The organism is Poritiphilus flavus, assembly GCF_009901585.1.
Lineage (GTDB): Bacteria > Bacteroidota > Bacteroidia > Flavobacteriales > Flavobacteriaceae > Poritiphilus > Poritiphilus flavus.
In genome coordinates this window covers 57,672-115,342 of the sequence record NZ_WXYO01000008.1, presented here as the reverse complement: position 1 = coordinate 115,342, position 57,671 = coordinate 57,672, and the positions used below count along the sequence as shown (strand labels likewise).

At 44.5% G+C, this 57,671-nt stretch carries 53 protein-coding genes (2 of these 53 cut by a window edge); 20 read left to right on the top strand and 33 right to left on the bottom strand.

The genetic code is table 11. From position 1 onward, the window contains the following. Both GTQ38_RS17650 and GTQ38_RS17645 read right to left on the bottom strand, forming a co-directional pair. On the bottom strand, nt 1-282 hold the beginning of the coding sequence (locus GTQ38_RS17650; protein ID WP_161436893.1) for a sensor histidine kinase. Its footprint begins 726 nt before the window's first position; only the first 282 of its 1,008 coding nucleotides appear in the window; the start codon lies at nt 280-282; its stop codon lies beyond the left edge, outside the window. 68 nt (nt 283-350) lie between these two features. Then, nucleotides 351-1,400, bottom strand: coding sequence for a serine hydrolase domain-containing protein (locus GTQ38_RS17645; RefSeq protein WP_161436892.1), 1,050 nt, complete (start codon nt 1,398-1,400; stop codon nt 351-353). Between the two features lie 314 nt (nt 1,401-1,714). Between GTQ38_RS17645 and GTQ38_RS17640 the strand changes: the two genes are divergently transcribed. Continuing rightward, nucleotides 1,715-2,101 carry a nuclear transport factor 2 family protein gene (locus GTQ38_RS17640; RefSeq protein WP_238858012.1) on the top strand — a complete coding sequence of 129 codons (387 nt, stop codon included), beginning with the start codon at nt 1,715-1,717 and terminating at the stop codon, nt 2,099-2,101. A 463-nt stretch (nt 2,102-2,564) separates the two neighbouring features. Here the strand turns inward: GTQ38_RS17640 and GTQ38_RS17635 are convergent, their stop codons facing one another. From GTQ38_RS17635 to GTQ38_RS17625, 3 genes are read right to left on the bottom strand one after another with little or no spacing between them, the layout of a single operon-like run. Further along, nucleotides 2,565-3,275, bottom strand: a complete 711-nt coding sequence (locus tag GTQ38_RS17635; RefSeq protein ID WP_161436891.1) for a class I SAM-dependent methyltransferase — start codon at nt 3,273-3,275, stop codon at nt 2,565-2,567. Nucleotides 3,276-3,303: 28 nt separating this feature from the next. Further along, nucleotides 3,304-3,609: an antibiotic biosynthesis monooxygenase family protein gene (locus GTQ38_RS17630; RefSeq protein WP_161436890.1), complete on the bottom strand. Its 306-nt coding sequence runs from the start codon at nt 3,607-3,609 to the stop codon at nt 3,304-3,306. Nucleotides 3,610-3,633: 24 nt separating this feature from the next. Then, nucleotides 3,634-3,780, bottom strand: coding sequence for a hypothetical protein (locus GTQ38_RS17625; RefSeq protein WP_161436889.1), 147 nt, complete (start codon nt 3,778-3,780; stop codon nt 3,634-3,636). A 138-nt stretch (nt 3,781-3,918) separates the two neighbouring features. Between GTQ38_RS17625 and GTQ38_RS17620 the strand changes: the two genes are divergently transcribed. The 3 genes from GTQ38_RS17620 (at nt 3,919) to GTQ38_RS17610 (ending at nt 6,163) form a co-directional block, all read left to right on the top strand. Then, nucleotides 3,919-4,734 (top strand): helix-turn-helix domain-containing protein, encoded by an 816-nt coding sequence (locus tag GTQ38_RS17620; protein ID WP_161436888.1) that lies wholly within the window; start codon nt 3,919-3,921, stop codon nt 4,732-4,734. Between the two features lie 95 nt (nt 4,735-4,829). Continuing rightward, nucleotides 4,830-5,237, top strand: a complete 408-nt coding sequence (locus tag GTQ38_RS17615) for a DUF1761 domain-containing protein (protein WP_161436887.1) — start codon at nt 4,830-4,832, stop codon at nt 5,235-5,237. Between the two features lie 11 nt (nt 5,238-5,248). Then, a complete protein-coding gene (locus GTQ38_RS17610) occupies nt 5,249-6,163 on the top strand; it encodes a TolB family protein (protein WP_161436886.1) in 915 nt (304 codons plus the stop codon). Between the two features lie 95 nt (nt 6,164-6,258). Here the strand turns inward: GTQ38_RS17610 and GTQ38_RS17605 are convergent, their stop codons facing one another. After that, nucleotides 6,259-6,552, bottom strand: coding sequence for a type II toxin-antitoxin system RelE/ParE family toxin (locus GTQ38_RS17605; RefSeq protein ID WP_161436885.1), 294 nt, complete (start codon nt 6,550-6,552; stop codon nt 6,259-6,261). Then, nucleotides 6,545-6,799 (bottom strand): type II toxin-antitoxin system ParD family antitoxin, encoded by a 255-nt coding sequence (locus tag GTQ38_RS17600; RefSeq protein WP_161436884.1) that lies wholly within the window; start codon nt 6,797-6,799, stop codon nt 6,545-6,547. The genes GTQ38_RS17605 and GTQ38_RS17600 overlap by 8 nt, the downstream gene beginning before the upstream one ends. Before the next feature lie 359 nt (nt 6,800-7,158). On the opposite strand from GTQ38_RS17600, the gene GTQ38_RS17595 reads away from it, so the two are divergent. Next, the gene (locus GTQ38_RS17595) at nt 7,159-8,643 is read left to right on the top strand and encodes a S41 family peptidase (RefSeq protein WP_161436883.1); all 1,485 of its coding nucleotides are present in this window, start codon (nt 7,159-7,161) and stop codon (nt 8,641-8,643) included. Between the two features lie 327 nt (nt 8,644-8,970). Here GTQ38_RS17595 and GTQ38_RS17590 read toward each other — a convergent pair whose 3' ends face one another. Then, nucleotides 8,971-9,870 carry a metallophosphoesterase family protein gene (locus GTQ38_RS17590; RefSeq protein ID WP_161436882.1) on the bottom strand — a complete coding sequence of 300 codons (900 nt, stop codon included), beginning with the start codon at nt 9,868-9,870 and terminating at the stop codon, nt 8,971-8,973. Nucleotides 9,871-9,957: 87 nt separating this feature from the next. Further along, nucleotides 9,958-10,521: a DinB family protein gene (locus GTQ38_RS17585; protein WP_161436881.1), complete on the bottom strand. Its 564-nt coding sequence runs from the start codon at nt 10,519-10,521 to the stop codon at nt 9,958-9,960. Nucleotides 10,522-10,944: 423 nt separating this feature from the next. Here GTQ38_RS17585 and GTQ38_RS17580 point away from each other — a divergent pair, with 423 nt between their 5' ends. The 3 genes from GTQ38_RS17580 to GTQ38_RS17570 all read left to right on the top strand — a co-directional run bounded on the left by GTQ38_RS17580 (nt 10,945) and on the right by GTQ38_RS17570 (nt 12,922). Further along, nucleotides 10,945-11,184, top strand: coding sequence for a ribbon-helix-helix domain-containing protein (locus GTQ38_RS17580; protein WP_161436880.1), 240 nt, complete (start codon nt 10,945-10,947; stop codon nt 11,182-11,184). Continuing rightward, nucleotides 11,177-11,464, top strand: a complete 288-nt coding sequence (locus GTQ38_RS17575) for a type II toxin-antitoxin system RelE/ParE family toxin (protein ID WP_161436879.1) — start codon at nt 11,177-11,179, stop codon at nt 11,462-11,464. The genes GTQ38_RS17580 and GTQ38_RS17575 overlap by 8 nt, the downstream gene beginning before the upstream one ends. Nucleotides 11,465-11,575: 111 nt before the next feature. Next, a complete protein-coding gene (locus GTQ38_RS17570) occupies nt 11,576-12,922 on the top strand; it encodes an amidohydrolase family protein (protein WP_161436878.1) in 1,347 nt (448 codons plus the stop codon). A gap of 135 nt (nt 12,923-13,057) precedes the next feature. Here GTQ38_RS17570 and GTQ38_RS17565 read toward each other — a convergent pair whose 3' ends face one another. The 8 genes from GTQ38_RS17565 to GTQ38_RS17530 form a co-directional block, all read right to left on the bottom strand. Then, nucleotides 13,058-14,101: a Kelch repeat-containing protein gene (locus GTQ38_RS17565; protein ID WP_161436877.1), complete on the bottom strand. Its 1,044-nt coding sequence runs from the start codon at nt 14,099-14,101 to the stop codon at nt 13,058-13,060. A 368-nt stretch (nt 14,102-14,469) separates the two neighbouring features. Beyond that, nucleotides 14,470-15,846, bottom strand: a complete 1,377-nt coding sequence (locus GTQ38_RS17560; RefSeq protein ID WP_238858011.1) for an alpha/beta hydrolase — start codon at nt 15,844-15,846, stop codon at nt 14,470-14,472. A gap of 307 nt (nt 15,847-16,153) precedes the next feature. Beyond that, on the bottom strand, nt 16,154-16,966 hold the full coding sequence (locus tag GTQ38_RS17555) for a CPBP family intramembrane glutamic endopeptidase (protein ID WP_161436876.1): 813 nt from the start codon (nt 16,964-16,966) through the stop codon (nt 16,154-16,156). A 1,007-nt stretch (nt 16,967-17,973) separates the two neighbouring features. Next, nucleotides 17,974-19,269, bottom strand: coding sequence for a TRAP transporter large permease (locus GTQ38_RS17550; protein ID WP_161436875.1), 1,296 nt, complete (start codon nt 19,267-19,269; stop codon nt 17,974-17,976). A gap of 2 nt (nt 19,270-19,271) precedes the next feature. Then, nucleotides 19,272-19,748: a TRAP transporter small permease gene (locus GTQ38_RS17545; RefSeq protein ID WP_238858010.1), complete on the bottom strand. Its 477-nt coding sequence runs from the start codon at nt 19,746-19,748 to the stop codon at nt 19,272-19,274. Beyond that, the gene (locus GTQ38_RS17540; RefSeq protein ID WP_238858009.1) at nt 19,745-20,722 is read right to left on the bottom strand and encodes a TRAP transporter substrate-binding protein; all 978 of its coding nucleotides are present in this window, start codon (nt 20,720-20,722) and stop codon (nt 19,745-19,747) included. The genes GTQ38_RS17545 and GTQ38_RS17540 overlap by 4 nt, the downstream gene beginning before the upstream one ends. A 1-nt stretch (nt 20,723) precedes the next feature. Further along, nucleotides 20,724-21,395, bottom strand: coding sequence for a bifunctional 4-hydroxy-2-oxoglutarate aldolase/2-dehydro-3-deoxy-phosphogluconate aldolase (locus GTQ38_RS17535; protein WP_161436874.1), 672 nt, complete (start codon nt 21,393-21,395; stop codon nt 20,724-20,726). A gap of 14 nt (nt 21,396-21,409) precedes the next feature. After that, complete coding sequence (locus GTQ38_RS17530) at nt 21,410-22,447, bottom strand: sugar kinase (protein WP_161436873.1); 1,038 nt, start codon at nt 22,445-22,447, stop codon at nt 21,410-21,412. A gap of 138 nt (nt 22,448-22,585) precedes the next feature. Between GTQ38_RS17530 and GTQ38_RS17525 the strand changes: the two genes are divergently transcribed. Genes GTQ38_RS17525 through uxaC form a run of 4 tightly spaced genes read left to right on the top strand, consistent with a single transcriptional unit; the run spans nt 22,586 to nt 27,112 of the window. Beyond that, a complete protein-coding gene (locus GTQ38_RS17525) occupies nt 22,586-23,419 on the top strand; it encodes an SDR family oxidoreductase (RefSeq protein ID WP_161436872.1) in 834 nt (277 codons plus the stop codon). A 9-nt stretch (nt 23,420-23,428) separates the two neighbouring features. Continuing rightward, on the top strand, nt 23,429-24,595 hold the full coding sequence (gene uxuA / locus GTQ38_RS17520; protein WP_161436871.1) for a mannonate dehydratase: 1,167 nt from the start codon (nt 23,429-23,431) through the stop codon (nt 24,593-24,595). Nucleotides 24,596-24,626: 31 nt separating this feature from the next. Next, on the top strand, nt 24,627-25,658 hold the full coding sequence (locus GTQ38_RS17515; protein WP_161436870.1) for a LacI family DNA-binding transcriptional regulator: 1,032 nt from the start codon (nt 24,627-24,629) through the stop codon (nt 25,656-25,658). 11 nt (nt 25,659-25,669) lie between these two features. Next, complete coding sequence (uxaC, locus tag GTQ38_RS17510; RefSeq protein ID WP_161436869.1) at nt 25,670-27,112, top strand: glucuronate isomerase; 1,443 nt, start codon at nt 25,670-25,672, stop codon at nt 27,110-27,112. 12 nt (nt 27,113-27,124) lie between these two features. Here the strand turns inward: uxaC and GTQ38_RS17505 are convergent, their stop codons facing one another. Further along, nucleotides 27,125-28,138: an alpha/beta hydrolase gene (locus GTQ38_RS17505; protein WP_161436868.1), complete on the bottom strand. Its 1,014-nt coding sequence runs from the start codon at nt 28,136-28,138 to the stop codon at nt 27,125-27,127. Nucleotides 28,139-28,305: 167 nt separating this feature from the next. On the opposite strand from GTQ38_RS17505, the gene GTQ38_RS17500 reads away from it, so the two are divergent. Together GTQ38_RS17500 and GTQ38_RS17495 are read left to right on the top strand one after the other, a co-directional pair. Then, nucleotides 28,306-28,941, top strand: a complete 636-nt coding sequence (locus GTQ38_RS17500) for a SanA/YdcF family protein (protein ID WP_161436867.1) — start codon at nt 28,306-28,308, stop codon at nt 28,939-28,941. A gap of 106 nt (nt 28,942-29,047) precedes the next feature. Continuing rightward, nucleotides 29,048-30,301: an NRAMP family divalent metal transporter gene (locus tag GTQ38_RS17495; protein WP_161436866.1), complete on the top strand. Its 1,254-nt coding sequence runs from the start codon at nt 29,048-29,050 to the stop codon at nt 30,299-30,301. Nucleotides 30,302-30,385: 84 nt separating this feature from the next. Here GTQ38_RS17495 and acs read toward each other — a convergent pair whose 3' ends face one another. From acs to GTQ38_RS17445, 10 genes are all read right to left on the bottom strand, one after another. Further along, a complete protein-coding gene (gene acs / locus GTQ38_RS17490) occupies nt 30,386-32,293 on the bottom strand; it encodes an acetate--CoA ligase (RefSeq protein ID WP_161436865.1) in 1,908 nt (635 codons plus the stop codon). 32 nt (nt 32,294-32,325) lie between these two features. After that, nucleotides 32,326-34,017, bottom strand: a complete 1,692-nt coding sequence (locus GTQ38_RS17485) for a sodium:solute symporter family protein (protein ID WP_161436864.1) — start codon at nt 34,015-34,017, stop codon at nt 32,326-32,328. Between the two features lie 28 nt (nt 34,018-34,045). Next, nucleotides 34,046-34,303 carry a DUF4212 domain-containing protein gene (locus GTQ38_RS17480; RefSeq protein ID WP_161436863.1) on the bottom strand — a complete coding sequence of 86 codons (258 nt, stop codon included), beginning with the start codon at nt 34,301-34,303 and terminating at the stop codon, nt 34,046-34,048. Nucleotides 34,304-34,423: 120 nt separating this feature from the next. Beyond that, the gene (locus GTQ38_RS17475) at nt 34,424-36,364 is read right to left on the bottom strand and encodes an OmpA family protein (RefSeq protein WP_161436862.1); all 1,941 of its coding nucleotides are present in this window, start codon (nt 36,362-36,364) and stop codon (nt 34,424-34,426) included. A gap of 11 nt (nt 36,365-36,375) precedes the next feature. Next, nucleotides 36,376-37,365: a PorP/SprF family type IX secretion system membrane protein gene (locus tag GTQ38_RS17470; RefSeq protein ID WP_161436861.1), complete on the bottom strand. Its 990-nt coding sequence runs from the start codon at nt 37,363-37,365 to the stop codon at nt 36,376-36,378. An 8-nt stretch (nt 37,366-37,373) separates the two neighbouring features. Beyond that, nucleotides 37,374-40,985 carry a T9SS type B sorting domain-containing protein gene (locus GTQ38_RS17465; protein WP_161436860.1) on the bottom strand — a complete coding sequence of 1,204 codons (3,612 nt, stop codon included), beginning with the start codon at nt 40,983-40,985 and terminating at the stop codon, nt 37,374-37,376. A gap of 155 nt (nt 40,986-41,140) precedes the next feature. Further along, complete coding sequence (gene fabD / locus GTQ38_RS17460) at nt 41,141-42,025, bottom strand: ACP S-malonyltransferase (RefSeq protein WP_161436859.1); 885 nt, start codon at nt 42,023-42,025, stop codon at nt 41,141-41,143. A gap of 172 nt (nt 42,026-42,197) precedes the next feature. Beyond that, nucleotides 42,198-42,710, bottom strand: a complete 513-nt coding sequence (locus tag GTQ38_RS17455; RefSeq protein ID WP_161436858.1) for a gamma carbonic anhydrase family protein — start codon at nt 42,708-42,710, stop codon at nt 42,198-42,200. Nucleotides 42,711-42,811: 101 nt separating this feature from the next. After that, nucleotides 42,812-43,543 carry a LytR/AlgR family response regulator transcription factor gene (locus tag GTQ38_RS17450; protein WP_161436857.1) on the bottom strand — a complete coding sequence of 244 codons (732 nt, stop codon included), beginning with the start codon at nt 43,541-43,543 and terminating at the stop codon, nt 42,812-42,814. Nucleotides 43,544-43,576: 33 nt separating this feature from the next. Continuing rightward, a complete protein-coding gene (locus GTQ38_RS17445) occupies nt 43,577-45,772 on the bottom strand; it encodes a tetratricopeptide repeat protein (RefSeq protein ID WP_238858008.1) in 2,196 nt (731 codons plus the stop codon). 216 nt (nt 45,773-45,988) lie between these two features. Here GTQ38_RS17445 and GTQ38_RS17440 point away from each other — a divergent pair, with 216 nt between their 5' ends. Continuing rightward, nucleotides 45,989-47,176, top strand: coding sequence for a VWA domain-containing protein (locus GTQ38_RS17440; protein ID WP_161437168.1), 1,188 nt, complete (start codon nt 45,989-45,991; stop codon nt 47,174-47,176). Nucleotides 47,177-47,279: 103 nt separating this feature from the next. On the opposite strand, the gene GTQ38_RS17435 is transcribed toward GTQ38_RS17440, so the two are convergent. Further along, complete coding sequence (locus GTQ38_RS17435; RefSeq protein WP_161436856.1) at nt 47,280-48,302, bottom strand: PorP/SprF family type IX secretion system membrane protein; 1,023 nt, start codon at nt 48,300-48,302, stop codon at nt 47,280-47,282. 121 nt (nt 48,303-48,423) lie between these two features. Between GTQ38_RS17435 and GTQ38_RS17430 the strand changes: the two genes are divergently transcribed. The 5 genes from GTQ38_RS17430 (at nt 48,424) to GTQ38_RS17410 (ending at nt 53,448) form a co-directional block, all read left to right on the top strand. Continuing rightward, nucleotides 48,424-49,329 (top strand): NifU family protein, encoded by a 906-nt coding sequence (locus tag GTQ38_RS17430; protein ID WP_161436855.1) that lies wholly within the window; start codon nt 48,424-48,426, stop codon nt 49,327-49,329. A 69-nt stretch (nt 49,330-49,398) separates the two neighbouring features. Next, complete coding sequence (locus tag GTQ38_RS17425; protein ID WP_161436854.1) at nt 49,399-49,599, top strand: dodecin family protein; 201 nt, start codon at nt 49,399-49,401, stop codon at nt 49,597-49,599. 142 nt (nt 49,600-49,741) lie between these two features. Beyond that, a complete protein-coding gene (locus GTQ38_RS17420) occupies nt 49,742-51,781 on the top strand; it encodes a thioredoxin domain-containing protein (protein ID WP_161436853.1) in 2,040 nt (679 codons plus the stop codon). A 68-nt stretch (nt 51,782-51,849) separates the two neighbouring features. Continuing rightward, a complete protein-coding gene (locus GTQ38_RS17415) occupies nt 51,850-52,671 on the top strand; it encodes a mechanosensitive ion channel family protein (protein WP_161436852.1) in 822 nt (273 codons plus the stop codon). Between the two features lie 60 nt (nt 52,672-52,731). Then, nucleotides 52,732-53,448, top strand: a complete 717-nt coding sequence (locus GTQ38_RS17410) for a hypothetical protein (protein WP_161436851.1) — start codon at nt 52,732-52,734, stop codon at nt 53,446-53,448. 32 nt (nt 53,449-53,480) lie between these two features. On the opposite strand, the gene tsaB is transcribed toward GTQ38_RS17410, so the two are convergent. The 4 genes from tsaB to GTQ38_RS17390 all read right to left on the bottom strand — a co-directional run. Continuing rightward, nucleotides 53,481-54,152, bottom strand: a complete 672-nt coding sequence (gene tsaB, locus GTQ38_RS17405; RefSeq protein WP_161436850.1) for a tRNA (adenosine(37)-N6)-threonylcarbamoyltransferase complex dimerization subunit type 1 TsaB — start codon at nt 54,150-54,152, stop codon at nt 53,481-53,483. Between the two features lie 65 nt (nt 54,153-54,217). Next, on the bottom strand, nt 54,218-55,558 hold the full coding sequence (locus tag GTQ38_RS17400; RefSeq protein WP_161436849.1) for a TolC family protein: 1,341 nt from the start codon (nt 55,556-55,558) through the stop codon (nt 54,218-54,220). Between the two features lie 43 nt (nt 55,559-55,601). Then, nucleotides 55,602-56,714: an efflux RND transporter periplasmic adaptor subunit gene (locus GTQ38_RS17395; RefSeq protein WP_161436848.1), complete on the bottom strand. Its 1,113-nt coding sequence runs from the start codon at nt 56,712-56,714 to the stop codon at nt 55,602-55,604. Between the two features lie 41 nt (nt 56,715-56,755). Beyond that, on the bottom strand, nt 56,756-57,671 hold the 3' portion of the coding sequence (locus GTQ38_RS17390) for an ABC transporter permease (protein ID WP_161436847.1). Its footprint extends 341 nt past the window's final position; 916 of the gene's 1,257 nt are visible here — the last part of the coding sequence; its start codon lies beyond the right edge, outside the window; the stop codon is at nt 56,756-56,758.

Genomic DNA, 57,671 nt, shown 5'->3' with positions numbered 1-57,671 from the left:
ATAATCCCGCCACATATCTAAAAAACCTACAACTTCCCAGGCTACAAAAGCCAGCAATATAAAAACCACATAGTTCTTTCGTACAACCAGATATTCATTGATCAACCATTTAAAGATATAAAGCAATAAGAGGTTCTTGATAATGAAACCCGGTAATCCAGTGATCATTTCGAAGGAGGTATAATTCTCAACATTCCATCGATACAACAACCATATACTGGCACCTGCAAAGTAAATCAGGATAAAGGTATAGTCGGATTTGTTGAACTTAAAACTATTCATGTCCGGGATTCTTTTTATCAAATTAGAACAAGATAGTATTTATCGGGGTCTATTCTGGGTTTAAGGCGTCATGGCCTCATCAAATATTGAAGTAATACCATGGGCAATGGAGACTGATTGCTATTGGTGAATATCACATATCCCCATTTGGTTTCCGGGGCAATCACAAAAATACTGGTATAGCCGGGATTGTTTCCTCCGTGTCCGTAGGCAGTCCCAAAAGGCAAAATTCCTTTTGCAAATCCCAGCGTCCAATCTGTAACACCTGCTTCCCTTTGGGGATGGTCATCGGGCAGTACGAATTGTGTTTTAAAAAGCTCCTTATAACCTTCTTCTGTTAATCCGTTTTTATCCAATAATGCGATCAACCATTTGGAAAAATCCATAGCCTCAGAGTGAATTGAAAAGGCCGAACCAAATATATTGGGGTCGTCGTGATGTTGATCTAGCGCCCTGCCATCTATGTAACCCCTGGCCTTGTTCCGCATATTGTGATCATCCTGAATAAATTTAGTGTACTCCAGGTTTAAGGGTCGCGCCACCCTTTCCTGGTAGGTCCTTTCCAATCCTTTATCGTCCGTTCCAAGAATATGGGCCAATACTTTTGCCAGGTATTGATAGCCTTCCCCGGAATATTGGAAATCCGTGCCCGGCTCAAAGGAGATAAAAAGCTTACCGCCTTCATGATCTGTCCTCCAATTCGGAAATCCGCCGGTATGCGAAAGTACCATCCTGGCTGTGATCTTTTTGTATCGCTCGTCATAGGCAATGTCTTCAAAGGGTAAATATTCGTAAAGCGGTTTGTCCAGGTCCAATTTACCTTCTTCCACAAAGCCCATCACAAAATAGGCGAACAGCGGTTTGGATAAGGAAGCTCCTTCAAATATTGTGCTGGCTGTGACCTTAACCTTCTGTTCTTTGTCTGCATATCCCCTGACCAGGTGATAGACAACTTCCCCTTCATTAATAATGGCAAGGGAGGCACCGGGAACATTTAGCGCCTCCATCTGTTGCTGAATAAAATATTCGATGGAATCCTTGGCAATTTCACTGCCGCCCGGGCCCTTTATAGTGTTGGAATGGGCAGGCTGTTGAGCGTGTCCCTGAATTAAGAACAAATGGAAGATAGTTATCCAAACTAACGGTGAAATCTTTCTTGCTTGAAAACCCATAACAGTCCTTTTTTTGATGTTATAGATGCAAATTGGTACTAAAGCCACGCTTCTAAAAAAGAGAAAAGCCGATTAGGGTCAATAACAAGTTGAAGTGGTGGAATTTCAGGTTTAAGACAACAGCGGGATAATCTCTTCGTCTGTGAAGAGCAAGGTCGGGGCAATCTGATATTAGTCATTGCCTGGCAGCTAATTTTCAACTAAAATATTCTCTCAGCTGATGTCCTATTATCAGTATTCACAACAAACTAATTACCATCATGGAAAAGCAGCATCCCAATATCGCGGTTCTCAGCAAAATGGATCTTACAAACCCGGATACCTTAGCTGAAGTAATAAGTGAGGATATGCTCTGGCATTATTTTAACCCGGAGTTACCCGAACTGCATGGAGATTATAGAGGCCTGAAGGGTTTTAAGGATTTCTTTATGAAAATGGGAGCCCTCACACAAGGCAAGTTCAAGGTCAACGTACAATCTGCCCATGCCTTTGGAGATGAGCTAGTCGTTACCCACAGCAAAAACAGCATGCTCCTGGACATGCGCGAAATGGTAGTGGATGCGGTGGTAGTTTGGCGCATTCTTAACGACAAGATCGTTGAGGGCTGGGATATTCCTTCAGTGAATACGGTAAAGGTTAAAGGTTGATAGACTTGGTATCCCAAACCTTATAGCACGGATTTCCACCGGAGGCGAACAAGGTATGAGCCGTGCTAACTTTATTCTTTAAATGGCCTTTCTGTTTGTTCATTTTGTCTTGATACAAATGCGAAGCATTCACGAATTCCTAATTACAAAATAGATAAGCCATGAGTAAAACGAACCAACCCGCCCGTACCGAACGGCACGTTCGGGCGGGTTGATTCGTTTCTTATTGCCTCCGACGACCCCGATAATAATCGGGGGAGAGGAAGGCACAGCAAAAGAAATGAATATACCATCTTGCGCTAACATGGGATAAATGTTCTTTTTTGGACATGCAAAGAAAATGAAAGGCCTGTCATAAAGTTTATACATGAGATAAATTCGGGCACGGATTGCAAATCTACTCCGACTGGCATCGCAAGCATAAATACTTTACGACTTAAACTTTTAAAGCAAGTCCATTAGCTTATCTCGCCCTGATAATATATTGGTAAGGAAGCAGGTCGACATTGATGTCAAAAGAAGTATATCCTGCCATTTTTAACTCCTGAATAACCTTGTCCTTTGCAATTTTATGATCCACCGGAGGCCCCACCGGCATATCAGCTTTAAAAAAATCAATGATGATGAGTTCCCCATCCGCCTTGGTTCCCTGCCTTACTTTTGTGAAATACCCGGGCCTGTTTTCGATATGGTGATAGGTATTTACAATAAACACCTTATCTACCTCCTGATCTTTCAATGCAGGTGAATCATAGGGTATTTTTCGGGTTTCAATATTCTTTAAATTATTCTCTTTTATGCGTTTCTCAATGAATGCCTGAAATTCATCATCCACATCCGCGGCAATGACTTTTGCTCCTCTCGCTGCTAATTTTACGGAGAAATAACCCGAACCGGAGCCAATATCCATGATTTTCTGATCCTGAATATCACCTAAGTATTCCAAAACTTTTTGTGGTTGTTGATACTCATCCCTTTCTGGCGACTCAAATCTTTTGATCAGGTCCTGAACGGAGGATTGGTGCATATACTCATTGGCCTTTCCATGTTTTGAATGCTTATCATTTTGTTGACCATGAGCTTCCTCTCGCGTTTGGTCCTTATCGGAACTTTGCTGACTGTTCTTGCAACCAATAAGCAGTAGCGCAATTAGCATGAAGGTAGTGAGTTTCATTTCGATTAGTTTTTGAGCTTTTCTCTTGCTATTTGTCCTTCCTTATCGCTGTTAATTGATAATGATTCATCTCCTGAATATCATTGAAAAAAGGGCGGACATGTCCTAAAAACAAAGCAAAATCCGGAGATTTTCTAAATCCGTTCAAGTGATCTTCGGTCGATGTCCACTCAATCCTGAGAATAAAACTAGTGGGTTCTTCCTCACATTGGGTCAATTCGTATCCCAGGCAATATTTGGAATCGTCAAGCTGTTTTGAGGCACTTTCATAGGCAGCCAAAAAGTCGTCTTTTCTTGCTTGTTCTATCTTATAGCGTATATATTCTACTGTCATAGTTTATCAATATTTTGGATTCTTTTATTCAGACTTTCTGGAGTCAAGAAATCCCTTGAGCGCAAGGCCACCACTGGCAACTGATCCTGCAGCACCCACCAGGGTCTGACCTGAAACTATCAATAATATCCCTGCGATAAGACCTATAGTGCCAATTATTAAACCAGTCATTCCCAAGTTCTTTTGATTTTTAGTCATAGTATTTAGAATTCTATGTTTGAACTTTAGTCTACATTGAAAAGGAGTTTAACTCTAAACATCCGAAGTCATGGACTAATTTACTAATTTAGGTGAGGATAGTCTTGACAAATGATATTCAACCAATACCAAATCCCTACCAGGCTGGAAAAGTATGTTAGCGACCTGCTATACCACAAAGACTACTTTCCCCAGCACGAAAAGGACAAATACCTGCCAGACGGGGCTATAAACATTGTATTTGAACTCACTGACAACCCCAAATACATTTATGACAACGAGAGCGGGAAAATCCAACAAGAATGTAGTGATGTCTGGTTTTCAGGGGTGCAAAAAGACTATATTACCATAAGCAGCCATCACGAGGAAATGATGGTGCTGGTCTTTAGACCTGGAGCTGGTTTTCCGCTACTACATACCTCAGTGGCAATATACACCAATCGCGTTGTTCCGGCGGAAGAGGTTTTAGGAGATCCAATATTAAAACTATTTCAAGAGCTCAAATTGCCGACTGCCCCTGAAGAAAAGTTCCTGGCCATAGAAAGATGGCTGGATGTTCAATTAAGGAAGGACGACTTTTATCTGGAAGTTATCCGTTATGCCATTGAGGCCATTGAGAACTCGCCCACCCAGATCAACTTATTAAAGCTTTCGGAAAAGCTGGGCTATTCCCAAAAACAGTTCATCCAGCACTTTAAAAAGTATGTTGGTATCACGCCAAAGCAGTTTCATCGTATCGTTCGTTTCAACGAGATCCTTTCGGCTGTAGAAAATGGGGAAGAACTATCCTGGACAGTCATCGCTGTAGATTGTGGTTATTTTGACCAGGCACACTTCATTAAAGACTTTCAATCATTTTCTGGTATTAATCCCACAAAGTACCTTACTGACATAGGTGACTACCCTAACTTTCTCCCTGTTAAATAGCTTCATTCTCCCTGTAAACCTATGCAGGTAAATTTTTTACAATATATCCACAACTAAAATGACGTGTTTTGTAGGGTAACATCAAACAACTACAAATGGAAAACATTTACATCAACCACATCGCAGTTTTTGTTTGCGCAATAGCCAATCTGGTTGTAGGGGCAATTTGGTATAGTCCGGCCTTGTTCTACAACGCCTGGAAAAAGGAAAATAAGCTCACGGACGACGATTTTGAGAATACCAACATGGGAAAACTATACACGCTCAGTTTTGTACTGGCACTGCTAATGTCTTATAATTTGGCTTTTTTCCTGGGTGACGACAAAACAGATTGGGTTTGGGGTATGTCTGCAGGTTTTTTCACCGGATTCGGATTCTGTGCTATGATCTTTACAACAATTGCACTGTTTGAGAAAAAGTCCTGGACCTATATCCTTATCAACAGCGGTTACATTGTCCTTTATTTTACACTGATCGGGTTCATCTTAGGCATTTGGAGGTAAGTTAATACAGCATGAAAAAAATACTTTTTACATTCGGCCTGGCTCTTGGGGTAGCCACTATTTGGGCTCAGGAAAAAATAGCCTACAATGTTTTGCAGGATGCCGCGACACAGGACTATGAGATCTATATGATGGATGTTGATGGTACCAATGCAAAGAACATTAGTAATTCAAAATCGGTGGATTGGGTGTATCATAGCTACGGCGGAAAAATCTACTTCCTTTCGGACCGGGACCAATGTTTCAGGTGTTTCTATCTCTATGAAATGGATGCCGAAGGGAACAATCTTCGCAAAATTGCCGATCACAAACTGGCAGACAGCTGGCTCAGCAGTAGAAAGAAAGGCAGAGAATTCATCGTAAAGCCGGCTGAGGAAAGTAAACCGACCTTCTATATCATTGATTTGAAAGGAGAGATCCTCGAAAAAATAGTGGTCAATCTGGCCTATGCCAATGACCCTGCCTTTTCACCTGATGGAGAACGCATTGTCTTCCGCGGCAGTGAAAAAAGTTCACCCAGGGAATTAGGTTTCACCGATGCTCTTTATGTGATGGATTTGAAGTCCGGGCAAATGAAAAAAATAAGTTCCCATCCGGATGAAGGCGCAGGCAAGCAATGGACCGGATATCTGGCGGCAGCGCCCAGGTGGAGATCGGATAACAAGATCTCCTTCGCCTCGAAAGTGGACAATAACTACGATATATATCTGATCAACCCGGACGGATCGGGTTTGGAATCGGTCACACCTTTGGAGAGCAATCAGGTATTTCACCATTGGAATAAAAAAGGAGAACTCATCTTTGAGGCTTCCATGAACAATCATTCAGGCTACGAACTGTATAAGCGCGGCTTGGATGGCAAAATCGTTCAACTGACCGATGACGAGGTGGAACAATATGCGCCGGTGTTTGTTGGATTGGAGTAAATGATGGAAAAAGGATCATAAATCCTGATAGTACGGATTACACTTGTAAGCTTTTGATGGAAATCCGTGCCAACCGGTTTAATCGTCCTTGGACTCTACAAGTGCCTTTTAAAATCCATCATACCCCCAAGCACCCTAAGGACAAGTATTCCAGGGCCTGTATTGGTATAAAAGATCACATGCGACTCGTACCGAAAACTTTTCAGCTCCTTCTGACCTTGCAATAAGAATATTCGCCCTAGTGAGGGATTGGTGGCCAACTGTTCAAAGGCATCCATTAGACCGTCCCGGTATTTCCGGGCTTGTCTGAGACCGAATTTGTGAATTGTATAATCTGCAATTGCAGCGATATCAGCTTCAGCTGCCTGGCTAAGCCGATATTTAACCATTTCCTTTGGTGTGTCGCTTTTCCGCTTCTTTCCAAATCTCCTCAACAGACTTGTCGCTTATTCCACTATCAAGCCCAACTTGAACCGCTGCCCGTAACTCATCCAATTTCTGTTGCTCCGCCTGGTCGCGGCGTACCAGATCACGTAAATATTCACTGTCGTTTGTGTAATCACCTTTTTCAATTTGCTTCTTAATCCACAAATCTTGTTGTTCTGTAAAAGTGATTGATTTTCTTATAGTTGCCATATAAATCGTAATACTATTGGTGCAATATAGCGTATTTTTGGTGCAAAACCAAGCACTTTAAGAATCCTCTATTTGAACTTTCTTTCCAATTCTTCTAGTTAGGACGCTTTTAAGTAATCAATATGATCTTCTAAAACCCTCTTAGAGATTTTCCTAAAACTTCTTAAAGGATTTGGAAGAACTTCCTAGGAGGGCCTAAGGAGGAGGAAAACTTGGATGCCGTTTTGCAAAAATCTATTCGCTCAAAGAATATAATAAAATTCGTAACCTTTCGCCTACCGGTGAGTATTATCTATAAAGTCTTTAATCCAAATACTAAGCTTTCACACGTCCTCTGAGAGAATCCTGCCTTTAAAAAAATGATGAAACATACAATCACGATTTTGCTTTGCATCGGTATTATACAATCAAGTGTATTTTCTCAACAGGATATGCTCTATTATCCGGTTCAAATGCATCATGACTTAAATAAATTTAGAGATGCACTAGAGTATGCACATCCCGGTTTTTACTCCCATCTATCTAAGGAAGAATTTGAGATCCATTTTACAACCTTAATATCCGAATCTTCAAAACCGCTAAGGAAAATTGAATTCTACAAACTGGTCCTTAAACTAGTTGCGCATCTGCATGATGGTCATACCCGGACATTCGCTTTGAATCATCTTCGTTCATATATTGGAAAACAAAAATTACTCCCATTTCACTGTTATATAAAAGATGAAAGAATATTTGTAAGCCGGTATATAGGAAATGGAGAGGTCAGAGACGGAGCGGAAATTATTTCAATAAATGGTCATAATACCAATTACATTTTGTCAAAGCTGATGGAATACTATTCGGGTGACGGTCAAAGTAAGGGTCCTATATATTACCGATTTAGTAGCCCGTTCAATTCTTTTTATAGAATTTTTCCATTAATATTCGGGTTTAATGAATCCTATGAACTCGTAATTAAGAATCACTTGTCAAAAGGAACTAAGAAGTTTAAGGTTAATTCATTAGAAGAAGGCACATTTCGTGAAAATGAGCTAAAAAAGTACGGAGACAATCTGCATCCAGCTGGCATGGCTGAAATTTTAGCCATAGATGCATATAACTTTCATATTGATCAGGAAAATAACTATGCATTAATGAAGATACATAGATTCTTTAAAGATGATTTTTACGAAGACGAAAACATATATTTCAATTTTTATAAAGAAGCCTTTGACAAAATCTCCAAGAATAAAATACAGAATTTGATAATTGACATAAGAGGTAATGGTGGAGGCAAGGGGAGTAATGTTGGAAAATTATTACAATATTTTATCTCTACCCCTTTACAACCGACATGGGAAATCTCATTGAATGGGGATGAACATTATTTCTCAAATATTACTCAAGATCAATTGGATTTAAACGCCTATTTCGGATTGAAAGAATCTACTAGCGGAAAAATGATAGTAACAAGATCTGATAATATTACGGAACTACAGACATTCAAACCTATTGCAGAAAATTCATTTAACGGAGAGATATATGTACTTATTGACGGGGGGACGCTGTCGGCGGCTAGCATGGCAGCTGGCCTCTTGCGAGAACATACCAATGCCATTTTTGTTGGCGCTGAAACCGGCGGTTACTCAGGAATGAGTAACGGAATCCGTCAATTGTCCATTCGCGGTGACCATACTGATGTGGGGATCAATTTTCCTTTATTACATTCTGAATTCAATGTAAATCCACACCTGAGAGATAGAGGTGTAACCCCTGATTATACTGTGGATGCCTCAATACGGGATATTTTAGAAGGGAAGGACGTGGTGTTGAAGTTCACCTTAGAACTAATAAAGCAAGACTAAAGCCGAATGTCCGCAGCACCGCTATTTCTGAAAAAACTTCGGCTTAATTGAGGGTTATCCTTCTCCGAAGTATAAGCGAAGAAAGCTTCGAATGGGACCCTACAGGATTTGGCCTGTAGGGCGAAGTTTCTGAGCTGGTTTTGCTGGCCCGACCGACGGAAGGGCACAGCAAAAATACATACGGAGAAGGTGTCCTTTTTGAATTCCTTTTACTGCATCCGACGACCCGGATAGTTATCGGGAGAGAGGAATGCATAACAAAAAGTAATAAATAACCAGATCGCGCGGATTTACACCAGAGGTGGACAAGTGTAATCCGTGCTTTTTCTATAAATCTATATCCTTCGCTCTTCTATAGCCATGTAGCTTCATACTGTTGTCCTGAATTTCCAAAATTGAAAAACTATTATTTTCCAGGCCCTGAAAATCAACCATCCCGTTTTGGGTGATATAGTGAATACCGTTTATAGTTCTCTGCCTTTCTTCATGTACGTGGCCCTGGAGAACAGCCAAAACCTTAGTAGAACTTTCAAGGAGTTTTTGAACCCTTTCATATTCATTAATATGAAATCTATAACCCTCCCTGTGGAACTCGAATAGCGGGTGATGGCAAAAAACCAGTGTGGCTTTCTTTGTTTCTTTCAAGTCCTCCTCCAGCCAATCCAATTGTTCTTCCGTCAGGTTGGGATCCTGCCAATCTGCCCCTTCCAGATAATATTGGTCCGTTCCGTCCTTGTTGAAATTGGCATCTAAAATAATGATATGCAAGCCTTTGAGGTCAAATGAGTAGTAACTTTTCCCTTTCGGAATGTCCGTATTTTCGATATTATCAAGAAACTGCGCCTTGGTAATACTGTCCACATCATGGTTCCCGATGCAATGGTATCGAGGGCCTTTGAAGCCGGAATAAACCAATTCAATTTTACGTAAGTAGCTAAGCGTTTTCTTGGTATCCTTGGTTTGGTCTTCATCTTTAAAATCCCCCAAATGGATAACAAAATCCACTTTTTCCCTGTTCATGACGTCCACAAATTCACGCATCTTATCCAATGCCCCGCGATAATAGCGAGTACCTCCCGAATCTCTGTCTGCATAATGAGAGTCCGTTGCTATTCCAATGCGGACCTTATCTCCAGGTAGATTGGCAAGGCTTGCATGGAAAGGAAAAACCATGGTACTCAATGTAAAAAGCCCGGTATTTTTAATAAAGACCCTCCTTGTTTCCATTCGCCTATATTGTTTTGACCATAATGTCTTTTTTGAACTTTATTCCGGAAAAGCTCATTGGAATATACATTTTCAAATTACAACGGTTTATTTGGGTAATCGATTCTTTACGGTTGCTATTTGCCCCATATGATTGGCCGAATGTTCCATAACATGATACCAGACGTAATGATAGTTGAGACCTTCTGCTATACTTGATGCGAACCAGGCATCATCTTTGGCTTTAAGTCCGGCCAGGGTCTTTTGGCGAACTTCATCCCATAGATCCAAATAGTACTGAATCGGTTTGCCCTTAAGAATTCTTTTGGATCCCTCATTAAGTTCCCCTGCCACACCTAATCGCATTCGCTCATCTTCTGTCCATTGCCTACCCTCCAAAGTCTCTATTTGGTAATACGCTTCCGTAGACACCAAATGCATTACCAATGACCCAATGCTATTGGCATCCGCATCATATAAAAAGTCTGTTTGCGATTGGTCCAGTTCTTTAACTTGATCGGTAATCCTGCTCTTTAGGTCCTCCAGCATATAGACCATTGTCCCAATTTGTGGAGAATAACCCTCAACAGACTTCATTTCGCCCTGGGCATTCGCCAAAACAAACGATAGAAATAAGATAAAAAAGCTCGCTTTATACTTTAGAGATTTCATAGTTCCATGTTTTAATAAATACTTCCAGATTTCATGATACTCTCACCAAAAACTGGAATACATTGAATGTGGTTTAGACTAATATTGCCTGATCGAAATTTATAAATAAACAAGATACAAATCAAAGCGATTGAGTTTGTTACCGTACATAGCAAAAAACTATACGTAATCGGAATATGGAGATTGAAAATGTATAAATGGTAAAATCGATTTAAAGCGAAAAGTAATTAATTTAGTCAATATAGTTTGGTTATTAAGGATTGTCATGGTATCGAGTAATTACCGGTAACAACGTCTATAGCATAATTCATTCTGACGATAAACCTTAGGAGGGAATCATAGCGGGACTGCCTGCTACAATATAAAGAAAACTTGTATTGGATTCGATTTTGGTGTAAATTTACACCAAAAAGAAACAAGGCCATGGCAAGACAAAGCATCACACTCACAGAACCCAACGACAAGTGGTTGAAATCACAAGTGGAAAATCAGGAATATTCGAGTAAGAGCGAGCTTGTGAACGATCTCATCAGACAGGCGAGAAAACAGCAGATCCAGATAGACTGGGTCAGGGCCAAACTCGAAAGAGCTGAAAGGAGTGGATTTACCAGTGACAGTAAGGAACAAATTCTGAACAAGTCAAAGTCGTTGCTCAATGGCTAAGTACCGACTGAGCAATGATGCCAAAGACGACCTGATCAGAATTCACCAATACGGCATCGAGAAATTCGGAATTCCTCAAGCTGACAAATATTTTGACTCGTTGTTCAAGCATTTCGACATCATTGCCGAAAGCCCATTCTCTTTCGAATCAGTCGACTTCATTAAGAAGGGATATAGACGTTGCGTTTGCGGAACGGATAGCATCTACTATAAGGTCAACGATGGAATGGTTGAGATAATGGCGATTGTCGGAAGACAGGAATTAAACAATATACTCTAAGGAGCTCAAAAAAATACTGTGGCCAGCAACGACTCCAATAATTCATCCTGATGATTAATATCAGGATAGGAATCATAGACAAGGCCTTTGGTGATCACTCAAATAAGAATTATGAAATACTTAATCATACTTTTTGTTTTTTCTTTTCTGATTGCTTGTAAATCCAAGCAGTCAGATCAACTGGACCTGGTTATTTCGAATGTCAACCTAATTGATGGAACAGGAATGCCAATGAAAACCAATGTCTCCATTGGTGTACGAGACGGGAAAATAGTTGCCATTGATTCGGCATTAATGAAAAGCACGGAAAACCTGATCGATGGAACCGGAAAGTTCCTCATTCCCGGACTTTTTGACTGCCATGTCCACAGCAGTGATTTTGAAAGAGACTTTCCCAAATTTGTACATTATGGAGTAACATCTATCTTCATTACCGGAGGAAGTCTCTGTACAAATGAATACTATGCTGCCATGCGGGCACATGGCAATCAGGACACCATTCCCGCTCCCCTGGTCTTTCATACCAGTCAGCACTTTACCATGGAAGGCAGACATCCTGTCAAGACCTATAAAGGTAACTGGGTTGATGGAAAAACGGTATTCTTAATAAAAGATACACTTCAAATTGAAGGATTGGTAAAAGAAGTTACACAATACCCTATAGTTGGAATTAAGCTCACCATAGAAGATGGACCTCACCCGCCCTGGGTAGAGCGAATGCCGCAAGCATTTATTAATAAAATTCAGAAAGAGGCGACCAAAAACGGAACGGATGTTTTCGCTCATGTAAGTGACAATACTGAATTAAATATGGCACTGGATGCCGGTATTAAAAACCTGGTACACTGGACAGGTATTGACATTGACTTTCAAAGAGACACGCTACTTATAAAAAAAATATACGAGCAGAAGCCTTCATTCGTCACCACACTCATGATTGATAAGGGCTTCCTATATCCCTTGTTTCCCGAGTGGGTGAATGCTGTTCGACAGGAAAGGGTGTTCGATGAAGCGGATCTCTCAAAAGCCAATGATCCGGGTTACATAGCCCGTTCCAAGGACAACATCAGCTTCTGGAAAGATTTTTTACAAAAGGAGGATGTACAACTCTCGGATATTGTTGCTTTCCAGGTTGAAGACATAAAAGTATTGTACGAAAATGGAATAAATTTCGCTTTGGGAACCGATACGGGTCCGTTTGTTTTACCGGGATATAGTTTACACGAAGAAATGCAATTGTTTGAAATGGGCGGAATGGACCAACTCGATATAATCAAAATGGGAACCTTGAATGCGGCTACAATGATGAAAGCTCAGGATAGTTTGGGTTCCATTGAAAATGGTAAAATAGCAAACATGATATTGCTAGACAGGAATCCACTGGAGGAAATAAGTAATACGATGGCAATTCACACTGTTATTAAAAGAGGTATAATTCAAAAACGAATCGAAGAATAATCGACCTCCAATAAAGACTAAGCGATATTAATCCATCCGCTTAAGTCTACCGAAGTGCCGAATGATCTTTGGAAAGGTCAAAGAGTCTATGGCTGATTTCCTATCCAATCCAAAGAACATATAGTACCCACTAACTTATTCACCACCTAGGCGTTCTACTGTGGTTAACTCCGGCGATCCTCCACGATTACCGCAGCCGGATGCAATGTAGAGCTGGCCTTCGAATCCCACCAGACCAGTTCCGTGTCGACCCTCATTCAATTCCGGAAAAACGGTCCAATTACCGGTTTCCGGGTCCAGGGCTTCTACCTCAGCATGTGCCTTTTCCTGAACGGTAGATTCCCCTCCCCCCACAAGGATTTGCCCCATATACAGAATAGCTGCAGTCCCGGCTCGTTCTGTAGGAATGGGATCTGAGGTGGAAGACCAATTGTTCGATGCTATATCATAGGCATCTACCTCAGCAATCGTGCCCCCAAAAGGTGTATCTGTAGAACCGGTATTCCGGCCAGCCAGCGCGTAGATTTTTCCCTTATGCAGCACAGCCTGAAAATGATCTCGCGTACGGGGAGCATCCACGAGGATCTCCCAGGAACCTGTTGCCGTATCATAGCTGTCTGCCCAATCCTTGTGATCTCCAATATGCCCGTTTTTAATGCCACAAAGCATATAGATCTTTCCATTATGCAGAATGTTGCCCGTAGAGGCCCGGCGCCGGTTCTCAGGAATTTCATCCCCCTGGGTCCAGGTATCGGTTTCCGTATCGTAGATGTAAATATGTGGTATGGGAGTTTCATCTGGCCAACCTCCGGTAAATGCGCCTAATATGTATATCTTGCTTCCAACAACCACAGGCTGGAAATGATGCATCTCCAGAGGAGGTTCCGGGCCTTCCGTCCAGGTATTTGTGCTGGTATCAAAAATGCTGGTAGCTCGATCACCTCTTCCGCCAAGAAGATAGAATTTGTCCCCTACTCGTGCAAACGCCGCTTCGTGACGGGCCACAGGCAGGCTGCCGTCTTCGGAGGTAACATAACGCCAGCTAGCTTCGGATGGACTTTCCGACTCTTCCATCTGTTGCAATTCCTCAGTATCAGAGCGGTTTTTCTGATCGTTCTTACAAGCATAAACATTCAGTAAGACTATCGGCAATAGTAGTACTTTCCAAATATGAGCCATGTCTTTAGGGTTTACCTCTAAAATTACCAAATTTCAGGGTACTCTGGTACATTTTATATTATACCTTGATAAACCTGCTAGCGCGGATTTGCAATCCGTACTAATTTTATCTTCTTAATAACTATTTTCTAATTGTTCTTTTGTTTCAAGACAAAAGAACGAAAAGTTCAAGAAGGTTATATAGGAAATTTTTGCCTTTGGCAAAACCACGGCTGCTGCTTACGCTCCATGCTCCTTTCCGCCTAGTTTATTTTGAGTAAAAAATAGGCTTTCCAAACTGAACGGCGGAACGCACTTCCGCTGGCAGCACCGCTATTTCTGAAAAATCTTCAGTTTAAAACCAATGAAAAAGCCTTAAGGGTGTTCCTTCATTTGCCTTTAAGCTGTCCTAATCTATTAATAGCGTTTTCATTTTCCGGATTAAGCTGCAGCGATTTTTCAAAATATTTGATCGCATTTTTATTGTCCCCTAGAAGGAGATAACCCTCTGCAAGACTGTCGAACAAATTGGCTGATCCAGGATAAATTCCCACGGCAAGATGAAAAACCTCTATCCCATAGTTGGCTTTATCTGGCTGTAATACCAGTTGCAGCCCAAGTGTGTTCAATTTTCCTTCCTCCAAAACAAATCCCGGGTTTTCCCTTTGGATCGATTCATATAATCCTTCAAGATCTTTATAAGCTCTCTTTGCTGCCATATCGTTAAAATCTTCAAATTCAACTTTTTTCATGGCGGGTTGTTTTGATCGTACGGAAATAATTCCCGAGGGCACCCCATTCTTAGCCGGCTCGTTTCTTAAAAAACCCTTGGACTCCACATCTTTGTTTAAATAGGCATTCAAAAACATCAGTGTGTAGCGGCACATCCATCTATAGGATTCAAGAATTTCAGTATCAGATTTGTCCTGGCGCAAATCCCGGGCTTGAAAAAGAACACCTAATGTAGAAAAATAGGAGTGTGTCAGGTTATTAAAGCGAAGACTATAGGCCTCGCTTTCCTTCAATTCATCAAAAAAGATGAAATCATTATTTAGGGAAGGATCAATTTTATCCTCCTTCATCACCTGTTCTGGAATTAATTTTTGCGCCATATGTATAAAAGGGACGTTCACCTTTTCGATAGAAAAGAATGGGGATTTCTTCAAAGTGGGGTATTGATATCTTACGCTTCCGTCCAGGCTGACATTTGCCTTGATCAGGCCATTACGGGCTTGAGCAAGTACGTTTGACAGGCCCCCAAAGCTAAAACCCATTGTAGCAATTGCATTTTTATCTATATGTTCGAGATTTAAACTTTCCTTGATAAGAAATTCTATGTCCCTTGCCTGAGTCTCCATATCATTTGCTGTTCCACCTTCAAAAAATCGGGTTTCGGCGCCCCTGCTAGGACTGGAAACTACGATGAAACCATGGCTGGCCAAATACTCGCAGAGGGCAAAGTTCTCAATTGACGATGCCTGATAGCTTGGTGCATAAATGACGGTTGGGAAACTTCCTGCTAACTCATTTGCTCCTAAAGTTGCTTTTACTTTCTCCTCCAAATGACTTTGATTCGTCTCGGTGTTGGGATAATAGAACCAATTCAGAATATGTTCATCGGGAAGGTTTTCCCATTCTTCCTCTTCTTTCAATATGTGCATATAGTCAAGAACGAGCATAGAAGAAGCCGTGCTGAATTCACCTTGAGCAGGGTACCAAATACTGATGGGAATTTCACGCAAGATACTTTCATTCGTAAAATCCATAATTCTCTTATAGGTCCGGGTACTATCTAATTTCAAATAATGACGAAATCCGACCTCGTATTCACCATATTCCAGAGACAAATTCTCTAAAGAAACTTGGGAATTACACAGAAAAAGGCTAAAAAGAAAAAGAAATGATGATAGTTTAGATTTGATGGTAACCTCGGAGCTCATGAGATAAATTTAGATATTTGAAATCAATGATTTGAGCGAATTACTGCAAATTTTGGACCGTAATCAAACGTTTATCTGAACTTTACAAAATTTTGAGGAATGGTCTACTCCAAAGATCTGGAGAAACATATATTCATTGATTGGTCAACTTGGTTTGCTTTTCGCCGGATCTACGCCATAAAAGGGTCACTATAGAAGCAGTCCCAAGTATGAAGGCAAAATATATGATGGATCCCCATGGTACCAAGGCCTGTATTTCAGGAAATGCCACCATTGCTGCGTTTCCCGAGGCGTGGAACAAAATAGAACCAAAGACACTTCTTCCCGTATTGCAAAAGATCCATACCAGTAGAACCCGGCCTGCGATGAGCGTCAAAAACTGGGATGTAAGAACAAATGGGTCGGGAAATATGTACATAAAGAAGGGCAAATGCCAGAATGCCCAAATAATCCCTAAAACAAACACCGCCTTAAGGGTACCAAAACGCTTTTCCATTGGCTCAAATGCATATCCCATCCAACCCACCTCTTCGCCTGCCGCCAAGAGAAAAATGAACGGAATAACCACTGGCAATGCCATTAAGGGAGTCAAGCTAGGTGGCATGTGAAATCCAAGTAAAACCAGGCTCACCAGGGAAAGCAGGAAGAGCAGAGGCTGCAACAGAACAATGGCGAAATACCAACGGCTTTTTTTGATCTTTCTCCAATCAAACGTCTTGGCGAGTAATGCCTTAAGGCCTTGATACCCATTAGTCCGAAATGTAAGAAAAGAGGCTGCTAGAATTGGCGTGAATGTGAACAGCGCAATGTAAATGGCGCCAATCTCTGGCCTTCCCAACACACGCTCATATGCCAATGCATTCAGGATATAAAAGGGCAATGAAAGAAAGAAGGTCAACAAAAAGAACCTGGTTGGGAAGCGGTTATTAGGACTTGGCTTTTTCATATGGACTTTTTTGAATTCTTCGATCGTTGAAAATACTCCTATGAGCGTCAAGGAAACGTAGCTATGGGCCAATTGGATCAATGACCACAAAAACTAAGATATCTCCAGCAAGAACCTTTTAGTGTAGGGTTTTGGGAAAGAATACTAAATGACATTAATCACTATGGATGGCAGGGATTTATCTGAGCATTAAAATAGATAGCACGGATTGCATATTCGTGCGGTCGATGGTTTAATTGGAGGTCATCCTTCTCCCAAGTATAAGCGAAGAAAGCTTCGAATGGTACCCTTTAGGATTTTGCCTTTAGGGCGAAGTTTCTGAGCTGCTTTTGCATGCCCGTCCTTTAGGCGGGCCATTGCGAAAATACATACGAAGAGGATGTCCTTTTTGGACAAGCAAGAAGGAATCAGTACTCCGATAACGCGAATCTGCATTCCGCATTTTTATTACGCTACGTATAACCCATACCTATTGTTCATTTTGTCTTGATACAAAACGAACCAAAAAATCAAGAAGGTTTTATAGGAAATTATTGCCTTTGGCAATACCGTGAATGCTGCTAACGCTCCATGCTCTTTTCCGCCTGGTTGATTTCTCTTATAAATTAGCTTTCCAAAGCATACGGCGGAACGCACTTCCGCTTGCAGCAGCGCTATTTCTTAAAAACCTTCGGTCCACTTTCATTCAAAAACTTTAACCGAAGACTAACCTTTTTGGGCAGCATAGAAGACAATCTTCGTAAAGAATCGCCGAAGCCTTTCAGCCTCCGTAGCCGAGCTACTTCGGCGAAGGAACCTGGAGGCGATTCAGAAGAATGGATTCGGTTTTAAAGCGATGCTTTAAAAATGCCTCTCCAAAAAGTCCCCTTTTTGGGGAAGCAAAAAGGAACAAATCAAATAGCCCTAAAATATCCTCAAAGCACGGATTACACTTATTCACCTCTGGTGGAAATCCGCATGATCGAAATGTTGAAATATAATCATTCCACAAAACGCCCATAGCAATTCTAAAACCCAAATAACTCCGGGATCCAAAGGCTTAATTCCGGGATATAGGTGACCAATATCAGCACCACCAACATCACTACAAACAGCGGCAGCAAGGGCCTTATGACCTTTTGGATGCTCAGGCCTGCCACTCCACAACCCACAAAGAGCACGGACCCCACCGGCGGGGTGCAGAGCCCAATGCATAAATTCAGGATCATAATGATGCCAAAATGCACGGGATCCATCCCCATTTTGGTAACTATGGGCAGGAAAATCGGCGTAAAAATGAGTACGGCCGGGGTGATATCCATAAAGATGCCCACAAATAACAAGATTAGGTTTATGAGGATCAGTATCACTATAGGATTATCACTTATCCCAAGCAAACCAGCGCTGATCTCCTGGGGGATACTTTCGTAACTCATCACCCAGCTCATAGCCACGGATGCAGCGATAAGAAGCATCACAATCGCGGTGGTCTTTGCCGTTTCCAGGAGTATGCCTGAGACGTCCTTTACCGTGATTTCCTTGTAGGCAAAGGCAAGTATAAAAGTGTACAACACTGCTACGGCAGAAGCTTCGGTTGCCGTAAAGATCCCGGCTACAATACCTCCCATGACCACAACCAGCAGCAACAAACTGGGAAATGCATTGAGGAAACGCTTTAGGAATTCCCGTATCCCTACTCCTTTTTCCGTAGGGTATTTTTTGATGAAAGCATAGACCCCGGCTACAGCCATCAAGGCCAATCCTATGAGTATCCCGGGTACATAGCCCGCCAAAAACAAAGCCGCGATGCTGATACCTCCACTGGCCAGGGAATAGATGATCAGTATATTACTCGGAGGGATGATCAGCCCCGTAGTAGCGCTGGTAATATTGACCGCCGCGCTAAATGATTTATCATAACCCTCTTTTTCCATCATGGGGTTCATAAACCCACCAATAGCGGAAGCAGCGGCCACAGCCGATCCGGAAATGGCACCGAAGAGCATGCAGGCAATAATATTTACAAATGCCAGCCCGCCTGGAAACGGGCCAACAATAGCCTTGGCAAAGTCTATCAACCTTCGGGCTATTCCACCCCGGTTCATCACCTGTCCGGCAAGGATAAAGAAGGGGATGGCCAGTAGTGCAAAACTATCCAGTGAGGCTGCCATACGCTGGGCCAGTGTAGTCACCGAAGGAAGAAAAGGCATGGACACCACCAGGGTGAGCAAAGCGGAGAGTCCAATGCTATAGGCTATAGGGACCCGCAATGCGAGGAAAACGACAAAACTGATAACCAGTATGAGGGCTTCCGTATACTCCATCTTCAGTTTTTAAGAGTTTTGCGTCTGGTCATAAAGAAACTGTCCAGGCTGTAATACGTTATCAGTAGGCCGGATACCGGTAAGGCGCTGTACACAAAGGCCAGGGGTATTTCAAGCGCAGCGGATCGTTGCTCCAGCAAATAGGTGAGATAGCAGAGGCGCATCCCCCCGATCACCATCACCAGCAAAGCGAAAACGACAATCGCGAAACTGACAATCCCTGAATATATAAGCGGGTTTCGGCTGACTACCTTAGAAGGAATAAGATCTATGGCCAGATGTAGCTCCTTTCCACTGGCATAGGCGGCCCCATAAAGTCCTAACCAAATAAGGGCATAGCTGGCTATCTCATCCGTCAGTGTACTTGGAGAACCCAGCAGATATCGGGAAATCACCTGCCATATCACAGAGAGTAACATAACTGTAATAATAAACAGTAGTAGTTTTTCCAGAACATTATTGATCTTCGCTCGCATCATTTGAGATTTTTTATGGCCTGCATGAGTTCAAAAGCTTCTGATCCCTCCTCAAACAACTCATTAAAGGCCGCTGTTTTTTCTGCAAATACCTCTTTATCCGGATAGTTGACTTCCACACCTGCCGCTTTAATGGCATTTAAGGCTTCTTCTTCCGCTGCAGCCCATACTTCTCTTTGGAATATGGCCGAGGAATTTGCGGCTTGTTGCAACCAGTTCTTTTCCTGTTCGCTAAGCCTTGCCCAGCTTTCGGTACCCACCAGCAGAACATCAGGAACGGCGGTATGCTCGTCCATGCTGTAATACTTGCAGACCTCGTAATGTTTAGAGGTATGGAAACTCGGAAGATTGTTCTCCGCTCCATCCACTACTCCTTGCTGTAATGCGGTATATAACTCTCCCCAGGAAATGGGAGTTGGGGCGCCGCCCAGCATTTCAACCATACTCACCGCCATATTGCTCTTTTGTACCCGAATTTTCAACCCCTCCAGGTCTTTCGGAAGCACTACAGGTCTGTCTTTGGTATAAAAACTCCTACTTCCCGCATCGTAAAAACAAAGGCCACGCAAACGGAAGCTTTCTCCTTTCAGAAGAAACCTTCTGCCTACTTCCCCATCGTAAAACTGGAAAGAATGCGATTTGTCCCTGAAAAGATATGGGACACTCAGCACCTTGTATTCGGTGACAAAATTTTCGAGCACGGCCCCGGATACCTTGGTAATGTCCAGGCTGCCGATCTGAAGTAATTCCAGGCATTCGCGTTCCGCGCCCAGCTGGCCGCTGGGATAGATCTTGACAACCAGCTTACCTTCGGATAGCTTCTCCAATTCCTCGCCCAGGTTGACCATAGCCTGGTGAACGGGATGATTCGTATCCAGGCCGTGGGCCAGTCGCAGTAATTTCTGCCTTTCAGTCTGTTTACAAGAGAAAAGGATCAGTAGCGGCAGTAACAGTAAATATTGGATTTTCCGGCCCAATTTAGGTTTTGATTTGTTGTATGATGGCTATGGTATTCTCAATATCCGAACGTAGTTTTTCATAATCTCCCACCTGGATCAGGTCTTTCTTAAAAAGCTGTGATCCAATCCCAACACAATGCACTCCAGACTTAAACCAGGTTTCCAGGTTTTCTCTGCTTGGTTTTACACCTCCTGTTGGCATGATACTCGTCCAGGGCATAGGACCTTTGACGGCCTTTACAAAATCTGGGCCACCTACCTGCTGTGCCGGGAATATCTTTACGACTTCCGCACCCAGTTCTTCTGCCGTGGAGATCTCAGTAAGCGAACCGCATCCTGGAGACCAGCTGATTTTACGACGATTACAAACCTTTGCCATTTCCGGATTCAGTACGGGCGAAACAATGAAATTCGCTCCTAATTGAATATATAATGAGGTAGTGCCGGCATCGAGCACCGAGCCTACACCCAGTATCATCTCTGGCGTTTCCTCGCTCGCCCATTTGTTCAGTTCACCAAAGACCTCATGAGCATATTCGCCTCGGTTGGTAAATTCAAATACCCGTACTCCTCCCTGGTAAGCAGCAAGCAGGACGTTTTTACAGGTTTCCGGATCCGCATGGTAGAATACCGGAACCAACCCGGTTTCTTTCATTTTTTGTACGACTTCAATTCTGGAAAATCTTGCCATGTTGTTTAGTTTGGTTAGCGGGCAACTCGCCCTGATGCATCTCCTCCCATGAGTTTTTCAACCTCATCGATGGAAACCAGGTTCGCATCGCCTTTTATGGTGTGTTTCAAACAGGAAGCCGCGACAGCAAAATCCAGGGCTTTCTGATCGTTACCTTCGTAGGTAAGCAGACCGTAGATCAATCCACCCATAAAAGAATCCCCACCTCCTACCCGGTCTACGATATCCGTGATCTGGTAGGTCGTGGACTCAAACAGTTCTTTGCCGTTGTAAAGCACCCCGGCCCAGGAATTATGCGAAGCGCTTATAGAACCTCTTAGTGTAATAATGATCTTTTTTGCTTTGGGAAATTTCTGCATCATCTGTTTGCAAACAGACTCAAAGGCGGCGGTACTAACCGAATCTCCCTGGGTAACGTCTACTTCTTCCGGATGCAGGCCAAAATGCTTCTCCGCATCCTCTTCATTGCCCAGTATAATATCGCAGAGGGCCACCAAAGGAGTCATGATCTTTTCGGAAGCCACTCCGTATTTCCAAAGCTTTTTTCGATAGTTAAGGTCAGTGGAAATGGTTATGCCCATATTACTGGCTACCTCACAAGCCTCCAGGCAGGCATCCGCGGCACCCTGGGATATGGCCGGGGTTATTCCTGTCCAGTGGAACCATCCCGCATCCTTAAAAACCTGCTCCCAGTCTACCATTCCCGGTTTTATTTCAGCCATGGCTGAATGGGCCCGGTCATAAACTACTTTGCTGCCCCGGGCGACGGCCCCGGTCTCCAGGAAGTAGATCCCCAATCGTTCACCTCCCCAAATAAGGTTTTCAATATTTACCCCCCGCTTTCTAAGCTCCATCATTGCGCATTGCCCCAGATCGTTTTTTGGCAATCTGGTGACAAAGTCAACCGGTATGCCATAGTTAGCCAGGGAAACCGCCACATTGGATTCACCCCCACCGTAAACCACATCAAAACTGTTGGCCTGGGAAAAACGTAAAAAACCTGGGGGTGATAACCTAAGCATGATCTCCCCAAAAGTCACAACCTTTTTCATATTAAGACGGAATGTATTACTAGTTTACACTTTTTCTTTGAGTTTGCATCTGATCTTCGGGAATAATTGCAGGTGCAAACCGATTTTTTGCGCATTTTTGACTACCTTGTGCAATCGATTGCACAAGGTAATGAATTTATGTCAAAAATAGATGCCAACAGCTCGCTATTTGCGCTGGATGATAAAGTGATTGTAATTACCGGAGGAACCGGTGTCCTCGGTTCGGCCATGGCCAAATATCTGGCAGGCGAAGGAGCAAGAGTAGTCATTATCGGAAGGTCCGAAGCCTCGGCCAAAGCCTTGCTTGATGAGATTAGTGCGGCAGAAGGAAAAACCACATTTATAAGTGCGGATGTAACTATGGAATCCGACCTCGAATCGGCCACGGAGGCCCTCAGGGCGGAATTTGGGAAAATTGATGTCCTGATCAATGCCGCGGGAGGCAATATGCCCGGGGCGGTAGTTAAACCAAACGAAAGTATCATGGATAGCGATACAGAGGCTGTACGCGGAGTAATGGAACTCAATTATTTGGGAACCTACCTGCCGATCAAAATATTCTTGCCACTGTTCCTGGATAATGGTAAAGGAAGTATCATCAATGTTTCCAGCATGTCTGCGGACAGGCCCCTTAGCCGGGTTATGGGATATTCCTCTGCCAAAGCTGCCATAGATAATCTTACCAAATGGCTAGCGGTTGAGTTTGCAGCAAAATACGGTGAATCCCTACGTGTTAACGCCATAGCTCCGGGTTTCTTTTTAACCCATCAGAACAAAGAGCTATTGACAAACCAGGATGGTTCTCTGACTTCACGGGGGCAGCAGATCGTTTCCAGTACACCAATGAAACGTTTTGGGGACCCCCAGGAGCTGCTCGGAGCTGTACATTGGTTATGCAGTGATGCCTCCAGCTTTGTTACCGGAACCATTGTACCGGTGGATGGAGGCTTTGGAGCATTTTCAGGAGTATAAATTTTCGCTATGAATCTATTCAAGCAATGTATGAGATGGTACGGGCCGGACGATGTGGTAAGCCTTTCAGATATCCGGCAGGCAGGAGTCACAGGTGTGGTAACCGCTTTGCATCACATTCCCAACGGTGAATTCTGGCCCAGGGAGGAGATCCGAAAGCGGAAGGAACTTATAGAAACCGCCGGCCTCAGGTGGGAGGTAGTAGAAAGCGTTCCGGTACATGAGGCCATTAAGACCCACAAAAGGGGCTTTCAGACCTATATTGACAACTATAAATTGTCTATTGAACATTTGGCTGCCGAAGGAATTAGCACCATTTGCTACAACTTTATGCCGGTTTTAGACTGGACCCGAACAGACCTGGCATTCCAGCTGGATAACGGAGCCAGGGCCCTGCGTTTCGAAAAACAAGCCCTGGTGGCCTTTGATTGTTTCATCCTCAAAAGGACAGGGGCCAAAGCCAGCTATTCCGCCGAGGAGTTGCGTAATGGAGAAGCTTATTTTGCAAGTCTCTCTGAAGACGATCAAAATACCCTGGTTAAAAATATCATCGCCGGTCTGCCGGGAAGTGAGGGTGGATATGGTCTGGCAGAATTTCAAACGGCCTTGGACAGCTACAAAGGAATAAGCGCGGAAGATCTGGCTTTGCATCTGCAATACTTTCTGGATGAGATCATTCCAATTGCGGAAAAAAACGCTGTTTCCATGGCCATTCATCCGGACGATCCCCCTTTTCCTATTTTAGGATTGCCCAGGGTGGTAAGTACCGCAAAGGATTTCTCCAGGATTCTGATGAATACCCCTGCAAAGAGCAATGGCATAACCTTTTGCACAGGGTCTTTAGGTGCCAGGGCAGATAATGAACTTCTGGATATGATCCGTGAATTTGGAGAAAGCATATACTTCGTCCATCTTAGGAATGTTAAACGGGATGGGGCGGACTTTTACGAGGCAGAGCATTTGGAGGGAGATGTTCCTATGCCTGAGGTCATGAAAGCATTTATTGAGTTACAGCAGCAAAGAGGAGTTTCCCTACCCATGAGACCGGACCACGGGCATCAGATACTGGACGATCTGAACAAAAATGCCAATCCTGGTTATACGGCCATTGGCCGCCTAAAGGGGCTGGCGGAACTCAGAGGTCTGGAAATGGGAATTTCAGGATTCAAATCCTGATGAACAACTTGGCAGGGGTTAGCAATACAATATGAACCAAAAAAAGGCTACCATACACGATATCGCAAGCGAGTTAGGGGTTACGGCTTCCACCGTGTCCAGAGCGCTTAGTGGAAATCCAAGGATAAGCCAGAACACCCGTAGGGCCGTTCTTAAGACTGCCAAAGCCCTTAATTACGAACCGAATCAGATCGCCTCTGCCCTTAGAAGCGGAAAAACACAGCTTATTGGTATGTTGGTGCCTATCATCAACCGTTCTTTCTTTTCATCCATAATCAGAGGGGTTGAAGATGTTGCCAACAAACTGGATTACCGGGTGATCGTTTCCCAGTCCGATGAAAAGCAGGAGAACGAGGCGGCCACCCTGAAAGCATTTTTAAACGCCAGGGTAGACGGCGTTATAGCGTCTATTGGAAAGCAGACCCGGGACTTTGATCACTACCAGGAAATACTGGATAGTGGCTTACCTCTCGTTCTTTTTGACCGGACTACCTCGGATCTGCAGACCGGGCAGGTGGTCATTGATGATTACGAGGGGGCCTATAAGGCCACAGTCCATCTGATTGAACAGGGCTGCCGGCGAATTGCTCATTTTACGGCCCGTAGAAAGATCGATATCTATAAAAAACGCTGCCTTGGGTACCTGGACGCCCTTAGGGACCACAATATCCCCATAGACAAGAAGCTGATATTCGCAGGAGACCTGCAATTGTCAGATGGGAGAAGACACACCGCCGAGCTCATAAATAAACAGCTGCCTTTTGACGCTGTTTTCGCTGCAAGTGATTATGCTGTAATGGGTGCTATGCAAGTACTTAAGGAAAAGAAGATCAGCATTCCTGATCAGGTTGCGCTGGTTGGTTTTCTGAATGAACCTTTTACATCTTTTACGGATCCTCCCCTAAGTACAATCAACCAATTCCCTATGGAAATGGGGAAGGCCGCCGCCCGAATTTTCTTTGATAGCCTGGAATCCGAGAGGGGAATAAGTGAGCAAAAAATAGTCATTGAACCGGAGCTCATCGTCCGGGCATCATCCGAAAAACGCAAAACAAATAGCTAAAAACATTCAAAATGGCCAGCAAAGAACAGCCCGGTTTTCCATCACAGATAGCAAAAGGTTTTATCCATGACGATTTTCTCCTGCAGACTGATTTTGGGAAAGCCTTATATCACAATTATGCCAAAGATCTTCCCATTATCGATTATCACAATCACCTTCCCCCACAGCAGATCTCGGAGAACAAGCAGTTCGACAATATTTCGGAAGTCTGGCTGAAAGGAGATCACTATAAATGGCGGGCAATGCGCACCCTGGGAGTAAATGAAAAATATATTACAGGCTCGGCATCAGACCAGGATAAATTCGTAAAATGGGCCGAAACGGTCCCTTATACGGTAAGGAACCCATTGTTCCATTGGACCCAACTTGAGCTGAAACGATATTTTGGAATAGATGAACTGCTATCCGGAAAGAATGCACTTGATGTCTATGACCATTGTAATTCGCAACTGCAACAAAGCGATTTCAGGGTACAAGGATTATTGCAAAGGATGCAGGTACAGGTAATCTGCACCACCGATGATCCTGCTGATACCCTGGAACATCACAGCAGCTTCAGGGAATCCGGGAACACCCTTAAACTGTTACCGTCTTTCAGGCCTGATAAAGCATTTGCCGTGCATCAACCTGAAAAATACCGGGCTTATCTGGTATTGCTGGGTAAAGCGGCGGGAAAAGAGATCAAGTCGTACACAGATCTCCTTCAAACACTTAAAGACCGCATTGAATTTTTCCACAGCCAGGGTTGCCGGGTGTCCGACCATGGATTAGAGAAAATGCACCGCTTCCAGTTGGGTGATTTCGATTGCGAAACACTATTCTCCAGGCTTTATGAAGGAGGTTCACTTAAACCGGAAGAGGCCGCGTATTTTTCATTTGAAACCTTGGTGCACCTGGGCCGGATGTACCACCAAATGGGTTGGGTGCAACAATTCCACCTGGGCGCATTGCGAAACACCAATCAACGGATGCTGACAAGACTGGGGCCAGACACGGGTTTCGACAGTATAGGTGACTTTTCTCAGGCCAGTGCTTTGGCAGGTTATTTTGATTTGCTGGACAGTTCGGATCAACTGGCGAAAACGGTTATTTACAATCTCAATCCAGCAGACAACGAGGTATTTGCCTCCATGATAGGAAATTACAATGACGGTAGTGTACGCGCTAAGATGCAGTTCGGTTCGGCCTGGTGGTTCCTGGATCAAAAGGATGGGATGGAAAAACAAATCAATAGCCTTTCCAATATCGGGCTGCTAAGTTGTTTTATTGGGATGCTGACGGACTCCAGGAGCTTTCTCTCCTTTCCGCGACATGAATATTTCAGGAGGATATTGTGCAACCTTATTGGCCAGGACGTGGAAAACGGAGAATTGCCGGCTGATGAAAAATGGCTGGGTCAGATCGTAGCCGATATCTGTTACCGCAACGCGAGGGCGTATTTCGATTTCTTTTAGGTTGTATAGGGTTTACTTTCCGTCAACCGCCTCAAGGTTGAGCACCTCTTCCAGGTATTCCATGGTTTGATCGCGCACGGATCCCAGGTCTTCGGAGGTGATATAAGAAGTCATCACATGATCGTTCACATTCGGAAAGGCAACCTTGCGTTTTAAGGATGGCGGGGTTCCTAACTGATCAAACATCCGCAAAATGGCCTCTACTGAAACCACCTTGTCCTGTATAGAGTCGTTTTTGTAGAAATAGCCCACAAAGGCAGGTCTGGTCATACGTCTAAAAGTATCTTCTGTCATCGTATGGTCCATAAGGGACTGAAGATGTGTGAGCGCTTCTACCCGGTACTTGGTGGTCCAATACTGGCTTTTCAGGGAGTCTGCCTGATATTCATGATAGTCACTGTCTTTTACCAGTTTGGCCAGTTGCAAGCCCCAGGGACCAGACAACAACTTGGCATTCTGGTCGTATATCTCAATATTTGGAGAATATAGCAATAGCCCGGCCACATCAGGGTCACTACCGGTTAGATGTAATGCCAGGGTACCCCCTGTAGAAGTGGCCATCAGAATTACTTTTTTTCCTAATCGCTTACCTATGGCAATGGCTTCCTTAGCCGAATTTACTACATCGTCTGCTGTAAGGTTTAGCATGGGTTCTTCTTCATTCAGCCCATGGCCAGCCAATCTCGGAAGATACAGGTTACATCCATAGCGTTTTGCAATTTCCCTGTGTATCGGGTCGCCTTCCGCAGTGCTTGCAGACCAACCGTGCAAATACACTATGCTGTATGGGGTTTGGGAAGGAACGCTGTCAAACCAAATGATCCTGGAGGCATTTCCTTCTTTGATCCTGGGGTTTGCATTCTCTTTATCCACGATCTGTTTCTCCAATTGCGCCAGATCCGAAGTAATTTTTGGAAGAGAGGTATTCAGGTTTGGCTCTTCTACCTTTGGTCCGAGAAAGTAAACCAGCAGTAACACAGCAAAGAGCAACAGCAGCCCTTTGAAAATCCCAAGAAGTACCCGCATATGAAATGTGATTTTTAAGCTTAGCCAAATATAATCATCTCAGGTCGTTTTTTGTTCAAAGGATTTGGAGGAAACTGCCGGGCTCTGTGGTTATATTCTATTCAATTTGCCAAACGGCAAGCCTGAATTAAGTCGCATTGCTTACCTTTAAACTCAATTAGCGGCTGATGAAAAAGAAAATTCGCATTACTTTCTTATCCTTGCTTTTGCTTCCTGTGCTGGTGTTGCTGCTTTGCAATCTAACCATAGAATTCTCCTCCAAAGGAAAACTCTATTCAGACCTGAACGAAATCCCTAAAAATAAGGTGGGTCTCGTACTTGGCACTTCCAGAATGCTGGCCGAAGGAGGAATAAACCCGTATTACGCCAATCGCATCAACGCCACCATATCCCTATACAAAGCCGGAAAGATAGATTTTGTTTTGGTAAGCGGAGATAATGGCAGCAAGTACTACAATGAGCCCACAACCTTTAAAAAAGATCTGATCAAAGGTGGTATCCCGGAAGAAAAGATCTATTTGGATTACGCCGGTTTCCGCACACTGGATTCCATGGTCCGGGCCAAGGTGATCTTTGGGCTGGACAAGGTCACCGTGATTTCCCAGGAGTTCCACAACGAAAGGGCCATTTACCTGGCTGAAAAAAAAGGACTTTCCGCTATCGGATATAACGCCAAGGATATTTCCGGAAGCAGGGGTTTTAAGGTGCACTTCAGGGAGTATTTTGCGAGGGTAAAAGTATTTTTAGACCTACTGCTTAAAACGGAGCCCAGGTTTTACGGAAATACAGTGGAGATTGAATAAACGAAGGCCTATTGAATGGAATGATTTCTAAGCGAAGTAGCGCATATATGGCATATCGTTCTGCTTTGAAAAAAAGTTTATTTTAGCCCGGACGAACCAAGCTGAAATGTCGAAATTCAAAACACTGCTTAAAAACCTGGGACCGGGACTTCTTTTTGCCAGTATGGCCATTGGAACTTCCCACCTGGTGCTTTCAACCAAGGCCGGAGCCCAATATGGCTGGATAATGATCATACCAATTATACTGGCCAACATCCTCAAATATCCTTTCTTTGAATTCGGGATCCGATACACCAATGTCACCGGGAAAAGTCTCATTGAAGGTTATTTAAATCGCGGTAAACTATATTTATGGCTGTATACCTTTATAACCCTGGTTACCACCTTCACTATTTTGGCCGCTCTCTATGTGGTTACAGCCGGTTTATTTATAAATCTGTTCAATGTTCCCGGGCTTTCAGTAAGTGCTACAGCACTGGGCCTGTTTGTATTTATTAGTGCCATACTGATCATTGGGCGTTATCGCTTCCTGGAAACATCCCTGAAGTTTGTGATCTCCATATTGTTTGTGGCCTTACTTGTAACCACGGCCCTGGTCTTATTCAAAGGGCAGATCACCCCTGTAGAAGACTTTTCCAGGCCGGAACTTTTTAACGAAATAGGCATATTGTTTCTGATAAGCCTGGTTGGATGGATGCCAACCGCTGTAGAGGCCAGTAGTTGGATAAGCCTCTGGACCTTGGAAAAGCAAAAGGTAACCGGAAGAAAGCTTCCTCTTTCCGAAGCCCTGCAGGAATTCAATTCAGGTTATTTGATGACAGCTTTGCTGGCAATTTTCTTTTTGATTATCGGGTGGATGACCCTCTATGGCTCAAATACAGAACTCAGCGGAAATGCGACAACCTTTGCCGATCAGGTAGTGCAGTTGTTTACTACCCATATTGGGAATTGGGCCTATGTATTTATCGCAGTTTCTGCCTTTGCCACTATGTTCAGTACCTGTATGACCGCCCACGACGCGATTGCCAGGGTTAGTATCGACATCGTCAGTCACCTCAGCCCTAAAAAAGTAAATTTCTCGGGTCGGAAATATTTCGCTCTAGGTGTGATCGTGCTGGCACTGGTAAACTTCATCGTACTTTCCGCTTTTAGCGCCAATATGGGAACTCTGGTAGCCCTGGCTACCTTTATTTCTTTTGTTTTAGCTCCTGTTGTGGGATATATGAACCTGAAAAACGTTATGAGTACAGACCTGCCAAAGCGATTCCATCCAAAGAAATGGTTGCAGGGACTTACTTATCTTGGAATTGTCTTCCTTTCTCTCTTTGCCATCTACTATTGCTGGCTGGTACTTTCCTGACTTTAGTTGATGGTTGATAGTTGATGGTTGATAGTGTTCAGGTTCAGGATTTCAAGTCTAAGATTGCCCGCATGAAATTCTAATCTAAAGGGCATTGTCCTTGATCTCCTTGACCACCTCCGGATTGAGCAAGGTACTGATGTCGCCCAGATTCTCCGCGTCCTTGCCGGCTATTTTTCGGAGGATCCGCCTCATGATCTTGCCACTTCTGGTTTTGGGCAATCCCGGAACAAACTGGATCTTATCCAATTTAGCTATAGGGCCGATCTGCTCTGTGATCTGCTGGTTGACTTCTTTCCTAAGGTTATCCCGATCCCTGCTTTCCCCGGTTTCCTTAAGAATGATAAAACCGTAGAGGGCATTGCCCTTGACGTCATGAGGGAAACCGACAATGGCGGACTCCGCTACGGCCGGGTGTTCGTTTATAGAATCTTCTATTGGAGCCGTACCTAAATTATGCCCGGAAACAATGATCACATCGTCTACACGGCCGGTGATCCTATAGTAGCCCACGGCATCGCGCAAGGCCCCATCCCCGGTAAAATATTTGTTTTCGTATGCTGAGAAGTAGGTATCCCGGTAGCGATCATGGTCTCCCCATATGGTTCTCGCCATAGAGGGCCAGGGAAACTTAATACAAAGACGACCATCTACCTGGTTTCCCTTAATCTCCTTGCCCTCTTCGTCCATCAGGGCAGGTTGAATGCCTATAAAGGGAAGTGTCGCATAGGTAGGTGTGGTAGGAGTCACATAAGGAATGGGAGAGATCATGATCCCGCCAGTTTCCGTTTGCCACCAGGTATCTACGATCGGGCTTTTGCCTTTCCCAATATTGTTGTTATACCAATGCCATGCTTCTTCGTTTATGGGTTCCCCTACGGAGCCCAGAACTTTTAAGGAAGAAAGGTCGTATTTCTCCACAAAGTCAAGGCTTTCTTTGGCCAGTGCCCTTATGGCTGTCGGGGCCGTATAAAACTGGTTTATCTTGTGCTTTTGAACTACTTCCCAAAAGCGCCCAAAATCCGGGTAAGAGGGTACGCCTTCAAACATCACCGTGGTCGCCCCGTTTGCAAGGGGGCCGTAAACAATATAGGAATGCCCGGTGATCCATCCTATGTCTGCAGTGCACCAATAAATATCGTCTTCTTTATACTGGAAAATGTTCTTGAAAGTATAGGCCGAATACACCATATAACCGGCACAACTGTGCACCATTCCTTTGGGTTTTCCGGTAGATCCGGAGGTATACAGTATGAATAAGGGATCTTCTGCTTCCATCAGTTCGGCATTGCAATCCGCATAGGCATCCTCAACAAGCGGCTCCAGCCATAGATCCCGACCGGATTTCATAGAAACCTCAGACCCTATTCTCTTGGCTACCAAAACGGTCTTTACCCCCGGGCAATCCTTGAGTGCCGAATCTACAATGCCCTTTAGGTCTATGGTCTTTGATCCGCGGTAAGAACCATCTGAAGTAACTACCAACTTGCAATCGCTATCATTGATCCTTGTAGAGAGGGCGTTTGAGGAAAATCCGGCAAAAACCACGGAGTGGATCGCACCGATGCGGGCACAGGCCAGAACGGTAATCGCCAGTTCCGGGATCATGGGTAAATAAACACAAACCCGATCTCCTTTCCCAATGCCCTGGTCCTTTAGAACGTTGGCCATTCGACAGACTTTCTCATGCAACTGTCGGTAGGTAATATGCTGGGCTTCTTCGGAAGGATCGTTAGGTTCAAAAAGAATAGCCGTTTTGGTGCCACGGGTAGGCAAGTGTCGATCCAGGCAATTCTCTGTGATATTTAGCCGTGCACCTTCAAACCACTTTACCTCGGGCTTCTTGAAATCCCAACTCAGCACCTTGTCCCATTTTTTGCGCCAAACAAAATGTTCTTCCGCGATTTCTTCCCAAAAAGCTTCAGGATCCCTTACCGATTTCCGATAAACCTGATAGTATTCCTCTAAATGCTTGATATGGTAATTACTCATGGCGTAATGATTATTTTGATCTGATAAGTGGATTAATGCGTGCTCGCTTCACCAGCACCACCGGGTATGCGAATGTCTTCTACGATCTGTTGTACTTCTTCGGGAGGTGGTGGCGTTACGGCCGAAACCGCTAGTGAAACTATAAAGTTAAGCAACATGGCTACAGTTCCAAAACCTTCAGGGGAAATTCCAAACCACCAGTCTGCCTTTCCTCCCCCACCAAACATATCGAACTTGAATTTCAGCATATAGAAAAGCATGGATCCTATCCCAATGACCATCCCGGCTATTGCTCCCTCTTTGTTCATTTTCTTGTGAAATATCCCCATAATGATCGCCGGGAAAAAAGAAGCGGCTGCCAGGCCAAATGCCAGTGCGACCGTGGCGGCAACGAAATCCGGCGGATTGATGCCAAAATATCCGGCAATACAAACTGCAACGATAGCTGAGATCCGTGCGGCAATAAGCTCTCCCTTTTCGGAAAGATCCGGCTGAAACTGTTTTTTGATCAAATCATGTGAGATGGAGGTGGATATTACAAGCAGTAAGCCGGCTGCGGTAGAAAGCGCAGCAGCAAGCCCTCCGGCTGCCACCAAGGCTATTACCCAATTAGGTAAGTTGGCGATTTCCGGATTCGCCAGAACCATAATATCCGGATCTACATTGAGTTCGTTTAGGTTTTTATCCGCCAGATACTGAATTTTACCATCCCCGTTCTTATCCTCAAATTTGATCAGCCCGGTGGTTTCCCATTTAGAGAACCAGGCTGGCATGTCTTCATAGGGTTGATCTTTAACGGTCTCGATCAGGTTGGTCCGGGCAAAAACCGCCACCGCGGGCGCGGTGGTGTAGAGAATAGCAATAAAAAGAAGCGCATATCCTGCAGATCGCCTGGCATCCCTTACCCTGGGAACCGTAAAGAACCGAACGATAACATGGGGCAGACCGGCTGTACCGACCATTAATGCTGCTGTGATAAAGAATACATCGATCAGGGGTTTGGATCCGTCGGTGTACTGGTCAAATCCTAACTCCGCAGACAGGCCGTCCAGCTTATCGAGCAGGGAGATACCCTCTCCGGTGACTTCACTGCCCATGCCAAGTTGTGGCACCGGGTTGCCGGTCATCTGAATAGAAATAAATATGGCCGGGACCATAAAAGCGAAGATGAGTACGCAATACTGGGCCACCTGGGTATAGGTGATACCTTTCATCCCACCTAAAACGGCATAAAACAAGACAATGATCATCCCAATGATCACCCCGGTATTGATCGGCACTTCCAAAAATCGTGAAAAAACCAGGCCAACACCCCGCATCTGACCGGCCACATAAGTAAAGGATACCAAAAGGGCACATATAACGGCCACTGTCCGGGCAATATTGGAATAATAGCGGTCTCCGATAAAATCCGGAACCGTAAATTTTCCGAATTTCCTTAGGTATGGGGCCAACAACAGTGCGAGAAGCACATAACCGCCAGTCCAGCCCATTAGGTAGACCGATCCGTCATAACCGTTGATAGAAATCAGGCCTGCCATGCCGAGAAAAGAAGCCGCGGACATCCAGTCCGCCGCTGTTGCCAGGCCATTAGCCAGGGGAGGTACACCCCCTCCTGCCACGTAAAAGTCTTTGGTGGAGCCGGCTCTGGACCATATGGCAATGCCTATGTAAAGCGCAAATGTTAGACCAACAAGGACATAGGTCCAGGTTTGAACGTCCATAATTCAGTTTAGTTTAGTTGGGTTATTCTCATTCGTCGAAGCCGTATTTGGCATCCAGGGCGTTCATTAATCGCACATAAACAAATATGAGTATGACAAAAACATAAATAGACCCCTGTTGGGCGAACCAAAAGCCTAACTTAAATCCTCCCAAGGGAATGTTATCGAGCACATCTTTTAGCAAAATACCAAAACCGTAGGAAACAAGAAACCATATGCTCAAGAGGACAGAAAGGTACTGCAGATTCTTTTTCCAGTATTTGGCAGCCTTTTTTTGTTTGTCCATAAACATAGTTTTGCCTAAATATAAGTATTCTGCAAGAGTAATCTCAATATGCTAGGAAAAAGTATAGAAATACGAACTCCGGGCTTGTTGTACGCGGTTAAAAGGGTTGGAAACGGTGGACTATTCCGCTAATTCATCCTCATTTAGGACAACTGCCAGATACCTTTCATTCTGTTTGTGCAACACTTCAATGCAGTATACCCCATCCCTGCAATTATTGGTGATCTGATTCTCACCATAACCCACGGCCTCCGAAATGACCACTGACGGGACATCTTTGCTAAGCAGGTAATTTTTAATGGCATCCGCCCTTCTCTGAGAAAGCCTCAGGTTGGTTGTCCTTCCTCCCCTGCTGTCCGTATGAGCTTCTATCCGCAGGCGGAGTTGAGGGAAATCCTTAGCGGCCTCAACAATCTTGTCCAGTTCAGCGCCTATATCTGCGGTTACTTCATAGGCACCCTTAGCAAAGAAGAACTTGTTCATTTTGACGACCGTTTTTTCATCCCGGACCCTGATCACATCCTCCAGTGCTGTAAGTTCCAGATCTAGCGGCTTACTTTGCTCCAAAGCAGTAACGGCTGCTTTATCATAGGTCTTACCAAATGAGGAATATCCGGGTTTGGAAATGCTTATCCTGGCTCCCGCCTGCCATGGAATTTCCATACGATAGCTTCCGTCTTCCCTGGAATAGACTTCCTGGACCAATTCATCTTCCGGATCGTAGACCCTTATCAATGCTTTTGAAACCCCTATTGAAGAATTCGCCTTCGTAAGCTCTCCCCTAAAAACCAGCGTTTTGAGTCCCGGTTTGGAATTGGACAGTATGCCGTAAATGTCGTCATTACCCATACCGCCTGGCCTGTTGGACGCGAAATAACCTATGTAGCCCTCTGCAACATTCTCTTTAATGATAAAGCCAAAATCATCTTGTTTTGAATTGATCCTGTCCCCGAGGTTTACGGGAATGCTGAAGAAGTCGTCCTCTCCGATCTCCGACTTATAGATATCCATTCCTCCAAGTCCGTAAAATATATCACTGGAAAAATAGAGACTTCCCTCAAAAATATAAGGGGCGATCTCATTTCCCGGCGTATTAATGCGAGGACCTAAACTTATCGGGGCAGACATTATAAGTCCGTTGTTGGTATTTACGTAGTACAGATCCGTACCACCAAGGCTGTCCTCAAAATTGGCAGCAAAATACAAACGGCCGCTTTCTGCATCGAAAAAGGGGTAATAAAAGGAAGTACTCAGATCCCTTAAAAGATATTGAAATGTTCCGCTACCGGTTAGCAGACCGATAGAAAGGGCGTTCTTGCCATTTTCATCAAAAGAGAGCTTGCCTTTGTTCGCGTTGGAACGGATGTAGAATATACCATTCAATTCTTCCGAATAATAGGGCGTAGCCTCGTGAAATTTTGATTTTGGAATACGATCAAAAGGATTGGGATTCAATATCTGTCCGCCAAGGCCCACTTTCCCGACAAAAATATCCAGGTAGCCCTCGCCAGTGGGAGCGTAGGTCTTCTTGTCATCCTGTGGACGTCCGCTGGAAAACAATACTTTGTCCCCATAAAAAGTTGGAGCGAAATCAGATTGGGGGCTATTGGCATTAATACTAAAGATATTATAGTCTTCTTCCTCCAGTTTTGTCGATCCAAGCAGGGTTGCATTGAAGGCCGCATTCTCTAACAATTCATCAGCAAGCGCGTTTTGTTTGGTAGCCAGAAAAGCCTTGGTCCGTTCAGGTCCGGAGGTCTTGGCCATAGACTGCAGCATCTTGTTAAAATGATGCGTAGACATGGTGGAATCTTTTCTGTAGACCTCCAAATAGGTCTCAGAGGCATTTTTATACCTACCCATTTTGAGATAAGAATCTGCCAGGTTCAGCCTTTGCTGGTTGGTCAGTGGCGCTTCAGTCATCTCCTTTTCATAGGCTGCTATAGCATCATTATAGGCATATTCAAAGAACAGAATATCTGCCTTGGATTGCTTTTTCTGGCCCTGTAAGGCTCCGGCAATCAATAGGACAATAATAACTAAAATCTTCCTGATACTCATAGTCTCAGCCTTTAGAAAAACCTCGGTGAATCTATCTGTTTCGGTTTACCCTTCCTGCTTTTGGTACCATCACCTCCGGAATCACCATCTCCCCTGCCAAAATAGAACTTGAGAATGACCTCATGAGAGCCGCTGTTAAATTCTCCCAAAGCGTTGGTATTGTAATCGTATGAATACCCTATAAAGGTACTATTTGAAATTTGAAATCCGGCCAATCCGCTGATTGCATTATCTACCCGATATGAGGCTCCGGCCGTAAACACATCGCTGATCAGAAAATTCGCGGAAACATTCGCATTTACAGGAGCACCTGAAATGTAGTTGATCAGAAAAGCCGGCTTGAATTTCAGTCCATCCGAGAGATTAAAAACATAACCCCCTATAAAGTTAAAATGCATTTTATCTTCCACTATGGTCGCGACGCGATCGTCATAGATCCCATCTGTTAGAAAATTGGGCACGGAAGCCCCAAGGTACCAATCCTCATCGTACAGGAAGAGGCCTGCTCCAACGGTGGGGTAGAATTCCCTGATAATACCACCGTCCAGGATGGGTTCCCCGGGATTTTCAAAGGTTCCTTTTGAAAAATCCACATTAAGGAAAGATCCTCCGGCATCCACCCCAAAAGACAGCTTGGCTGTTTCAGACACGTTTACCTGGAAGGAGTAAGCGGCATCCACGAAGGTAGAAGTGGTTGGGCCCAATTCATCACTTACCACATTGAATCCCAGGCCATTCTTCTCATTTTTGAGCGGAACATTAAGTCCGAACCTAATACTTCTGGGTGCCCCCGGGATATCTATCCATTGTGCACGATACAATCCGGTAATATCCGTGTTTTCCACAGTACCCACGTAGGCCGGGTTAAAACTTCCGATATTGTACATGTACTGGGTGTATTGCGGTTCTCGTTGTGCCTGTAACGACAGTGTCATCACCAGGGCAATGGCCATGAACAGAAGGTTGGATTTGCTAAGAGATCTACTTGTCTTTAAGGGCATTGCGTTCGTTATCTTATGAGCTGAATCCAGCCTTTAGTGGTTTGGGGACCCTCACCATTATCCAAATCAAACTCAAGAACATAGAAATAGGTTCCATCCGGAACATCGTTCCCATTGTTCGTTCCGTCCCATACAATCGCGTCTTCCTGGTCGCCGGCCATAAATATATCGTTGCCTTCAAATACACTTAAGCCGTATCGGTTAAAGATCTGTATGGAGTAAACAAGCGGAACCTTAGGTTTGGGGGTCTGATCCGAGGTATAATCCGTTCGATTGATCTTAAGCAAATCGTTGGTCCCATCCCCGTTGGGAGAGAACTGATTGTACAGGATCCCAACTTCCGCTTCATTAGGTGAGCTTACCACTACTTCTACAGTGGCCTCATTATTATCTCTTTTATCTTCTGAATCTCCTGGCGAAGAGCCGACAATGGTCGCGGTATTTGTAAATGTTCCCTCATTGAGAACATTGACCGTAATTTCGAGCACTGCTCTTTCGTTTCGGAGCAATTGCGGGATATCCCAAATACCCGTCAATTCATTATAAGTTCCGCGATCAGCCACCGCACCAACAAATTCAAATCCAGTATCGCTATCGGTAAGAATGAGGTCTCTGACCCGGATATTGGAGATCTCGTTACCCTCTTCTGAGGTAGACTTATTTTCTACCACAATGGTAAAGACCACCTGATCCCCGACCAGCGGAGCTGCGCTTAGGGCAGTTTTTTCTATCGCCAGGTCAATGCCATCCGGCACATCCACTTCTATGGTAACTGTAGCTGTGTTATTAGCTTCAACATCATCAAATGGTGATGACTCCAGCAGTACAGCGGTATTGGTATAGTTTCCGCCTTCTAAAACAAGGGCAGTAATAGTCAATTCCACACTTTGCAGCGGTACGATCTCAAAGATGTCCCAATCTCCGGTTTCCGGATCGTAGGTACCCACACTTCCGCTATGGGAAATGTACTCAAAACCGGATTCCAGCAGGTCTCCGACCTTTATCCCGCGTACGCGGCGGTCTGAGAGGTTATTTACGCCAATGGTAAATACCACTTCTCCTCCTACGGAAACAAGTTCATTATCCGCGGTCTTCGTGATTTCCAGATCAATAGGCGTATCGCAATCCGGGGTGAAATTAGGATCACAGGCATCCAGCGGATCTGTACCATCGGCGATCTCATCTCCATCGGTAATTCCATCACCATCGGTATCACAGAGCGCATTCGTATTATCCGGGATACAGGGATTGTCATTTGCCGGATCTTTCTGATCTACCACCCCATCGTTATCACTGTCCAAAACGTTAGAATCCAGGGCATCTATGATTCCATCCCCATCTTCGTCCAGGGGGTTTTCCAGGTCGGCACCCACTTCTTCACCATCCAATATGCCGTCTCCATCGGTGTCCGGATTTTGTGGATCCGTTCCCAGGTCGGCTTCGGGCCCATCAAATAGGCCGTCCATATCGGAGTCCACATCACAGTCGTTCACCGAAATGCTAACTTCAGAGAATTCATTTTCACAGGGGGCCATGGCTCCGGTAGTAGTAAAACGGAATACATAGGTTCCATCCGGTCTTCCTGTAAAATCAACTTCATTATCATCATCAGGATCTACCTGTTCTGGTCCTGAAATGAAGGTCCAGAGACCCTCATCCTCACCTTCTAATTGGTCGTCCAGGTCTACAATTGTTGGGCCATTTTCAGGATCGCTACAGCTGGAGGTATCCGTGGGAGTTCCAGACTGCGGTTGTGGTACTATGGTAGCGATAACCTCTATTCTCGGGGATGATGTACACCCATTGGCGCTGGCCTCTACAAAAAAGGAGGTAGTCTGCGCAAGTCCTATGGTAAAGGAAGTACCCGTAAATTCCGGTGTACCTCCGGTTGCCGTACGGTACCAGTTTACGTCCGGTGCATTGTTAGAGCCTGGAATATCCCCTTCGGCCATTAAGGTGACATCTCCAGGTCCGCATCTTTCTGCGTCTTCAGTATTTACGATACTTGGAGTTGGGTTTTCAACTAATGTAATCTCAAGTGTTGGGCTGGCGCAGTTATTAGTCGCATCGTAGAAAAACCCAAAATAGGTCCCGGGAACCGGATTATCTACCTGGCTGTCATTCCGGTGCCCACTTAATACCAGGGGATCCGGATTAACACTCCAGGTAAGGGTGGTTCCCGCCGGCGGGGTGGAATTCGTATAGTCGTTTAAGCTTTGCGTAATATCGTCACAGAATACTGTAGGTACACTGTTATCCAATACAGGTGCTACATCTCCGGCAACACAGGGATCACATTCCACCACCACGATCTCTACCACAGAGCTCTGGTTCACACATGGCGCCACTGCCGTATTGGTAGTATAGGTGTATTCGTAAGTACCTTCAACTCCATTATTAAAATTAACTACATTATTCCCATTCGGATTTTCAGTCGCCGGGCCTCCGGTTTGTACCCAGTTACCAGCGTCTACCGCCCCGGATAACAAATCATCAAGGTCTACCGTAGTAGGGCCGAAAGCACCATCAATACAGGCATTGCCGTTGGAAGGAGTACCTGCGGAGGGTGTGTTATTTAGGGTTAATGTAAGCTGTGATGTTGGACTGTAGCAATTGTTTGTCATATCCGCAAAGAAGCCGTAATAGGTACCCGCAGAAGTAGTTGGGCCACCATCCGGCAGCCAACCTCCAGTTATAGCCGGGTTTGAATTGGTACTCCAGACCAGGTCTGCACCGGCAGGTTCTGAGCCGGAAAAGTAATCATCCAGCATCACGTTCAGATTATCGCAGAAGGTTGTAGGGTTGCCGTTAAGTGTAGGGGCCGTATCCCCGGCTGCGCAGTCGTTATCTTCTATATCCAGATTTGCCGTTGAAGTCCCCAGGGCGAACTGTGGGTTATTCACTCCGGTGAGGGTAATGATCACATCCTCCGTACCCTCAAAGTCGGCATCGTCCACCACATTTATGACCACATCTCGAGATAAGATTGTCGGGTTTGGGAAATTTCGTGTCAGGTTAACCGTACCATAGTCCACTCCATTAGTTGCAGCACCTGTCAATGTAAAAGATACCGTTGCTGTACTACCGGTATTGTTTGCAGCACTCAGCGCAATCCGGAACCTGCCGTTTACAGTACCCTCTTCCTGACCTGGCTCTTCAACCGTTGCGACAGATACCAAACCTATATCATTATCCTGTATCGTTAATGTTGCCTGGTTATCAGCCCCTATGGTATAACCTGCCCCTGCAGCCAGGGTAACAATCACAGTCTCATCCCCTTCCACCAGGGCGTCATTAACTACACCGGAAAGATCAATAATTGCCTGAGATTCCGAGGGGAGGATAAACGCAATGCCGGAAAGCGCGGCATAATCCGTTGTAGGGGTTGCTGTACCTGCGACCGTATAATTGATTATAAGACCTCCCGGAATCGGTATGTCAGAAAGCACGCGAAAACTGCCTGCGGCAGGACCGGTTTCTGAGGCCGTATCACTAAAAGCCTCTATAGTAAGCTCCTGGGCAGAGGCCGTAAGGCCCAAAGTGACCAGAAAGACAAAAGCAAGTACTTTTTTTACTTTAGGGCTAAACCTTGCTAAGTAGTCGTTTCGTTCCATTTTCATAGACCGCCATTAGAATAGGCATTCTCTCCATTCATCAATAGCTAAGCAGGTTCGCAAAATTGGGGTTCAATAATACTAAAAAAAAAGGGCATAGAACCCATATTATGGGTTAAAGATGCCTTTTTACGGCAAAATGCAAGTTGGTGGCCTATTATTTACGAAATTATGGCAGAGGCGGACTCCACGGTGGGATCTATTTTTTTGACTAATCCCTGAAGCACTTTTCCTGGCCCAACCTCAATAAAATGGCTACCTCCGTCCTTTACCATGTTCCGGACACTCTGCGTCCATTTAACGGGTGCGGTCAGTTGCGCGATCAGGTTTTTTTTGATCTCCGACGGATCATTTACGGCTGTTGTAGTAACGTTTTGGTATACCGGACAAATTGGGGCCTTAAAATCCGTATTTTCTATGGCCGCGGCTAATTCTTCTCTGGCCGGTTCCATTAATGGAGAATGGAATGCTCCTCCCACGGGTAATATCAATGCCCTGCGGGCACCCGCTTCCTTGAGTTTCTCACAGGCTGCCTCAACGGCTGCTGTAGCCCCTGAGATAACCAATTGTCCGGGACAATTGTAGTTGGCGGCAACCACGATTCCTGCGGTTTCTTCACAAATCCTTTCTACGACCTCATCGTCCAACCCCAGAATGGCTGCCATAGTGCTTTCCTGGATCTCACAAGCCTTTTGCATGGCCAAAGCCCTTTTGGATACCAGTTTCAGGGCATCTTCAAAATTCAGGGTCTTATTGGCTACCAAAGCGGAAAACTCTCCCAGAGAATGCCCTGCAACCATATCAGGCTTAAAATCTTCCCCAAGGACCTTGCTCATGATGGCGGCGTGCAAAAAGACTGCAGGTTGTGTAACTTTGGTTTGTTTCAGGTCTTCGGCAGTACCTTCAAACATAATATCCGTAATGGAAAAACCAAGGATGCTGTTGGCATCTTCAAATAATTCTTGTGCTACCGGGTACTTCTCGTAGAGATCCAATCCCATTCCGACAAACTGAGCTCCCTGACCGGGAAAAATATAAGCCTTCATTCTCGTTTTTTTAGTTGGGCAAAAATAGGGATGTACAGGAACACGTACAAGTGTAAGTACAAGATTAAGTTTAAGTTGGAGTCTAAGTTTAAGTTTAAGTTGAAATTGAAGTTTTGGAATGTTTTAGGGATGAGCACTCTTATTTTACAATTGCTCATGTCCTACCGGGCACTCAGGATTCCTTGAACCAGCTGGAATACTTCACATAGTTGTTGGCGATACGGTCTATCTCCCCCTGGCTGAGTTCCGGACTGATATCCTTGATCTTTTTCGCAGGCATACCCGCAAATACAGTACCTGAGGGAATCCTTGTACCTTTGGTTACTACCGCTCCGGCCGCCACTATACTATTGCTCTCCACAACACAGTCGTCCATCACTATGCTACCCATGCCAATTAGCACATTGTCTTGTAAAGTACAGCCATGTACTATGGCATTATGGCCTATGGAAACATTATTTCCAATAGTAGTAGGCGATTTCTGGTAGGTACAATGGATCACCGCTCCGTCCTGGACGTTTACCTTGTTACCCATTTTTATGAAGTGTACATCTCCCCGCAGCACAGCATTAAACCAGATACTGCATTGATCTCCCATTTCTACTTCACCGACAATAGTAGCATTTTCTGCAATAAAACAGTCTTTCCCGATCTTAGGTGTTTTGCCGTTGAGTGATTTTATCATAAGGCAGGAGGTATTAGTTATGAGTTATGAGTTATGGGTCTTGAAGTACGAAGTTAGAAAGAAGGGGATATACCAGGCAAATAAATCAATTCGTATCCACCCTATTCAAAGTACGAAAGCAACTGCTTTTTCCTGGAAGCGGATACCAGCAACTCTTTGCCATTTGAGATCACCACACTCCCCCCTTTTCCCTTGCGATATTTTACCACCTCATTGACATTTACCAAATAGGATTTGTGAATGCGTGCAAAGGGAAAATCGGACAAGGTGTCTTCAAAATATTTCAGGGTTTTACTCACCAGTAATTTCTTGTTTTCCAGGTAGATCTCAGTATAATTATCATCCGCCTGACAATAGAGGATCTCTGACACATTCAGGACCTGGAAACCGTCTTGCTGGGGAAGGGTGATCTTTCCGTCCACCTTGTGTACCCTGGGCTTTAATACACGGTCTGCGAGCGCTTCCTCCTTATCTTTGATCTCCTTCACATAATCCACCGCTTTAATTAACTCGTCAATGTTAATCGGCTTCATAAGATAATAGGCCGCATGGTTATTAAGCGCATCCACGGCGTACTGGTTATAGGCGGTAACGAAAACCGTTTCAAAGGTACGGTCCGGAACCTGGTCCAAAAGGTCGAATGCGTTTCCGAAAGGCATCTCCACATCCAAAAAGATCATGTCTGGTTGTATGCTGGAAATAAGCTTTAGCCCTTCATCTATATTAGCGGCTTCACCCAATACCTCAACATCCGGACAATACTTATGAATGTAGTTCCTCAAAATGTCCCTGCTGTTCGCCTCGTCCTCAACAATTATTGTTCTCAATGCCATAACTTATGTCTGTATTAGTCGGGTAAATCAGGGTTAATCCTTTTTCAAGGTCAGAATTACCCGGGTCCCGGTGCTGTCCCCATTAAGATCACGTATTACTACGGCCACCTTGTCTTTGTACATCTCGTTTAGAATAGCAATACGTTTTTTGATATTGCCCATCCCCTTGGACTTTTGTTTCTTCTGATTTTGGGTTTTTAGAGCTGCTGATCTCTTTCTGCCAATTCCGTTATCCGTAATTGTTATTTCTAAAAAATCCTGGTTTTTCTTTTGCAGATCCACGCTCAACAGACCTTTTTCTTCTTTATAACGAAGTCCGTGCCAAATTGCATTTTCCAGGTAGGGTTGGAGTAACATTGGTGGTATCTCATAGGAATCTATATCCAGGGTTTCGTCTATATTGAGCTGGTAATCGAATTTATCCGGGAAACGGGAATGCTCCAGTCTGAGATAGAGTCTGAGCAGCTCAAGTTCCTTGGAAAGTGGGATAAAGTCTTCTTCCGAATTCTCCAGTACTGCCCGCATCAGGGTAGAGAACTCACTCAAATACCTGTTCGCACTCCTCTCGTCGTTCTTTGCGATATAATTGTTGACGGAGTTCAGGGCATTAAAAATAAAGTGAGGGTTCATTTGGGAGCGCAGGGATTTAAGGGCAAGCAGGTTGTTTGTCAGTTTCCGCTGCCTGTCACTACGGTAATAGAAAAAAGCCGCCAGGGCCGTAAGTGCCATCCCAAAAATAAGGGAATAGATCACCCATCGCTGTCGTTTATTGCTTTCCTGTATCAGTTGTTGTTCGGTCAGTGCAAGATCGTATTTGCTCTGAGACAATTCCCGCTCCTGTTCCAATCCGGTGATCCTGCTTTGCTGTGAGGCGATCTCCCGATTAAACCTGGCTGCCCTGGATATCTCCTGTTCCTTACGAATGTAAAGTGTATCCACGACGGCTACATATTTCTGATAAGTCTCCAGGGATTTCGTAAAATCCCCTTTTTGCCGGTATACCTCAGATAATTTTCGCGTGGCGTCTTTCTGGACGATAAGGTCGTCCTCATTATCCGCTTCACGTATACTTTCTTCCAGGTAAGGAATTGCCTCGTCGTATTTATCCTGGGCAATGTAGGCATTGGCAATCTTGTAGTTGATGCGTTGCGGGGTAATGGTATCCCTTGAGATCACATCCCCTTCGGTCTTGGCTACAGGAGCGGCTATGCTTTTTAGTTCGTCCAGGCTTTCCTTTCTGAGTTCTATCTCATTCTGATATTGGTTGGTTCGGTTGTAAAAATCCGCTACTTTTTCTTTTTCCTGCACGGCTCTTTGAGGCGCCTGCCGGCCAGCCTGGTTAAGGGAGCTGCCATAAAAGGCCTCGGCCTCCTGCAAGCGGTTGTCCCGAGCGTAGGCATCGGCTATTTTGGAGTTCAGATCGGGCAGTTTGGGGCTAACCTGGTTCTTGTTCGCAACAAGCAAACCCTGCTCGTAATAGGCAACGGCCTTTTCAGTATCACCAAGCCCCTTATAAGCATCGCCCAGGGTCTCATAAAGTTCAATTTTTTGAAAGGGCACCAGCGCCTTGATCTGGGTCAATGGCTCCAGGGTTTTTTCAGCTTCTTCGTATTCTTTATTCAGCACATATACTTTACCCAGTAGCAGGGCTGTCTTCGTAGATTTTCTGGCTTCAAGCGCATCCTTGTAATTTGCGATCGCAAGATCATACTGACCGTAATACTGATAGATCTCCCCAAGAAGGGTCAGGGACTCTCCCAGTTCCTTTTTGTAACCTCTTTTACCCAGGCCCTCAATGGACTTCGCTACGAAATCAATACTTTTTTTGATGTCCTTTTTTTGATAAAAGCTCGCTGAGTCCAGGTAGATCCTGTGCTGCTGCCTACTGGAGGAGGTGGACTTCTTATATCTTGAAGTGCTTGGCTCATAATCCTTTACCAGCACTAAAATATCCTCGTCGTTCAGCACAGTGTGACGTACAGTCTGTATATCGCGGCTTTCAAAAGTAAGCACATCTCCTATGCCCGCTTCTATCTCAAATTCTCCATTATCATCGGTGATGGTATAAGCCCCGTCGTCAGTTGAAACGTGAACTGCTGATATAGGATCTCTTGACTGCATTTCCCTTACAGCGCCTTTCAACAAAACCTTCTGGCCTCTTTGAATTGGCTGGGCCAATCCAGAGAAAGTCATAAGGAATAAGAAAACAAAAAGCAGTGTTATGCGCATCACAAATTCCATTAATCAAGGTAAACTTAAGGGATTTAAAGAGTTAAAAAAAATGGCAAATTCCCAAAAACCGCCCATAATTGCCTTGTTTTATGGGGCTGGCTCAGCCGTGTGGTCCGTTCACTCATTTAAACGGCCATTTCGCTCATTGTCCTTTTTAAAGCAAAAAGTTCTCCCCTAGTTTTACTTCCGATAATTCAACAAAAAAACGCCATGATGAACAAGAAATTAAAACAAACACGTATACAATTGAGCCTGGGCTTTTTTTTGGCAGTGGCCGGATTAGGTTACAGTTGTGAAGGGGTTCAACCCAAAAAGACAGAAAACTGTATAATCGCGCAAGCGGCACAGCCAGAAGCACATATAAAGAAACCCACGGTTAAGATCGCTCTTTTGCTGGATACCAGTAACAGTATGGATGGGCTTATCAACCAGGCCAAGTCCCAGCTTTGGGATATTGTCAACCAATTCACCTATGCCAAATGCGGGAATTCGGTAAGGCCGGACTTGCAAATCGCGCTGTACCAGTACGGAAATGACGGCCTCTCTTCCAGGGAAGGATATATTCAGCAAGTCATTGGTTTTAGCAACGATCTGGATGAGCTGTCCGAAAAGCTGTTTTCGCTCACTACTAACGGGGGTGAAGAATTCTGCGGGCAGGTGATACAAACTTCCTTAAGGCAACTGGATTGGGGAAAGAACCCGGACGATCTAAAAATGATCTTTATCGCCGGGAACGAACCCTTTACACAGGGTAAACTGAACTATAAGGACGCTGTGACCAACGCTATGGAAAAAGATGTGGTTGTAAATACGATATTCTGCGGTGCCTACGAACAGGGGATACACACGGAATGGAAAAGGGGGGCGCTAATGAGCGGAGGAGAATATATGGCGATAAACCACAACCGCAGGCAGATCCATATCGCCACGCCCTATGACGATATCATCATCGAACTTAACACAAAACTGAACAAAACCTACATTTCATACGGAGCTTCGGGTAAGGCCAAGATGCGTCTTCAGTCCGAACAAGACCAAAACGCCATGGCGTTGGAAGAGGCGGTTGCCGTAAAGCGGGCCGTGAGCAAAAGCTCCAGAATGTATAAGAACAAGTCCTGGGATCTGGTTGATGCCGCCGAAAGCGAGGATTTCCAGTGGTCTGAAGTAGAAAAAGAACATTTACCGGAGTCCTTAAAGGGAAAAAGCGATGCTGCTCTGGAAGCCTACGTTAAAAAGCAGCGCCAGGAACGCAAAAGGATACAGGAAGAGATCAAGAAGGCGAATATAAAAAGGGAAGCCTATATCGCAAAGCATCAGAAAGACAGTCGGGGTGAGTTGGAAAATGCTATGCTAAGTGCCTTAAAGCAGCAGGCTGCCAAGAAAAACTATCGCTGGGATTAACATAGAGTGAAAAGTTCAAACGCCATAAGTGATTGATTGTCGTAGGTTGGTTGGCGTTGAAGCATGGGTCTGTACTTTCGGGTACAGGCCCATTTGTTTTGCCTTAGTAGTTGGCAGCAGGACAATAACAGTCGTATCGGTTCTCCCGTTCGGGTCCAAAATCATACCCCAGGGTGATCTGATGGAAACCTCCGTTATCCAAACGGATATCCCCGGATTGGTAGGAATAGTTATAGGAGAACATAAATCGTTTATAATTAAAACCGACAATGGGTGTAAACAACTGCAGGCGTTGTTCCCCAAAATTCCCGGCAGTCTGGAATTGGGCCCCGTCAAAACTCCTTCTATAGGAAAGACCTCCCCAAATGGTACCGAAACTAACATCCCTGTACACCTTGGCGTTTACGTCTACTGTTTGTTCTTCTGTAAACTCTGTCAGCTGGAACATTACGGAAGGTTCTACCCGCCATTCGCTCCTGCCAAAAATATATCCGGCAGACAAGAGGTATCTCCTCAGGTTATCAATAACCGGTACATTGTCCGGGTCAGCTCTTCCCTGTCGGTATAAACTGCGCTCACTTTCTAAGAGGTTCAGCACAGTGGCATGGGCGTAAAACTCCTGGTAGGAATAAGAAATTCCAAGATCCAGGTTAAAATAGGTGGCATTGATCCTGTTTCCGGTTATCGCCGGATCCGGGATCACTGAGCGGAATTCGGTCTCATCCAGGCTACTTTGTAATATCGTACCGCTCAAACCAAAAGAAAGCTGATTCAATATCCTGAAATCCTCCCCAAATCTGAGATGATGGGCATAGGTAAGTTTTACGCCGGTTTGCGCGTGATAACCGTTGGCATCGTTAAAAAGAATGGCTCCTACACCGCTTTTGGTATCCCTTATCCGATAATGGGCGTTAAGCGTCTGCATATTCGGGGCTTCATCAACACTAAACCATTGCTGCCTCGCTGTAAGACGGATCTTTCCGCCTTCACCAATACCCGCCATGGAAGGATGGATCAAATAATAGTTGTCCGATAAATAGTCAAAATATACAGGAATACCCTCTTGAGCGCTTGAGTAAGTACAAACGATTATTGAGCTAATAATAAGTAGGAGGTGCTTTTTCATCCAAGATAGTGGGGTGTTGATAGCCATTTCTTCCAAATATAATGTATAACGGATGAATTGTAACATTATTATATCTACCATGTCTTGGAAATAGGTTGTATTTTTGCCCAAAACAAAGACTATGAGAGAGTACGTGATCACCGTGGCAGAGACATCCAACCCGGCAATATTGAAATTTGAGGTCAACCAGTTTCTTACAAAAGGATCAAACTACGAATACCATAATATCGACGAGGCCAAAAACTCCCCTTTGGCGCAACAGCTTTTCTACCTCCCTTTTATCAAAACAGTTTATATTTCTGGCAATTTTATCGCCCTGGAACGCTTTGACATTGTAGACTGGAAGGATGTTAAGGACGAAGTGGCCCAGCAGCTCGTAGAGTACCTGAATGCGGGACAACCCGTGGTATTAGAGGAAACTCAGGGTCCCACAAAAATTGCAGTTACCCTGTATGCTGAGGTAACCCCAAACCCCGCTGTGCTCAAGTTTGTCGCAAACCGAAAGCTGGTACCGGCCACTTTTGAGTTTAAGAACATAGAAGAAGCCGCTACATCTGATCTTGCCACAAAATTATTTCACTTTCCATATGTCAAGGAAGTGTTTATGGATGAAAACTACATCTCTGTTACCAAGTACGACGTGAAGGAATGGGACGAGATAAGCATGGAACTGCGGGAATTTATCCGGGAATTCATAGCAGACGGCAATGAGATCGTATCTTCAGCTTCTATACAAAAGAAAAAAGAGGAGGCAGAGGAGGAGGCTGGTCAGGGAGAGCAGCTTGACGACACTTCCAGGCAGATCATATCCATACTGGATGAATATGTAAAACCGGCCGTTGCCAGTGACGGGGGGAATATATTGTTTCAGTCCTACGAAGCGGAAAGTAAGACCGTAAGTGTTATTCTTCAGGGCGCCTGCAGCGGTTGTCCCTCGTCTACCTTTACCTTAAAGAACGGCATAGAGAATATGCTCAAAAACATGCTTGGAGACAAGGTTCAGGAAGTGGTTGCATTAAACGGCTGATTTTGCGCTAAGCACTTATTTTATTGCTTTTAATTTGCTAACTTTAAAAGAATCTAAAAACACAAAATCATGGCAGTTTTAAAAGTAATCGAAGTATTGGCAAATTCTGATAAGAGCTGGGAAGATGCCACGGCAAAGGCCGTCGCTCAAGCCTCAAAATCGGTCAACAATATTCGATCCGTATATCTCAACGAACAAAGTGCAACCGTAAAGGACGGTGAAATTGATGAATTCCGAGTGAATGTTAAGATCACCTTTGAAGTGAAATAACACTTTGATAAAAACGTATTAAAAGGCGCCAGCAGGCGCCTTTTTTGATGGCATTCATCTAACTTTGCATATGTTGCGATTTGCCATTGTATTAAGCTTATTCTGCATTCCTTGGACAGGGAGTGCTCAAAAAAACCCGGCTATGGAACCCAAACACTCCAATGCACTTATTCATGAAACAAGTCCTTACCTTCTACAGCATGCCCATAACCCGGTAAATTGGGTTGCCTGGAGCCCTGAAGTCTTGAAACAGGCTCAAAAAGAGGACAAACTTCTTATTATCAGTATAGGTTATGCCGCCTGTCATTGGTGCCATGTCATGGAGAAGGAGTGTTTCGAGGATGAGGAAGTGGCAGCGGTTATGAACAAGAGCTTTATCAATATTAAAATAGACCGGGAGGAAAGGCCGGATGTGGATCATATTTATATGGATGCCCTTCAAATGATGACCGGAAGCGGGGGCTGGCCACTCAATATCATTGCCCTCCCGGACGGCAGACCCATCTGGGGTGCTACTTATGTAGACAAAGGCAGGTGGATCAAGGCTTTGCAGCAATTGGCAGAGGTGTACCAACAAGAGCAGGAAAAGGTCATATCCTATGCGGAAAACCTGGCAAACGGCATCAAAAGCATTAATCTGGTCAAGGGAAACGACAATTCTGATCTACTCTCAACAGAGCAGCTGAAAAAATTGGTGGACGACTGGTCCGACTATTTTGATCGAAAAATGGGAGGATATAATCGGGCGCCGAAGTTCATGATGCCCGGAAACCTGGAGTTTCTTCTGCATTTCGGGTTTTCTACCCAAAACGAATCCGTATTGGAATACGTAAACCTAAGCTTGAAAAAGATAGCCCAGGGTGGTGTTTACGATCACATTGGGGGAGGTTTTGCCCGTTATGCAGTGGATACGCGTTGGCATGTTCCTCATTTTGAAAAAATGCTTTACGATAATGGGCAATTGGTAAGTCTGTACGCTAAGGCCTATGCCTATAGCGGGAACGAACACTACAAACAGGTGGTAGAAGAAACCATTTCTTTTGTGGAGCGGGAACTTATGGATGTGGATTCCGGCTTCTATTCTTCTCTGGATGCAGACAGCCTTAATGAGCAGGACATTCTTGAGGAGGGGGCATTTTATGTATGGCGAAAAGAGGAGCTAAAGGAGATTCTGGGACTACAGTTTGAGCTGTTTCAGGATTACTACAACATTAATAGCTACGGGCTCTGGGAAGAAGGCAAATACGTGCTAATACGCGATAAGGAAGAGCAGGAAATCGCTAAAAAACATCAGCTTACACCAGCCGAATTGAGGAAACTGATCACAAAGTGCAAAAGTCAGTTGCTGGAAGAAAGAGCAAAGCGAGCCAGGCCACGGCTGGATGATAAGATCCTCACTTCCTGGAATGGGCTGATGCTTAATGGTCTTATAGATGCCTACCGCTATCTCGGAAGTGAGCACTATCTGGATTTGGCCAATAAAAATGCGGATTTCCTCCGTTCCAGTCTCATGGACGATCAGGGGCGATTGTTCCACAACTATAAGAATGAGAAGGTTTCCATAGAAGGGTACCTGGAGGATTACGCTGCAGTTGCCAGGGCTTATCTGAACCTGTACGAAACGACGCTTGAAGAAAAATGGCTACTGACCTCCAGGAAACTGCTTGACTATTGTCTCAGCCACTTTTTTGATCCGGAAAGCGGACTGTTCTATTTTACTTCGGACACCTCTCACTATGTCATCCGCAAGACCCTTGAAACCCAGGACAACGTTATCCCTTCCTCCAATTCCATACTGGCGGAGACCCTTTACAGGATAGGGAAATTATACCCGGAAGAAAAATATAGTACGGTAGCAAAAGGTATGATGCTTGCCATGAGAAACTCCCTGGAAGACAATATTCACAGCCATGCGAATTGGGCGCGTTTGGCCCTTTTTATGGACAAACCGTTCTATGAAATTGCCATAGTTGGACCTGAATACAGGGAAAAAGCATCTGAATTCCATCACAAATACCTGCCTAATACCATCATAACAGCTACTGCAGAAGAAGGTGGTCTGAGCTTGCTAAAGAACAGATATGTGACGGGTAAAACCTTGATCTATGTGTGTAAGGAGGGGGCCTGCAGGCTTCCGGAAACCGAAGCCGAAAAAGCTCTGGAACAAATCCTTCAAAATTGAACAATTAAGCGCTTTATAGACTAATTTTGAGTTAATTCTCGATCCGTTAATTACTATTTTAATCTACCATGGAAAAGTTTACAAATTACAAGGAACATATAGATCAACTCATCAACTGGGCCTGGGATTTCTTCCCAAACTTAATACTGGCCATTATCATCCTGATCGTCGGTCTCTGGATCATTAAGTTCATCAACCGACTTGTACGTAAGTTTTTCGAAAAACGGGATTACGACCTCACCCTGGAGAGTTTTCTTCAGAGTTTTATAAAGATCGCTCTGAAAGTGCTGCTCTTTGTACTGGTGATCACGCAACTAGGGGTAAAGTCTTCTTCCCTGGTTGCCATAATCGGTGCGGCCGGACTGGCCATTGGGCTGGCGCTACAGGGGAGCCTGGCGAACTTTGCAGGCGGGGTTTTAATACTACTGTTCAAACCCTTCAAAATAGGTGATTTCATCTCCGCACAAGGTGTGGATGGGGTGGTAAAGGAAATCTCTATTTTCACTACCAAATTGAATACTTTCGGAAACCAGTTGGCCATAATTCCCAATGGACAACTTTCAAATAACAATATCATAAACTACAATGCTGAGAATACCCGCAGGGATAAGATTGATGTCGGGATCGGTTACGGATCGAATATAAAAAAGGCTAAGGACATATTGCTTCAGATCTGCGCTGAAACCCCGGGAATCTTAACGGATCCCGCCCCGGAAGTATATGTAGGCGAACTGGCTGAAAGTTCGGTCAACTTAAGTCTCAGGTTCTGGGCTGGAAACGATGATTTCTGGCCTGCGCATTTCCATGTTTTAGAGGAATTAAAGCATCGTTTTGACGAAGAAAACATCGAAATTCCATTCCCTCAGCGTACGGTACATCAGGTTGGTTAGATTTGCCTAATTCCCGGAATTTTAGTATCTTATTAGATAATATTTTAACGTAATTACACAATGAAAACTATCATATTATCTTTTTTAGCCTGTTTATCTACCCTGGCGTTATTTTCCCAATTCAACGGAAATCCGCAAACCGCCTATCACGGGCAGTTAGAGATCACTTTCTATGATGCGCCTACAGAGGGAACTCCGTATATGAATGAGCTTTACAAAACCGGCAAAACAACCATAAACGGCGGATCTGAGACCAGCAGACCTATGCGCTATAACGCGTTCAGCGACGAAATGGAATTCCTCAGCAATCAACAAAAACCCCTGAAACTGCTCAAACGTGAAAATATCGTGGTAGAGTTAGACGGGAAGACCTTTGAAGTACACAAATACCGCTATAAAGGGAAGTATCGCAGAGGGTATTTCAATCCGCTAAACAGCGGGGAGGTCGTACTGTTCCTACAGCCAAAGAAACGACTCCTGAAAGCGACGAATCCCGAGCACGGTTACGAGTCCATGACCCCCGCTAAGTACGAAGACGATTTTGAGTATTACCTGAAAATAGGTGATAACCTTTTTGAGAGGATCGATCTAAACAAAAGGGAACTCTTCTATTACTTAAGTGATGAGGCGTCTGCAGTGAAGAAGTTCGTTGGTGAAAACAAACTCAAACTAAGGAAAGAGAACGAAGTAGTAGCCCTCTTGAACTACTACAACAAGATCAAATCCGAAAAATCCAAAATGGACATCTCACCGGACGGATCTACCGCCAGGCCTTAGGATATTCGAAGTCTGTATAACATCTAATTGATCTACTTGCCCTTTCCGGTAAGAATGAAGTCTTTTAAGTAGTATGGCTCAAAATAGGCGACGTCTTCGAACGCCCTGTTCTCATATGCTTCAAAAGAGATCCTCCCCATTTCACGGGCAGAGGGAAAGACATCCGTATGCAATACAAGATTAGTGTTTTGGATCACTTCCCCACTTTTGGCAGCTCCGCTACCGATAAGATGCACCGGACCTCTTTCCAGATAATCGGAAAAAGAAGCCTCTGAAATGATCTCTGCCCAGGTACTACGAAGCTCATTGTACCGGGGATCAAAAACGGCCGCATAGACTTCCATACGCCTCGCATCCAATACAGGGATCAGGAATCCATCCTCTATCTGAACCTGATGTGCCAGGCTCAAAAGTGTAGGAACCGCTATCAAAGGAATATCCTGTGCGTAACACAGTCCTTTGGCCGCGGAGACCCCTATGCGCAATCCGGTATAGGAACCAGGCCCCTTACTCACCGCAATGGCATCCAGATCCGGGAAAGACAGGGATGCTTCCTTCAGCACAGCGCCAATAAAAAGATGCAATTGTTCTGAATGCGAATAATTAGGAGTGTTTTCCTCTTTAAGCGCAACGATCTCACCATCCACAGCAAGACTAACGGAGCAGTTAGTGGTTGCAGTCTCCAGATTTAAGATTTTAGCCATAAGGCAAAAATAAACCCTAAGATCAAAAAACCTTAGGGTTATCTGGTATTATTTTATTCCCTTTGTTAATCCAACGCGAGTGGGATTCCGAAGTAGAACTCCAGTATCTTAAGCCTGAAGATATAGTCGTATTTGGTACGGATCACATCCGCTTCCGCATTGTCCAATCTGGACTGCGCCTGGCTAAAATCGAATGCGTTCATCAAACCAACATCAAAACGGTCCTTGGCGTACTGGTAAGCTATTCTCCTGGCATCCAGGGTCTTTTGGGCTGCCTGATAGGCCTTATCAAAAGTGGTTACATCAACATAGGCCTGTTGGATATTGGATTCTAATTCCAGCTTGGTTTGCTCAAAATCCAGTTTCGCTCTTTCCAAACTGATCTTCTGACGCTGTACATTGTTTCGAGTGCTCCATCCGTTAAAAAATGGGACATTCAGTGAGAATCCATAAGCAAGACCATCAAAGATCCATAACTGATCTACAAACGGAATTACGGACAGATCGGTTACCGAAACCAGGTTTTGATCCGAGTATCTCGTGTTGTAGTTGACAAAGGCCGAAAGGGTGGGAAAATATGCTCCTTTTGCTATTTGAACATCTTTTTCTGCCACCTCCACATTGGCCTGAGAAAGCTTAATGTCGTTCCTAAAGGACAGCGCCTTATCGTATATAACTTTTGCGGAGTTATTTAAGATGTCCGAAGGAGGGATATCAAACTCTTCATCCGCAATATCAAAGTTTTCATAGTCCGTGATCTGCAGCAACTGAGCCAGATTCACAATGGAGATCAGCACCAGGCTTTCGCCATTGATCACCTGCTGTTCCTGGTTAGCCGCGGTAGCCTCAATTTCCAAAAGATCACCTCTTGGAGAAGTCCCGGCTTCTACTAATTCCTTAGTTCTTTTAAGGTCTTGCTCGGTGACGGCGTACTGCGCTCTGAATACTTTTAGCTGTTCCTTGTTTGACAACACCTGCAGATATGCATTTGCCACATTCAGGCGTATATCATCCTTCAGGTCATCCAGACGGTATTGATTAGAAATCGCATTGAGTTTGGCCCTTTGCAATTGCCTGATATTCCTAAGCCCGTCGAACATGTTAAGGGTTGAGGTCAGGTTTCCCGTAAAGTTAAGCTGCGTACTTACCGGTTCCTGGGAAGTAGGGTTAAAAGAGAGACCGAGGTTCTCTGTAAGCCTTGCATCTCCGTTTAAGGTTGGCAGCATGTTCCCGATGGCATCGGATTCATCGATCTGAGCGTTTTCCAGGTCCAGCTCAAATTGTTCTATAGTCAGGTTGTTCTCTACGGCGTAAGTAACACACTCTTCCAGCGTCCATTTTCTCAATTGAGCCGAAAGCATTCCCACGCTGCATAGGAGCAACAATACAGTTATCTTGATTCTCATAAGTCGTTTTTTGATTTTGAGATTTGTAATATGGTTGATTGATTTAATCTGAGTCGTCGTCACTCTTCTCCAGCTTGTTCCATACCTTGATCTTGGCATCTTCATCGACTCCGGAAACTACCTCCACATCAATACCATCACTGATCCCCAACTCTATATCCCTGCGTTCAAATTCGTTCTGGGCCACTTCTACTTCTACGAAGGGTTCTTCAGTTTCCTTGTCGAATTGAAGCAAGGCTTCTTTAATGGCCAGCACATCCTTTTTCTCTTCGAGCACTATGGAAGCATTGGCACTGTAACCTGCCCTGACATAGGTGCTGTCATTTACAACCAGGTCACCCTCGATTTTGAATTGAACAGCTCCTTCTTCTTCAACACCCTTTGGGGCGATGAACTTCAGTTTGGCGTCGAATTTGTCCTTTTCCAGGGCTCCGAGGTTTATCTCAAGTGGCATACCTACGTGAAGCTTGCCAACCTCGGCCTCATCTACCTCACCCTCAAAGATCATTTTGGTCATATCCGCAATGGTGGCGATGGTGGTCCCGTCATTAAAGTTGTTACTTTGAATGACCTGGTCCCCTTCTTTGATAGGGATCTCCAGGATGGTCCCGGAGACGGTAGCCCTGATGTTGGTATTGGCGGTGGCAGAACCTCCGGCAGAACCAACGCGAATGATCTGGTAGTCAGACTTGGCATTGTCCAATTCCTGAATGGCCTGGTCATATTGCAGCTGCAGATTATTGAAATCCTGGCTGGAAATCACTCCCTTGTCAAAAAGTGCTTTATTTCTTTTATACTCAATCTCGGTATTGCCCAGGGCGATCTCCGCGTTCCGTACCCGTCCGCGCGCCTGGTTTAGGGATTGCTCATTAGGTACCACCTTGATCTTGGCGATAAGATCCCCGGCCTTGACCTTGACCCCTTCTTCCAGAAAGATCTTGTCTATGATGCCGGATATCTGAGGTTTTATATTGATCTCATCTTCAGGGATAACCTTACCGGTGACAATCACCTTATTGATGATATCTTTTTTCTCAAGTGTTTCTGTCTCATAGAGTTGGGTAGGAGTACTGTTTTGCTTAATGAAATAAGCGGTGGCCCAAAGAATCAGGATGGCCGTTACCCCTATCAATCCATATTTTAGGTATTTATTCATTCTCTTTTTTTTGGTTATAACTAGCTATTTTGGTTGAACTATTACTCCTCTCTTAGTGCTTCTATAGGCCTTACTTTTACAGCCCGGTTTGCCGGGATTAAGCCAATCAATACGCTTAAGCCCACCATTAGTGAAAACGATATGGTAAATTGCGGTATACTGACCATGGGGTCTACAAACGGAAAGTCTTCCCCGCTACCCCAAAGTGAATCCAGCACCGCCAGTATTCCAACAGACATTGCAAAACCTATCAATCCTGCGAAGGCTGTAAGCACTATCGCCTCAACAACGATCTGGCGCCTGACTATTTTTGGCGTTGCACCCAGCGCTCTTCGTATACCTATTTCCTTGGTACGTTCCTTCACCGTGATCAATAGAATATTACTGATGGCAATGACACCTGCCAGTAATGTGAAGATCCCGACAAAGAAGGAGAACCCCTTAAGAACCAGCGTAAAACTGGAAATGTTATTGAAGATCTCAGACATATCGAACGAACCAATGGCCCTTTCGTCGTCCGGATGAATATCGTACTTGATCTTAAGCAGTTTCTTTATTTCATTTTCCACTATTGGCACTTCGGTATTCGGTTCTACAGCAATGGCCATCCATCCCATTCTATCCCCTGAATTAAAGGCCTTTTGGAATGTAGTAAAAGGAACAAAAACCGCGTTTTCGCCATCTATATTGATGTTGTTATTCGGCTTGTAGATCCCGACCACTGAAAAGAACACCCCATTGATCCTGATATCTTCACCTATGGCATTTTCCCCCTTTTCAAAAAGCAGCTTATAGGTTTCCTCCCCTATTACGCAGACTTTCTTTGAATCTTCTATATCTGAGTTATTGAGGAATCTCCCCTCTATCAGTTTCTTCTTGGTGATATTGTCTATTTCCGGATAATCCCCGTAAACGGAAGAACCGCTCTTTTGGCCTTTGCGATATACCGTAACCACA

Coding starts and splice junctions, on each gene's coding strand:
- GTQ38_RS17625 (WP_161436889.1), bottom strand. CDS start 3,780: ATGACTGGTTTAATAATTGGCACTATAGGTCTTATCGCAGGGATATTA.
- GTQ38_RS17455 (WP_161436858.1), bottom strand. CDS start 42,710: ATGATAAAATCACTCAACGGCAAAACACCTAAGATCGGGAAAGACTGT.
- GTQ38_RS17495 (WP_161436866.1), top strand. CDS start 29,048: ATGTCGAAATTCAAAACACTGCTTAAAAACCTGGGACCGGGACTTCTT.
- GTQ38_RS17620 (WP_161436888.1), top strand. CDS start 3,919: ATGATATTCAACCAATACCAAATCCCTACCAGGCTGGAAAAGTATGTT.
- GTQ38_RS17550 (WP_161436875.1), bottom strand. CDS start 19,269: ATGGAGTATACGGAAGCCCTCATACTGGTTATCAGTTTTGTCGTTTTC.
- GTQ38_RS17515 (WP_161436870.1), top strand. CDS start 24,627: ATGAACCAAAAAAAGGCTACCATACACGATATCGCAAGCGAGTTAGGG.
- GTQ38_RS17610 (WP_161436886.1), top strand. CDS start 5,249: ATGAAAAAAATACTTTTTACATTCGGCCTGGCTCTTGGGGTAGCCACT.
- GTQ38_RS17480 (WP_161436863.1), bottom strand. CDS start 34,303: ATGGACAAACAAAAAAAGGCTGCCAAATACTGGAAAAAGAATCTGCAG.
- GTQ38_RS17600 (WP_161436884.1), bottom strand. CDS start 6,799: ATGGCAACTATAAGAAAATCAATCACTTTTACAGAACAACAAGATTTG.
- GTQ38_RS17500 (WP_161436867.1), top strand. CDS start 28,306: ATGAAAAAGAAAATTCGCATTACTTTCTTATCCTTGCTTTTGCTTCCT.
- GTQ38_RS17580 (WP_161436880.1), top strand. CDS start 10,945: ATGGCAAGACAAAGCATCACACTCACAGAACCCAACGACAAGTGGTTG.
- GTQ38_RS17635 (WP_161436891.1), bottom strand. CDS start 3,275: ATGAAACTCACTACCTTCATGCTAATTGCGCTACTGCTTATTGGTTGC.
- GTQ38_RS17570 (WP_161436878.1), top strand. CDS start 11,576: ATGAAATACTTAATCATACTTTTTGTTTTTTCTTTTCTGATTGCTTGT.
- GTQ38_RS17475 (WP_161436862.1), bottom strand. CDS start 36,364: ATGAGTATCAGGAAGATTTTAGTTATTATTGTCCTATTGATTGCCGGA.
- GTQ38_RS17545 (WP_238858010.1), bottom strand. CDS start 19,748: ATGATGCGAGCGAAGATCAATAATGTTCTGGAAAAACTACTACTGTTT.
- GTQ38_RS17585 (WP_161436881.1), bottom strand. CDS start 10,521: ATGAAATCTCTAAAGTATAAAGCGAGCTTTTTTATCTTATTTCTATCG.
- GTQ38_RS17470 (WP_161436861.1), bottom strand. CDS start 37,365: ATGCCCTTAAAGACAAGTAGATCTCTTAGCAAATCCAACCTTCTGTTC.
- GTQ38_RS17605 (WP_161436885.1), bottom strand. CDS start 6,552: ATGGTTAAATATCGGCTTAGCCAGGCAGCTGAAGCTGATATCGCTGCA.
- GTQ38_RS17435 (WP_161436856.1), bottom strand. CDS start 48,302: ATGAAAAAGCACCTCCTACTTATTATTAGCTCAATAATCGTTTGTACT.
- GTQ38_RS17440 (WP_161437168.1), top strand. CDS start 45,989: ATGAACAAGAAATTAAAACAAACACGTATACAATTGAGCCTGGGCTTT.
- tsaB (WP_161436850.1), bottom strand. CDS start 54,152: ATGGCTAAAATCTTAAATCTGGAGACTGCAACCACTAACTGCTCCGTT.
- GTQ38_RS17450 (WP_161436857.1), bottom strand. CDS start 43,543: ATGGCATTGAGAACAATAATTGTTGAGGACGAGGCGAACAGCAGGGAC.
- GTQ38_RS17505 (WP_161436868.1), bottom strand. CDS start 28,138: ATGCGGGTACTTCTTGGGATTTTCAAAGGGCTGCTGTTGCTCTTTGCT.
- GTQ38_RS17630 (WP_161436890.1), bottom strand. CDS start 3,609: ATGACAGTAGAATATATACGCTATAAGATAGAACAAGCAAGAAAAGAC.
- GTQ38_RS17535 (WP_161436874.1), bottom strand. CDS start 21,395: ATGGCAAGATTTTCCAGAATTGAAGTCGTACAAAAAATGAAAGAAACC.
- uxaC (WP_161436869.1), top strand. CDS start 25,670: ATGGCCAGCAAAGAACAGCCCGGTTTTCCATCACAGATAGCAAAAGGT.
- GTQ38_RS17465 (WP_161436860.1), bottom strand. CDS start 40,985: ATGAAAATGGAACGAAACGACTACTTAGCAAGGTTTAGCCCTAAAGTA.
- GTQ38_RS17400 (WP_161436849.1), bottom strand. CDS start 55,558: ATGAGAATCAAGATAACTGTATTGTTGCTCCTATGCAGCGTGGGAATG.
- GTQ38_RS17415 (WP_161436852.1), top strand. CDS start 51,850: ATGGAAAAGTTTACAAATTACAAGGAACATATAGATCAACTCATCAAC.
- GTQ38_RS17555 (WP_161436876.1), bottom strand. CDS start 16,966: ATGAAAAAGCCAAGTCCTAATAACCGCTTCCCAACCAGGTTCTTTTTG.
- GTQ38_RS17485 (WP_161436864.1), bottom strand. CDS start 34,017: ATGGACGTTCAAACCTGGACCTATGTCCTTGTTGGTCTAACATTTGCG.
- GTQ38_RS17565 (WP_161436877.1), bottom strand. CDS start 14,101: ATGGCTCATATTTGGAAAGTACTACTATTGCCGATAGTCTTACTGAAT.
- GTQ38_RS17530 (WP_161436873.1), bottom strand. CDS start 22,447: ATGAAAAAGGTTGTGACTTTTGGGGAGATCATGCTTAGGTTATCACCC.
- GTQ38_RS17640 (WP_238858012.1), top strand. CDS start 1,715: ATGGAAAAGCAGCATCCCAATATCGCGGTTCTCAGCAAAATGGATCTT.
- GTQ38_RS17525 (WP_161436872.1), top strand. CDS start 22,586: ATGTCAAAAATAGATGCCAACAGCTCGCTATTTGCGCTGGATGATAAA.
- GTQ38_RS17445 (WP_238858008.1), bottom strand. CDS start 45,772: ATGCGCATAACACTGCTTTTTGTTTTCTTATTCCTTATGACTTTCTCT.
- GTQ38_RS17420 (WP_161436853.1), top strand. CDS start 49,742: ATGGAACCCAAACACTCCAATGCACTTATTCATGAAACAAGTCCTTAC.
- GTQ38_RS17430 (WP_161436855.1), top strand. CDS start 48,424: ATGAGAGAGTACGTGATCACCGTGGCAGAGACATCCAACCCGGCAATA.
- acs (WP_161436865.1), bottom strand. CDS start 32,293: ATGAGTAATTACCATATCAAGCATTTAGAGGAATACTATCAGGTTTAT.
- GTQ38_RS17575 (WP_161436879.1), top strand. CDS start 11,177: ATGGCTAAGTACCGACTGAGCAATGATGCCAAAGACGACCTGATCAGA.
- GTQ38_RS17425 (WP_161436854.1), top strand. CDS start 49,399: ATGGCAGTTTTAAAAGTAATCGAAGTATTGGCAAATTCTGATAAGAGC.
- GTQ38_RS17615 (WP_161436887.1), top strand. CDS start 4,830: ATGGAAAACATTTACATCAACCACATCGCAGTTTTTGTTTGCGCAATA.
- GTQ38_RS17590 (WP_161436882.1), bottom strand. CDS start 9,870: ATGGAAACAAGGAGGGTCTTTATTAAAAATACCGGGCTTTTTACATTG.
- GTQ38_RS17560 (WP_238858011.1), bottom strand. CDS start 15,846: ATGGATTTTACGAATGAAAGTATCTTGCGTGAAATTCCCATCAGTATT.
- fabD (WP_161436859.1), bottom strand. CDS start 42,025: ATGAAGGCTTATATTTTTCCCGGTCAGGGAGCTCAGTTTGTCGGAATG.
- GTQ38_RS17410 (WP_161436851.1), top strand. CDS start 52,732: ATGAAAACTATCATATTATCTTTTTTAGCCTGTTTATCTACCCTGGCG.
- GTQ38_RS17395 (WP_161436848.1), bottom strand. CDS start 56,714: ATGAATAAATACCTAAAATATGGATTGATAGGGGTAACGGCCATCCTG.
- uxuA (WP_161436871.1), top strand. CDS start 23,429: ATGAATCTATTCAAGCAATGTATGAGATGGTACGGGCCGGACGATGTG.
- GTQ38_RS17595 (WP_161436883.1), top strand. CDS start 7,159: ATGATGAAACATACAATCACGATTTTGCTTTGCATCGGTATTATACAA.